The sequence below is a fragment of the Planktothrix pseudagardhii genome, assembly GCF_904830925.1.
Lineage (GTDB): Bacteria > Cyanobacteriota > Cyanobacteriia > Cyanobacteriales > Microcoleaceae > Planktothrix > Planktothrix tepida.
The window spans coordinates 2,883,574-2,941,244 of sequence record NZ_LR882967.1 but is presented as its reverse complement, the minus strand read 5'-3'; the positions used below and the strand labels follow the sequence as shown (position 1 = coordinate 2,941,244).

48 protein-coding genes (2 of these 48 only partly in view) are annotated in these 57,671 nt (G+C 39.1%); 15 read left to right on the top strand and 33 right to left on the bottom strand.

Features of this window, described 5'->3' with window-relative positions; genetic code table 11:
* The 5 genes from NMK36_RS12400 to NMK36_RS12380 all read right to left on the bottom strand — a co-directional run.
* Positions 1-1,204 carry the 5' portion of a TldD/PmbA family protein gene (locus NMK36_RS12400; protein ID WP_438822820.1) on the bottom strand. The gene continues 257 nt to the left of window position 1, outside the view, so only the first 1,204 of its 1,461 coding nucleotides appear in the window; its start codon is at positions 1,202-1,204; its stop codon lies off the left edge, out of view.
* A gap of 75 nt (positions 1,205-1,279) precedes the next feature.
* A complete protein-coding gene (locus NMK36_RS12395; protein ID WP_254173845.1) occupies positions 1,280-2,380 on the bottom strand; it encodes an SGNH/GDSL hydrolase family protein in 1,101 nt (366 codons plus the stop codon).
* Positions 2,381-2,386: 6 nt separating this feature from the next.
* Positions 2,387-2,872 carry a hypothetical protein gene (locus NMK36_RS12390; protein ID WP_254173844.1) on the bottom strand — a complete coding sequence of 162 codons (486 nt, stop codon included), beginning with the start codon at positions 2,870-2,872 and terminating at the stop codon, positions 2,387-2,389.
* Positions 2,873-2,881: 9 nt separating this feature from the next.
* Positions 2,882-3,811, bottom strand: coding sequence for an MBOAT family O-acyltransferase (locus NMK36_RS12385; protein ID WP_254173843.1), 930 nt, complete (start codon positions 3,809-3,811; stop codon positions 2,882-2,884).
* A 375-nt stretch (positions 3,812-4,186) separates the two neighbouring features.
* Positions 4,187-4,645, bottom strand: coding sequence for a hypothetical protein (locus NMK36_RS12380; protein ID WP_254173842.1), 459 nt, complete (start codon positions 4,643-4,645; stop codon positions 4,187-4,189).
* Positions 4,646-4,902: 257 nt separating this feature from the next.
* On the opposite strand from NMK36_RS12380, the gene NMK36_RS12375 reads away from it, so the two are divergent.
* Complete coding sequence (locus NMK36_RS12375; protein WP_083580161.1) at positions 4,903-5,436, top strand: transposase; 534 nt, start codon at positions 4,903-4,905, stop codon at positions 5,434-5,436.
* A 186-nt stretch (positions 5,437-5,622) separates the two neighbouring features.
* On the opposite strand, the gene NMK36_RS12370 is transcribed toward NMK36_RS12375, so the two are convergent.
* From NMK36_RS12370 to NMK36_RS12360, 3 genes are all read right to left on the bottom strand, one after another.
* Positions 5,623-6,843 carry a M20 metallopeptidase family protein gene (locus NMK36_RS12370; RefSeq protein WP_072720497.1) on the bottom strand — a complete coding sequence of 407 codons (1,221 nt, stop codon included), beginning with the start codon at positions 6,841-6,843 and terminating at the stop codon, positions 5,623-5,625.
* Positions 6,844-7,002: 159 nt separating this feature from the next.
* Positions 7,003-7,686, bottom strand: coding sequence for a dethiobiotin synthase (bioD, locus tag NMK36_RS12365; RefSeq protein ID WP_072720498.1), 684 nt, complete (start codon positions 7,684-7,686; stop codon positions 7,003-7,005).
* 126 nt (positions 7,687-7,812) lie between these two features.
* Entirely contained in the window at positions 7,813-8,409 is a 597-nt protein-coding gene (locus NMK36_RS12360) for a VOC family protein (protein ID WP_254173841.1), read from the bottom strand.
* A 138-nt stretch (positions 8,410-8,547) separates the two neighbouring features.
* On the opposite strand from NMK36_RS12360, the gene NMK36_RS12355 reads away from it, so the two are divergent.
* Positions 8,548-8,955, top strand: coding sequence for a gamma-glutamylcyclotransferase family protein (locus tag NMK36_RS12355; RefSeq protein WP_186440446.1), 408 nt, complete (start codon positions 8,548-8,550; stop codon positions 8,953-8,955).
* 78 nt (positions 8,956-9,033) lie between these two features.
* On the opposite strand, the gene NMK36_RS12350 is transcribed toward NMK36_RS12355, so the two are convergent.
* The 13 genes from NMK36_RS12350 to NMK36_RS12290 form a co-directional block, all read right to left on the bottom strand.
* The gene (locus NMK36_RS12350; RefSeq protein WP_072721478.1) at positions 9,034-9,558 is read right to left on the bottom strand and encodes an anti-sigma factor family protein; all 525 of its coding nucleotides are present in this window, start codon (positions 9,556-9,558) and stop codon (positions 9,034-9,036) included.
* 160 nt (positions 9,559-9,718) lie between these two features.
* Positions 9,719-10,375: a sigma-70 family RNA polymerase sigma factor gene (locus tag NMK36_RS12345; RefSeq protein WP_254173840.1), complete on the bottom strand. Its 657-nt coding sequence runs from the start codon at positions 10,373-10,375 to the stop codon at positions 9,719-9,721.
* Between the two features lie 350 nt (positions 10,376-10,725).
* Positions 10,726-11,403: a 5'/3'-nucleotidase SurE gene (gene surE, locus NMK36_RS12340; RefSeq protein ID WP_072721481.1), complete on the bottom strand. Its 678-nt coding sequence runs from the start codon at positions 11,401-11,403 to the stop codon at positions 10,726-10,728.
* 137 nt (positions 11,404-11,540) lie between these two features.
* Positions 11,541-14,024, bottom strand: coding sequence for an ATP-dependent DNA helicase RecG (gene recG / locus NMK36_RS12335; RefSeq protein ID WP_254173839.1), 2,484 nt, complete (start codon positions 14,022-14,024; stop codon positions 11,541-11,543).
* A gap of 471 nt (positions 14,025-14,495) precedes the next feature.
* Entirely contained in the window at positions 14,496-15,386 is an 891-nt protein-coding gene (locus NMK36_RS12330; RefSeq protein ID WP_254173838.1) for a hypothetical protein, read from the bottom strand.
* A gap of 109 nt (positions 15,387-15,495) precedes the next feature.
* The gene (tsf, locus tag NMK36_RS12325; RefSeq protein ID WP_072721486.1) at positions 15,496-16,155 is read right to left on the bottom strand and encodes a translation elongation factor Ts; all 660 of its coding nucleotides are present in this window, start codon (positions 16,153-16,155) and stop codon (positions 15,496-15,498) included.
* A gap of 170 nt (positions 16,156-16,325) precedes the next feature.
* Positions 16,326-17,123, bottom strand: coding sequence for a 30S ribosomal protein S2 (rpsB, locus tag NMK36_RS12320; RefSeq protein WP_072721489.1), 798 nt, complete (start codon positions 17,121-17,123; stop codon positions 16,326-16,328).
* Between the two features lie 207 nt (positions 17,124-17,330).
* Positions 17,331-18,203 carry a glycosyltransferase gene (locus tag NMK36_RS12315; RefSeq protein WP_072721491.1) on the bottom strand — a complete coding sequence of 291 codons (873 nt, stop codon included), beginning with the start codon at positions 18,201-18,203 and terminating at the stop codon, positions 17,331-17,333.
* A gap of 626 nt (positions 18,204-18,829) precedes the next feature.
* Positions 18,830-19,486: an HAS-barrel domain-containing protein gene (locus tag NMK36_RS12310; protein ID WP_072721492.1), complete on the bottom strand. Its 657-nt coding sequence runs from the start codon at positions 19,484-19,486 to the stop codon at positions 18,830-18,832.
* 382 nt (positions 19,487-19,868) lie between these two features.
* Positions 19,869-20,066, bottom strand: a complete 198-nt coding sequence (locus NMK36_RS12305) for an NAD(P)H dehydrogenase subunit NdhS (protein WP_072720496.1) — start codon at positions 20,064-20,066, stop codon at positions 19,869-19,871.
* 64 nt (positions 20,067-20,130) lie between these two features.
* Positions 20,131-23,196 (bottom strand): BamA/TamA family outer membrane protein, encoded by a 3,066-nt coding sequence (locus tag NMK36_RS12300; protein ID WP_254173837.1) that lies wholly within the window; start codon positions 23,194-23,196, stop codon positions 20,131-20,133.
* 462 nt (positions 23,197-23,658) lie between these two features.
* Entirely contained in the window at positions 23,659-24,111 is a 453-nt protein-coding gene (locus NMK36_RS12295; protein WP_072721494.1) for a DUF3531 family protein, read from the bottom strand.
* Between the two features lie 12 nt (positions 24,112-24,123).
* Complete coding sequence (locus tag NMK36_RS12290; protein WP_072721495.1) at positions 24,124-25,158, bottom strand: Sll0314/Alr1548 family TPR repeat-containing protein; 1,035 nt, start codon at positions 25,156-25,158, stop codon at positions 24,124-24,126.
* 257 nt (positions 25,159-25,415) lie between these two features.
* Here NMK36_RS12290 and NMK36_RS12285 point away from each other — a divergent pair, with 257 nt between their 5' ends.
* The 5 genes from NMK36_RS12285 (at position 25,416) to NMK36_RS12265 (ending at position 33,858) form a co-directional block, all read left to right on the top strand.
* Positions 25,416-26,099, top strand: a complete 684-nt coding sequence (locus NMK36_RS12285; RefSeq protein WP_072721497.1) for an ABC transporter ATP-binding protein — start codon at positions 25,416-25,418, stop codon at positions 26,097-26,099.
* Positions 26,100-26,112: 13 nt separating this feature from the next.
* Positions 26,113-26,862: a 16S rRNA (guanine(527)-N(7))-methyltransferase RsmG gene (gene rsmG, locus NMK36_RS12280; protein WP_072721499.1), complete on the top strand. Its 750-nt coding sequence runs from the start codon at positions 26,113-26,115 to the stop codon at positions 26,860-26,862.
* Positions 26,863-26,938: 76 nt separating this feature from the next.
* Positions 26,939-29,752: an ATP-binding protein gene (locus NMK36_RS12275; protein ID WP_254173836.1), complete on the top strand. Its 2,814-nt coding sequence runs from the start codon at positions 26,939-26,941 to the stop codon at positions 29,750-29,752.
* The gene (locus NMK36_RS12270) at positions 29,745-32,480 is read left to right on the top strand and encodes an ATP-binding protein (protein WP_254173835.1); all 2,736 of its coding nucleotides are present in this window, start codon (positions 29,745-29,747) and stop codon (positions 32,478-32,480) included. Before NMK36_RS12275 ends, NMK36_RS12270 begins: the two co-directional genes overlap by 8 nt.
* A complete protein-coding gene (locus NMK36_RS12265; RefSeq protein ID WP_254173834.1) occupies positions 32,470-33,858 on the top strand; it encodes a diguanylate cyclase domain-containing protein in 1,389 nt (462 codons plus the stop codon). Before NMK36_RS12270 ends, NMK36_RS12265 begins: the two co-directional genes overlap by 11 nt.
* 26 nt (positions 33,859-33,884) lie before the next feature.
* Here the strand turns inward: NMK36_RS12265 and NMK36_RS12260 are convergent, their stop codons facing one another.
* Positions 33,885-37,181: a tetratricopeptide repeat protein gene (locus NMK36_RS12260; RefSeq protein WP_254173833.1), complete on the bottom strand. Its 3,297-nt coding sequence runs from the start codon at positions 37,179-37,181 to the stop codon at positions 33,885-33,887.
* Between the two features lie 205 nt (positions 37,182-37,386).
* Here NMK36_RS12260 and rpiA point away from each other — a divergent pair, with 205 nt between their 5' ends.
* On the top strand, positions 37,387-38,097 hold the full coding sequence (rpiA, locus tag NMK36_RS12255) for a ribose-5-phosphate isomerase RpiA (protein ID WP_072721508.1): 711 nt from the start codon (positions 37,387-37,389) through the stop codon (positions 38,095-38,097).
* 112 nt (positions 38,098-38,209) lie between these two features.
* The gene (locus tag NMK36_RS12250) at positions 38,210-39,391 is read left to right on the top strand and encodes an aldo/keto reductase (protein WP_254175182.1); all 1,182 of its coding nucleotides are present in this window, start codon (positions 38,210-38,212) and stop codon (positions 39,389-39,391) included.
* Between the two features lie 87 nt (positions 39,392-39,478).
* Here the strand turns inward: NMK36_RS12250 and NMK36_RS12245 are convergent, their stop codons facing one another.
* From NMK36_RS12245 to NMK36_RS12235, 3 genes are all read right to left on the bottom strand, one after another.
* Positions 39,479-39,697: a hypothetical protein gene (locus tag NMK36_RS12245; RefSeq protein ID WP_072721511.1), complete on the bottom strand. Its 219-nt coding sequence runs from the start codon at positions 39,695-39,697 to the stop codon at positions 39,479-39,481.
* Between the two features lie 257 nt (positions 39,698-39,954).
* Positions 39,955-40,710, bottom strand: coding sequence for an amino acid ABC transporter ATP-binding protein (locus tag NMK36_RS12240; protein ID WP_072721513.1), 756 nt, complete (start codon positions 40,708-40,710; stop codon positions 39,955-39,957).
* Complete coding sequence (locus tag NMK36_RS12235; protein WP_186440447.1) at positions 40,682-42,097, bottom strand: ABC transporter substrate-binding protein/permease; 1,416 nt, start codon at positions 42,095-42,097, stop codon at positions 40,682-40,684. The genes NMK36_RS12240 and NMK36_RS12235 overlap by 29 nt, the downstream gene beginning before the upstream one ends.
* Positions 42,098-42,397: 300 nt before the next feature.
* Here NMK36_RS12235 and cysC point away from each other — a divergent pair, with 300 nt between their 5' ends.
* The 4 genes from cysC (at position 42,398) to NMK36_RS12215 (ending at position 44,938) form a co-directional block, all read left to right on the top strand.
* On the top strand, positions 42,398-43,009 hold the full coding sequence (gene cysC, locus NMK36_RS12230; RefSeq protein WP_072721515.1) for an adenylyl-sulfate kinase: 612 nt from the start codon (positions 42,398-42,400) through the stop codon (positions 43,007-43,009).
* 58 nt (positions 43,010-43,067) lie between these two features.
* Entirely contained in the window at positions 43,068-43,871 is an 804-nt protein-coding gene (locus NMK36_RS12225) for a DsbA family protein (protein WP_254173832.1), read from the top strand.
* Between the two features lie 30 nt (positions 43,872-43,901).
* Positions 43,902-44,561: a lysophospholipid acyltransferase family protein gene (locus NMK36_RS12220; protein WP_072721516.1), complete on the top strand. Its 660-nt coding sequence runs from the start codon at positions 43,902-43,904 to the stop codon at positions 44,559-44,561.
* 65 nt (positions 44,562-44,626) lie between these two features.
* Positions 44,627-44,938 (top strand): DUF2288 domain-containing protein, encoded by a 312-nt coding sequence (locus NMK36_RS12215; protein ID WP_072721518.1) that lies wholly within the window; start codon positions 44,627-44,629, stop codon positions 44,936-44,938.
* A gap of 6 nt (positions 44,939-44,944) precedes the next feature.
* On the opposite strand, the gene NMK36_RS12210 is transcribed toward NMK36_RS12215, so the two are convergent.
* The 8 genes from NMK36_RS12210 to NMK36_RS12175 all read right to left on the bottom strand — a co-directional run bounded on the left by NMK36_RS12210 (position 44,945) and on the right by NMK36_RS12175 (position 54,594).
* Positions 44,945-45,646 (bottom strand): phosphorylase family protein, encoded by a 702-nt coding sequence (locus NMK36_RS12210; protein WP_254173831.1) that lies wholly within the window; start codon positions 45,644-45,646, stop codon positions 44,945-44,947.
* A 121-nt stretch (positions 45,647-45,767) separates the two neighbouring features.
* Positions 45,768-45,944: a hypothetical protein gene (locus NMK36_RS12205; protein WP_254173830.1), complete on the bottom strand. Its 177-nt coding sequence runs from the start codon at positions 45,942-45,944 to the stop codon at positions 45,768-45,770.
* Positions 45,945-46,274: 330 nt separating this feature from the next.
* On the bottom strand, positions 46,275-49,832 hold the full coding sequence (locus NMK36_RS12200; protein ID WP_254173829.1) for a PAS domain S-box protein: 3,558 nt from the start codon (positions 49,830-49,832) through the stop codon (positions 46,275-46,277).
* A gap of 31 nt (positions 49,833-49,863) precedes the next feature.
* On the bottom strand, positions 49,864-50,187 hold the full coding sequence (locus NMK36_RS12195; RefSeq protein WP_254173828.1) for a circadian clock KaiB family protein: 324 nt from the start codon (positions 50,185-50,187) through the stop codon (positions 49,864-49,866).
* A 21-nt stretch (positions 50,188-50,208) separates the two neighbouring features.
* Entirely contained in the window at positions 50,209-50,535 is a 327-nt protein-coding gene (locus tag NMK36_RS12190; RefSeq protein WP_254173827.1) for a circadian clock KaiB family protein, read from the bottom strand.
* Between the two features lie 252 nt (positions 50,536-50,787).
* On the bottom strand, positions 50,788-51,276 hold the full coding sequence (locus NMK36_RS12185; RefSeq protein ID WP_254173826.1) for an Hsp20/alpha crystallin family protein: 489 nt from the start codon (positions 51,274-51,276) through the stop codon (positions 50,788-50,790).
* Between the two features lie 317 nt (positions 51,277-51,593).
* Positions 51,594-53,405 (bottom strand): response regulator, encoded by a 1,812-nt coding sequence (locus tag NMK36_RS12180; RefSeq protein WP_254173825.1) that lies wholly within the window; start codon positions 53,403-53,405, stop codon positions 51,594-51,596.
* 271 nt (positions 53,406-53,676) lie between these two features.
* Positions 53,677-54,594: a hypothetical protein gene (locus NMK36_RS12175; RefSeq protein ID WP_254173824.1), complete on the bottom strand. Its 918-nt coding sequence runs from the start codon at positions 54,592-54,594 to the stop codon at positions 53,677-53,679.
* A gap of 486 nt (positions 54,595-55,080) precedes the next feature.
* Between NMK36_RS12175 and ctpB the strand changes: the two genes are divergently transcribed.
* A complete protein-coding gene (gene ctpB, locus NMK36_RS12170; protein ID WP_072717382.1) occupies positions 55,081-56,379 on the top strand; it encodes a carboxyl-terminal processing protease CtpB in 1,299 nt (432 codons plus the stop codon).
* A gap of 150 nt (positions 56,380-56,529) precedes the next feature.
* Positions 56,530-57,671: the 5' end (the start) of a tetratricopeptide repeat protein gene (locus tag NMK36_RS12165; protein ID WP_072721533.1), read on the top strand. It continues 1,624 nt past the right edge of the window; only the first 1,142 of its 2,766 coding nucleotides appear in the window; its start codon is at positions 56,530-56,532; the stop codon falls past the right edge of the window.

The window sequence follows — 57,671 nt, the reverse complement described above, 5'->3', positions numbered from 1 at the left end:
GTTGATCAATTGAAAAACTCCCAATTCCATCAATTAAAATCCCCTCTTTTGTATCAGCAATCATCGCTGATAATGTAGCGGTATGGCTTCCTCCTTCTGGCCCTGGTTCTAATCCTAAATTAGGAATTCTCACCATAGGTAAACTTGACCAACTATCGGCAAAAGCACACCCATTACTACTCGAACGTCCTAAACGATAAGCGGTTTCTCGGTCGGTTAAATAATCCACTAAAATTCCATCTTTTACTACATACCATTCTTGAGAAGGAACCCCTTCATCATCATAGCCAATGGTGCTGCGTCCAGCAGGTTGGGTGCGATCGCATTTAAAGTTAATCCAAGGTGCTCCATATTGTAAGGTTCCTAATTGATCTGTTGTGGCAAAACTGGTTCCAGCAAAATTAGATTCATAGCCATAAACTCGGTCTAATTCTGTGGGATGACCAACGGATTCATGAATGGTTAAATAAAGATTAGTTGGCTTTAAAATTAATGTCGTTTGAATGCCTGACGGCCCTTTAGGAGCATAAACTTTTTCAATGGCTTCCTCGGCGACTCGTTCAATTTGACTCAATAAATCCGTTTGATCAATATGTTCATAACCTAAATTTAAAGGAGGACGTTCATAACTACGACTTTGAGCATCTCCATTCGCCACCGCCGTACAACGATATCCACTATAACTACGATAAATTGTTTGTTCAATCAATGACCCTTCTGTAGAAGCAAATAGTTTGTTTTCTTGGTTAAATTGCAGATGGGAACTAGCTTTTCTAATCCCCTGTTCTTCATACTGAAGTAAGCGGTCATTAATTGTTAATAATAAGTCGGCTTTTTCTGTGATGGGAATAGAAAAGGGATCAATGGTAATCGGTGTAATATAACTATCTTGATAAGCTTGTACGGGAACTAAACGCACAGGATTTTGTTGACATAAACGGCTCCCTTTCGCAATTTCAATGGCTAAATTAATCACTCGAATCAGTTCTTCTGGAGTTTGACGATAACTCGCCGCAAATCCCCAAGATCCATTCAGAAGAACTCGAACTCCAAAACCGGATTTCTGATGATCTGTCAGGTGACTTAAGGAACGATCATTAGCATGAAGGCTTTGATTTCGATAAGTACAAAAACGAATATCTCCATATTCACATCCCGCTTGGTGAATCCAATCAATCGCCAGGGTGGCTAAATCGCAAGTCATGGGTCGTGTAGGGGCGTTTACCATATTTGATGAATTAGATAGGGGAGGTTATTGTAAGGGTTTTTGAAGCCCATTTTAGGGCATCTGAGCAGATTTTTGGGTAGGAGATTTAGAAACGGAGGAAGGCGTTAATTTAGGCTGGGGTGAAGCAGATTTAGCAGGTTTTGATTTAATGGTAACAATTTTATCTTTTTTCATTTGCTCTAAGACAACCTCACTAATAATATTAGCACCATGAGAGGTAAAATGAACCCCATCATTGATTTTAACAGATCGGCGTTTACCCGATTTATCGACAACAAGGGCAGCATATTTTCCTCCCGATGCAAAGGTTCCCCAGGTTGAAATATATTCAATTTTGGGGTAAGTTTGGCTGACAGTTCCATAAATTTTATTCAACACACTAAAGATCCGATTATAACGAGGTCGTCTTGACATGGGTTGACCCACCCAATACACTTTTCTCACCGAAGAGGTGGAGAGTAATTTAGCATAGCGTTCAACTCGTTCTTGATAAGTTTTCTCCCATCCGGGTGTAAATAAGGGGTAATAACGTCCATTTTTGTCGATAATATCTTGACCATCATTTCCCCCAAATAAAATAACAACCACATCGGGTTTATAACTTTTGAGCAAGGTTGTTGTGCGATTATACCAATTATAATAATCAATTCGATTCAACCCACTGGACACTTTATAATCTAATTTTGTATTATTAATTTTATAGGTTTTGCGAAGATTATATTGAAGCTTGACTCCTAAATCAAACATAATCGAATCACCCACAAATAAAAAGCGGGTATAGGGTTTTTCCACTGGAGGTTTAGGTTTGGGAGGAAGAGAAACGGATTTTTTAGTGGCAGAGGAAATCGGTTTTTGGGTCGGTTGAGGATTTGGAGTCGTCAAGGGTTTTGGTTGGGGAGAAAGCTCTCCACTGTTCAAGGTTGCGATTTCAGTTGGGGGAGAAAGTTGATCTAAATTAACGTCTTTAATTTGGTTCCAAAATGCTTGTTCGGTTTGACGAAATCCCTCTAATTTTAACTGTTGTGCAGCTTGTTTAAGGGGAGGTTGTAGAAAGGAACTGGATGCAATACTTTTAAGAAATAAGGAAAAATTAGAAAAAATCAAAGTCAAACTGACTAAACAAACCAGCAGTAAGAATTCTCGATCTTTCATTGGGGGTTAAAAATTAAAATAGATAAAGGGAGGAACACTATTAGGGCCGAGCATAAGAATAGAATACACAAATCCAGAGGTTAAAACAATCCTAAAAAAGATATTTTTTAAAGAAAATAAGCGAATCAAAACTGAGGTAATGGCTTTTCCATAGAAATTAATTAAAACTAAAATAATAAAAATAACCAGATAAAGCTGCCAAACATTAAATTGAACTATCTGAACATCTGAGATCCAAATCCCTTGGATAAAATTTAAGGCTGTTTCCAGATTAGGAGATTGGAAGAAAATCCAACTCAAGGTGACAAACCCAAAGGTTAACCCCCAATTTAACAGGGGAATTATTGAGGATACCTTTGCAGAAGGTTGAAGAGTCAAACGGGGAGTTATTTCTTCTTTAAAGTAATGATTAAGGCCTAATCCTAAACCATGTAATCCTCCCCAAACTATAAAGTTTAACCCCGCACCATGCCAAAATCCTCCCAGCAGCATCGTTAAGAATCAATTGAGATATTTTCGTTGTTTTCCATGTCGGTTTCCCCCCAAAGGAATATAGAGATAATCTCTCAACCATTCTGATAAACTAATATGCCATCGATGCCAAAATTCTTGTAAACTAAAGGAACGATAGGGACAGTTAAAATTTTCGATAGGACGGAACCCAAATACACTAGAAATTGCATTCGATAAATCGGAATAACCACTAAAATCGACATAAATTAAACAGGAATAGGAGACGGCTGCTAAAATTAAATCACCGCAAGAATAGGAACCTGGGTCAGAAAAAGGAAGTTGCGTAAAGTTAAACAAAAAACTCGATAAGGTATACTTTTTAAAGAGTCCTGATAGAATTAATACAATTACTTCTTCTATTTTATAATCATATTTTTGAGAAGAATTAAGTTGTTTATAAAATTCCTTAGCTCGTGCAATGGGGCCAGAAGCAATTTGCGGAAAATAACTAATATAAATTGCATAATCAATCCACCGGGGAAAAGCCAGGGTTTGATGATAGCAATCAACAAGGTGAGAAATTATTCTAAACGTATAGAAAGAAACCCCAACAGGAACTAAAATTTCTAAGGGTTGAAAGGTTGAAGCAAAGGGTAAAAAAGAGAATATCTCTAAGAAACTATCAACAAAAAAATTATAATATTTAAAGGTTCCTAAATACAATATATTAAAAACTATTCCTGCTATTAACCAGGATTTAGCAGCCGTAGAGCGAGATCTTAACCCTAAAAGTATTCCATAGTTAATTCCAATACTGATTAACAGAAAAATTAAGAAATTCAATCCCCAAAAAGAGTAAAAAATTAAGTTTGTGGCTAATAAAAAAGCTTTGTATAAACCAACTTGTTTTTTTAAAGAAATCCCTAAACTAAAAACAATAATAAAAAAGATTAAAAATGAATAAGTTGGAAATAACATGGAAAAAATTAGGATGCTAGATCAAGATCAATCTTATAATATAAATGAAAAAAACTTGAAAAGAAACCTCGAATTAACAATTTTAGCAAAAACCCATCTACACAGCATCCTATCACCGAAGCAAACCCTAAACCACCCAAGTTATCATCTTTTTAAAACTTTGAGGAGCATTTCAGTATCCTATTTTGAAATCAAGCGATTAAATTCAAGGTAATCAGGGGAGCTAATTTTTAACATTCGCTCTGGACGATCATGAATAGCTGTTTTAGTCCGTGATAGTTTCTTAGGAATGAAAAATAAATAACTTGCACAACTAAACCCTGGAAACCTTGATCCACTGTAAACTATTTCTCAATTAGTCACCTTATTGGTTTTTCATTCCTTAGAAACACTAATATTCTTAATACTAATAAAACGATACTCATAACCTTTAAGGAAATTTTGATTATTCCAAAATAACTGACCTATTTCCCGACAATAAGCAACAAAACACTGTGCTCCTTTAAGCTGTTGGATAATTTCTTCTTCCAGTCCCCCTTTTCCTGGTTTCATCTCAATACAGACAATAACCTTTTGGGTTTCAGTATTAGCAATAATGACAAAATCTGCACGCTTACATTCACCCTTATTTCCTTGAAAAAATTCATGGTTTTGGTTAAAATAATCCGCCTTGATAATAATAACCTCATCATCATTTGGCATTCCATGAATTGTGACCGAATAATTTGCAGGTGGAGGTTCTTTGAGTATAACTTTCTTTTTATTATAGTGATTTTCTAATGATACTGTAGCAGTTTCTTTAATCATCTCTTTCAAAATAGCAATATAAGACATTACTCCACACCCCAAACAATTGCTTCTTGAATTCGGTTCATCGTTTCAATTGTTGGATCGAAACTTCGAGCTTCAATACGTTAACTGTTCAACAAACCCCAAAACATCCTGAATCACCTCCAACCACTGAATCTCATAAATTTAAAACAAAAAAGACTCTAAAATATCGGCATAAAACTTCATCATCCACTAGCCAAAAGCCATAATTGACAAGGATTGATGATTATATTCAACATTTAAAGAATACTCGCGACTTCTTGCCAGATTCCGTTCGTTATCTCGTTGCTGATGGCTATTACTATCGTTCTAAATTTTGGGAATCTGTTCAGGATTTGAATTTGCAATTGATTGGGAAACTTAGAACAGATGCTAATTTACGTTATCTCTATACAGGTGAACAAAAGAAACGCGGTGCTCCTCGAAAATATGATGGCAAAGTTGATTTAAATGATTTAAGTCGTCTCACTTTTGTTAATCAGATTGAACCGCAAATTTTTCTCTATACACAAGTGGTCTGGAGTTGTTGTTTAAAATGCCCAATTCGTTTAGTTTATCTCAGAGATACCCGCTCTAAAAAAACAAAAATTGCTTTATTATTTAGCACTGATATTCATCTGAATGCTGAACAGATATTTGAGTATTATCAGGCGCGCTTCCAAATCGAGTTTATTTTCCGTGATGCTAAACAATTTACGGGTTTATCTGATTGTCAATCTCCTCATCCCCAACGGCTTGCAAACCATTTTAATGCTAGTCTCACTGCCTTGAATTTAGCTAAATATCAATCCTAAAATCCAAGTCCAAGGCTTGAAGCAAGGCTTGAGCCGTATGATTGGGATAACCATCATGTACGGTTCTTAGGGGAGGGGAGAGTGGTGACACTCGAACCTTGCCCGCTCCCTAAGCGCGTAGCGTAGGGGTGGGAGTGTCAAATTTAACCTTGGATCTGCAACAATTTCATCGCCTTGAATCCAGAATTAATGATGCAGCGTGTAGAATTTTTCCACACAACGAACAAACATTTCTACACCCATTCCTAAGACCGTTTCATCAAAATCAAAACAGGGATGATGGTGAGGAAAATCCAAATTTTTATCGGGATTTGCTGATCCCAAAAAGAAATAACAACCTGGAACCGCTTGCAGAAAATAAGAGATATCTTCGGCTGCCATGGTTTGACATTCAGGCACAATTCCCGCCGGAGTTTCCACCACTGTTTCCGCTACGCTTTGTACCAACTCTGCCATCCGTTTATTATTAATAACAGGCGGATATAAAGGCGCGTAATTGAGTTCATAACTGGCTCCATGACTCTGACAAATGCCAGCAATAATTTGTTCAACACGTTTGCCAAAAAAGCCTTGATAAGTGGGATTAAAATATCGAACCGTTCCCAGCATTTTAGCACTATCGGCAATCACATTATCGGTTTTTCCGGCATGAAGGGAACCCACACTCACAACCGCAGACTCTAAGGGGTTAACATTCCGAGAAACAATGGTTTGTAACGCTAAAACAACCTGAGAAGCAACCACAATGGAATCAATGGTTTGATGGGGAATTGCACCATGTCCCCCTTTTCCATAAATTGTACATTGAAATTTCTCAACCGCCGCCATTAACGCCCCACTGCGAACGCCAATGGTTCCCAAGGGTAAGTTATTCCACAGGTGTAACCCAATTAAAGCATCCACATCCGGGTTCTTTAAAACCCCCGCTTCAATCATCGGTTTAGCGCCCCCTGGCCCCTCTTCGGCGGGTTGAAAAATAATTTTCACTATGCCTTGAAAACAATGGCGATGATGAGCTAAATAATAGGCAGTTCCTAACGCAATTGCGGTGTGACCATCATGACCGCAGGCGTGCATAATTCCCGGATGTTGAGACTGATAAGGAACATTATTTTCTTCTTGAATCGGTAAGGCATCTAAATCAGCACGAATGGCTAAAACCGGCCCTGGTTTTCCACTATCAATGGTGGCAACAATTCCGGTTTTGGCAATTCCCGTTTGATGATCAATTCCCCATTTTCTCAGGTGTTGAGAAACAAATTCTGCTGTTAAGGTTTCGGTAAATCCCAGTTCAGGATACTGATGTAAACGCCGTCGCCATTCTACTAACTGGGGTTGCAAATTACGAATATCCAGTCGGAGTTTGGATACATGAACTGAATTTAAGCTGGGAATTGTAGAAACCATTGGCGTGCAGAAAATCTAAAAACTATGTTAAGAAGTGATAGTAATTATAACATTTCTCAACAAATGATTTCTAATTCCTCTGCCTAAAAATAAGAGCCCCGTGCAGGTCGCGTCTTTGTTGTGGGGTGTGAGATTGAAAATCTCTCCCCCACAAGGGGATTAAGAAAAAATTGTCTCTAGGTCTAAATTAGATGCAATTTGAGCCAATTTTTCCCGATCTGTAAGCGTATTAATATAGGGCAAAATTCCTAAAATGGGAATTTGAGTTAAAGATTCTATCAGATCAATGGGAGTCCAATTTTTAATTTCTTCTGGAGAACAAGGTTCAACACAATTTAAAACCAATCCTTGCAACAATACCCCCATTTGTCGAGCTAAAGCGGCATTAGCAACGGCTTGGGCGATCGCTCCTAACCGCACAGGAACCACTAAAATTGTTGGTAAATGCCAATCTCGTGCTAAATCAGCCACTGTTAATTCATGGGTAATCGGAGACCCTAATCCTCCTAACCCTTCTACTAATACAAAATCTCGGCTTTGTTGTAATTGACAAAACTGCGACCAAACCAACTTTAAATCGACTGTTTTACCTTCCAATTCTGCCGCAATGGGAGGAGCTAGAGGTGCTTCAAAGTGTAAAGGATTAATTTCATCAATAGATTGATTTAAAGCAAAATATTGGTGATAAAACTCTCGATCTCCAATCCCCGTTTGCATCGGTTTAAAAACCCCTAAACTCCGAGATAAATAATAGGTTTGCCAATAGGAAATTAACGCACTGGTTAATACCGTTTTACCCACATTCGTATCCGTTCCCGCCACCAATAAACTCTTTTTCACCATTTCCCCAATTAGATTTCTATTAATGCTAAATATACCAAAATTCAAAACTCATCCCTCCCCCTCTCCCCATCCCCTTGTCCCCCCGTCCCCTTATCCCCCCATCCCCTTATCCCCCCGTTCCCTCCTCTAACTCTTAACTTCCGTCATCTCAATAACCCGGTTATCTAAATCTTTAACTAAAAAATTTAACGGTCTTTCACTGCGAATTTTATGTTTTACCCCTCGCAATTGTACCCGCATTAAAATTTGTTCTAAACAATCTCGATCAAAACAAACATGACGCTCTTGATCTTTAGACCCATAACTCGCCCCCCCAATAATATGTAACTGGGTGTTTTTCATCAGTTGATACCATAATCCCTCAGTTCCCTGCATTTTAGTCGCAGCACTTCCCACGGGGGTCGAGAGATAAAGCGGATCAATTCCCGTTGCTCCTAAAGTTTGTTCATAGTTATAGTAATAATGCAAAGGAACATCTGCCACAGACAATCCTAATAAACCTTCATAAAAATCCTTGGCCACATTCAAATCCGAAACCATGATGGTATGAACTTTAGGAGCACTGGTTAAAAACATCCACATCGCAACCGCATAAGCTGCCAGCAGCATCACCATGACTCCCTGGGTCGAAAAAATACCGTCAAACAGGGGAAATTCAGGGAAAAACGCACTTAACGGTAAGGTATGAAATGAAAAATCGATTAAATTAACGGCTATTAGCATGAATAAATTCAGAAGTAAAAAACAAACTCAACCCGAACCCATCATCACCTTTATCTTAATGGTTAAGATGATCAGCTATTAATCATGTTAACAAAAAGTTTTAACAACGCTCTCAAATCCAGACAGGATAGCCAAACGATGACCAATCTAATTCATGTATTTGTATATGGTACGCTCAAACCGGGGGAAAGCAATTATCAACGCTATTGTCAGGGACGGGTCATCGCCCAGCGTCCTGCTGTGGTTCAGGGAAAACTCTATGATTTATCTTTAGGGTATCCAGGGATGGTTGCTGGGGATGGTATTGTGCAGGGAGTGATTTTATCTTTTTCAGACCCCAACATTTTTATAGATTTAGATCAATTGGAAGATTATCAACCCCACCGTCCTCCTGAAAAAAATGAATATCAGCGCCAACAAATTCCGGTATTCGATCTCAATCATCAACCCTTGGGCTTAGTTTGGGCTTATCTGATGGACATGACAAAAGTTCAGGTTTATTCAGGGGTTTTGATTCCTGATGGATGTTGGAAAAATCGAGATTAACCGTTCAAAAAACTCTAGGGACACAGCAATTTGGTATCCCTAGAGTTCTATTATTTTAATTAACAAAAAACAAACGGCTTAATCAGTTGGTGTAGAAACAGCAGCTTTAGGAATCGGAATAATCGGTTGATCTACACTAATACTAACTGCATTCGGATTAACAATGGGAATTAGAGGTTCATTCAAGGCTATTTGTAAGGGTTCTGAATCATTCAAATTTTGAGATTGAGCCACCATTGCAACTCGCCCCAAATTACCAGAAACCGTCATCACTAATAATGCAGCGATCGCTGTTCCTCCCCAAGATATTATAACACGAGTTCTTTGATTTAGGCGTTGGAAAACACGGGTAGCCAGTTGTTGCACCGAAGAATGGGAGGCGGGAACAGGTGCCGTTTGCAAGCGAGAACGAAGTTGCAACAGTTGTAAATAAACTTCTTTAATTTGAGGGTCATGATCTAGCCAAGCTTGAACTTGACGGCGTTCTGAAACCGTCGTTTCTCCATCAAGGTAGGCACTGAGTAATTGAAACTGTTGAGGGTCAAGTAGATGCCCCTGGATGGTTGAGTTAATTTGTGGTTCTGGCTCAAAATTGTGCTTCATCGGAACACCCCCATTCACCAAGTATGAAATTCAACATGAAATTAGACAGATTTAATTGAAATTATCCTTGGGGGAAAAGTCATGAAAAATTGGGATTGAAACCTATATAACTATTGTATCGGTATAAGCCACCAATTACACCCCCTCACCCTCCAATTTTTTAGGGATTAAGATAAACTTGTAAATCAGCTTGTAACCGTTGACGAGCTCTGGCAATTCTTGATTTTACCGTTCCCAGGGAAACTCCTGTAATTTCAGCTATTTCTTCATAAGCTAATCCTTCAATTTCTCGCAAAACAATCGTTGTCCGAAAAACTTCGGGTAAATCAGCAATTGCATCTCGAAGATGGCTATAAAATTCACGGGTAGCCATATCTTCATCGGGGCCAGGACTATCGGCGGCGATTTCCCAGTCCATTTCCCCATCTTCAATATTGCGCGGTGCATCTAAAGAAAGAGGGGGTTTGACTCGTTTGCGCTTGCGGAGTTCATCGTAAAATAAATTAGTCGCAATTCGACTTAACCATCCCCGAAATTTTACGGGTTCTTGCAAACGTTTAATATTACGATACACCCGAATCCAGATTTCTTGAGCCAAGTCTGCTCGATCTTGCCAATCTGGGGCTAAGTGATAGAGAATTTTATCAACATGGGATTGATAACGACGCAGCAGTTCTGTAAATGCGGCTCGGTCGGGACAAACACCTTGTTGACAACGTAGAACCAGATCGGAATTTGAGAGTTGTTCAAGGGGGATTTGCTCTAGGGGGATAGAGACTTCAGCCGTAGACCAAGAAATAGGTATGGATTGGCTCATGGGTGGAACTCGGTTGATGAAAAATTCCGTTAGTGATGACGTCACCCGGATTGCTTAGGTTCCTGGGTTTAAACTCCTGAAGAGTTATGATACCTAGGATAGAGGATGAGTATTTTCACTTAACGGGTGGTTTTTACCTAATCTTAAAGGAATTTGCCATCGGTTGCATGAAAATTTTCTCATCAAATCCGGGTTTTTGTTGTATTAAAGAATACAGGGATTTCAGCTGACTTTCGGGAACCCTAGAAACAGTGATCAGGAGTCAAATAAAAATTAACCCAGCTATCTCAAGAACTTGAAAGTCGGTCAATTTCCAACTGTTCCCTGTTCCCTGTTTCCTGTTCCCTGTTCTACAATTTAATTAATGTCACCGCTATTTTTCCTCGAAAACACACCTCGACATCGGTTCCCTGTTCATAGGTGCGATCGCTATAATTTCCGTGATAATAAAAATAATCTCCTTCTTGTCTATAGTTAATGGGTAAAGATTGGGTTCCTAATTTACAAAATACAATCTCTGGGTCAGGTTCTTCCGGTTCCAAATAGGGAAAATTAACATTCCAAAAGCACCCCCGTTGTGGCGGATGTTTCATTAATTCTTCTAAGACTAAACTAGCCCAACGAGTTGTGGTTTTCCAGTTCACCGGTTTTCCGCCTTTGCGATATTGGGATAAAGCGATCGCAGGAATTCCCTGAATCGTCGCTTCCCGCACCGCCGCCACCGTCCCAGAAATATAGACATCAACGCCCATATTTCCCCCTGGATTAATTCCTGAAATCACCCAACTTAAATCAGGACAAAGATGAGATACTGCTAATCGAATACAATCAGCTGGAGTTCCCCCGATTGCATATTCAATTTCCGACCGTTTTTCAACATGAATTCCTTGATGAGTTGTGACTTGATGCCCACATTGGGAATATTCTTTATTAGGAGCAATCAAAATTTTATCACCAGAAATTGCTTTCCCCAAGGCTCGAATTCCGGGTGCATCAATGCCATCATCATTCGTTAATACTATTTTCATTTTTTTAAGGGAACAGGGAACAGGGAATAGGGAATTACGAATTACGAATTACGAATAGGCAGTGGGCAATGGGCAATGGGCAATCTTGCTATAGGCAATAGAAAGAGTGTACTGTTTTAATCTAATACTCTATTTAATTACGTTAAAATACTACCCCCCATAATTTTAAGATAACGACGATTTAATTCCGCCCGCATTAATGGCAAACTGTGCAATGTTCCATCTTTTTCTAAGACTTTTTGTGCGGCTTCCCTGGCTAATTGTAACACCTCTTGATCCTCCACTAAACTTGCTAAAGCAAAATCCGGTAAACCTGATTGACGAGTGCCTAAAACTTGTCCTGGCCCCCGCAATTGTAAATCCATTTCTGCAATCAAAAACCCATCCTGAGATTGTTCTAAAACTTGTAACCGTTGTCTGGCTTCTGGGGTAGACCCTCCTAACAATAATAAACAATAGGATTTATCTTTCCCTCGACCCACCCGTCCCCGTAATTGATGGATTTGAGATAATCCAAACCGTTCCGCATTTTCAATTAACATCACCGTCGCATTGGGAACATCAACCCCCACTTCTACCACCGTTGTTGAAACTAAAATTTGCGTTTCCCTCTCTCGAAATCGAGTAATCGCCTCATCCTTTTCCCCACTACTCATGCGACCATGTAACAACCCAATGGTAAAGTCAGGAAAAATTTTAGACTGTAATTTATGATGCTCTTCCACCGCAGATTTGACATCTAGCTTTTCTGATTCTTCGATTAACGGTAACACCACATACACCTGTCTGCCTTTCGCCACTTCTCTGCGAATTAAATCATAGGCATCTTGACGTTGTTTTCCCGTTAAAATAGTGGTTTGAATCGGTTGACGACCGGGGGGAAGTTCATCAATTTGACTGACATCTAAATCTCCATGTAAGGTTAACGCTAAAGTTCGGGGAATCGGAGTCGCCGTCATGGTTAAAACATGGGGTGATTCTCCTTTTTGTTGTAATCTAGCTCGTTGTTGAACTCCAAATCGATGTTGTTCATCAATGACGACTAACCCTAACCGATGAAAATTAACTTTATCTTGAATTAAAGCATGGGTTCCGACTAAAACCGGTAATTCTCCCGTTTCTAAATGGGAATGAATTTGACGGCGTTTCGCGGCTTTTGTGGAACCTGTTAATAATTCGACGGGGAGGTGCATTAAATTAAACCACTCCACTAATTTCCGATAATGTTGTTCGGCTAAAACTTCCGTTGGCGCCATTAAGGCAGCTTGATATCCGGCTTGAATTGCCGCTAACATCGCGACCACCGCCACAACAGTTTTCCCCGCCCCCACATCTCCTTGTACTAATCGATTCATCGGTTCAGGAGACTGTAAATCCTTCAAGATTTCTTGAATAACACGTTGTTGAGCGTTGGTTAATTGAAAGGGTAAAATTTGATAAAATTCCTCAATCAATTTTCCCGTTGGTGCTAAGACCGCACTGGTTTCAGTTTGTTTCTGCTGTTGTCTCCGGGTTAATAATCCCAACTGCAAATAGAAAAACTCATCAAACACTAACCGTCGTCTCGCCGCCGATAACCAATCTCGGTCTGGGGGAAAATGAATATTCTCAATCGCCGCAGTTAACCCAATTAATTGATATTGATTTAATACTTCTTGGGGTAAAGCATCTTGTAATTGTTTCGCTGCGGGTAAGGCTTCAATCACCGCTTTTCTGACCACATCCGCCCCAATTCCTTCTGATAACGGATACACAGGCAAAACTCGCCCGATTTTCATCGATTCAATCTGACCCCCAGCATGATCTAATATTTCTAATTCTGGGTTATCTAAGGTAATCCCATATTGATTTCGTTTAACTAAACCCGATGCCGCAATCACCGCCCCCGGTGGATAATTCCCTTTCTGTTGATGTTGCCAACCTTTACTACTATATCGATATCCCGCATAAAATCGACTAATTTTAAGTTGTCCGGTATGATCGCTTAAGACTAATTCTAATATCGTTAATTTTTTATTGCGGGGACTACTAAAACAATTACACCGTTTCACCTGAGCAATTAACGTGACCGTTTCCCCAGGTTCCAGTTCCTGAATTTTTACCTGTTTCCCATAGTCAATATGATCCCTAGGATAATAATAGAGTAAATCAAAGATTGTTAAAATTCCTAATTTAGCAATGCGATCGCTATTTCTTGGCCCGATAATTTTTTCTAAGGATTGTTCTAAGGAAATACTCACACCTTTGGCTTTTTCGGTAATCGCCGTTGTCTTCGGAACCGAGGGTTGATTTTGTTTTTGCTCTCGTTCCGTTTTCCGAATTTCCGATACCTGATTCCGACACTCAAACAGTCGTTGTAATTGCAGTAAAAACCGTCTGGTATCTGCAATTAAATGTTGTCGGTTTTCTAGGTCTAATTCGGGATATCGTAAAAATTCCTCCGCCAAATCTTGACACCGTTTTTGCGTTTCTGGCGGTGCATTTTCAAACAGTTCCTTTAAACTCACATAAAAAAATTCATGGAACTGATATTGATTCCCCTGCAAATTCGTAAAACCCCGTTCTGCTTCAACGGATAACGCTTTACTAAATCTCCACCAGTCCGGTTGATAAGATTTCATCTTAATTTCAATTCCTAGCTACCCTATTTTTGAGATTGACCCCAGCTTATTATAATATATAGTATTTTGCGGTTAACAAACCTTTCTTTTCTTTAATGTTGTGTTGATTAAACGGCTTAATTGGCTGTTTTTGCTAACAGTAACTCCAGGCAATTATAGAGGGGGTTGACAATAATAAATCGATTTTGCTAGAATTTTAGAAAATGCACCTTAAATAGATTTAACTTAAAAGTTGATTATTTAAGCAATTTACCAAAGGAATCTCCTATCTATCAGCATTACAGACGTTACTCTGTTTTCGACTCTCCTCAAATTTCAGGAAAATAGAGACAAAATTTTGAGAAGGTTGACACGAAGCAATCACCTGTGTTAAAATTTTAGCAAATGTTGCAGCAGTGTTTTCGCATATACTCTTGATTTTTTAAACAACTAATTTACATCAACCTTAATTCATCGGTATTACAGCCTTTTTTAATCCTCATACCAACTCGCTCTCCAAGCTGATTCTGCTTGAACAATCGCCCTCTCGCGCAACTTTTTATGATACTCCCGACGAATACCACTCAACTGTCCTGACAAATGGCGGAGTTGATGCCGTCGCGTCATCACATTAGCATCAGCAAACTCAATTTCCCCCAACCGTAGATGAATCGTAGTTAATTTCGTCACCATTGACGTTTGGGAGTCATCGTCATCCTCCGTTTCAATCATAATCTGGAGCAAATTTGGAGGCCCTGCGATTCCTTCGCTAGACGCTTCAGCCTTAGATGCCACTTCCAAAACGGCTTCCGGTAATTTTTGGGGCAATAGACCAGAGCGTTGTAATAACAGATTGGCATCCTTCGATAACAACTTCAAGAGTTGAATAATTCCAGTCTCAATCCTTTCTTGCCAAGCAGATAAACGCTCAGGTGTTAAGGGCTTACGAATTGGAGAAATTTCAAAATCAGTTTCTAATTCCAGCTTTCCTTCCCCCTCTTCTGCCTCTTCTGCCTCTTCTGCCTCTTCTGCCTCTTCTGCCTCTTCTGCCTCTAATTCTTCTAATTCTTCTAATTCTAAGCCTGGAACCTCAACAGGCACTGGCATTTGTAGAGACTGACACAGAGCCTTTTGCATTTGTTTGGCTAAATTTCTGAGTCCCTGTTGTAATTTTTGTCGTTCTGAAACGGATAACTTTAAAAAGGCTTCAGGATAGGTTTGAGTACAGAGGTAATAACTCGCCAAAATCAACTGTTGACGAACTCCCTGCCCCAGAGCCATCAAATACACCTCATAGGCTTGATGAAATTCCTGGGCTAGTTTAGCGATCGCTTCTTCCAACGTCGCGATATCCTGCTCAATTCGATTTATTGATCCAGCCATAAACGAATTAAGAATTAAGAATTAAGAATTAAAAATGAATGAACTCCGATCTTTTATTAAAATTTTATCTGATCGGAGTTTTAACTCAACATTTGCGTGACCAGTAACCTTAGGCTTTGCCCATTTGTTCAGCTACTTCATCCGCAAAATTCTTTTCTTCTTTCTCCAACCCTTCACCCAGAACAAACCGAGCAAAGCGACGAATTTTGATATTTTCTCCTAACAGAGAAATACTTTGTTTCACCAACTCTTCCACCGTAATATTTTGATCTCGGATGTAAGGTTGATCCAGCAAAGACATCTCTTTTAGGCGTTTTTCAATTCGTCCTTGAACGATTTTTTCCTTAATATTGTCGGGTTTATTGCCTAAATCATCCCGCTTCATTTCAATGTCTTTTTCTCGGGCTGCAATCGGGGCGGGAATATCATCAACTGAAATATATTCCACATTAGGACAGGCTGCGATTTGCATCGCAATATTCTGTACTAAAGCTTTAAATTCTTCCCGACGGGCTACAAAATCGGTTTCACAGTTGATTTCTACCATGACACCAACTCGGCCCCCGGTGTGAATATAACTTCCCACTAAGCCTTCAGTTGCACTGCGGGCTGTTTTTTTATCCGCAGAACTCATCCCTTTTTGGCGTAACCAGTCGATGGCTTTATTCATATCGCCATCATTTTCTGTCAGGGCTCTTTTACAGTCCATCATCCCTGCGCCCGTTTTATCGCGCAGTTCCTTAACAATTTTTGCTGAGATTTCCGCCATCTTTTCCTCAGTAATTTCGTGGATGTTTGCCTACCGCCATGACCCATCTGTCAAAAAAATTATAACAAATGGATCTAGCTTTCTTCTGCATAAACCGTGAGGTTGACCAGGAGTCCCGGCGGGATCATTTCCCTGGGATTTAACTCCAAAGCCAACTCCTGAGAACGGTTTTATTCTTCCGAATCGCTATCAGAATCTAAATCATCGAGATCCTCGATTTCTTCATCCTCTTCATACTCGTCTTCATAAACCTCGTCATCATATTCAGCGATGCCAGCATCTAACTGACCATGACGTCCTTCATAAATTGCATCGGCTAATTTACCGACAATCAATTTAATTGAACGAATGGCATCATCATTAGCGGGAATATGAATATCGGCTAAATCAGGATCACAATTGGTATCTAATAAAGACACAATGGGAATATCTAATTTGCGGCATTCCATCACAGCGTTATATTCCCGGCGTTGGTCAACTAAAATCACCACATCGGGAACGCGACGCATCGCTTTAATTCCGCCTAAATATTTCCGCAATTTTGTCAATTCTCGACGTAAAACCGAGGCTTCTTTTTTAGGAAGATAATCGAAATAACCACTTTTATCTCGGTCTTCTAAAGTTTTCAGACGTTCAACCCGAGTTTTAATGGTAGCCCAGTTGGTGAGCATTCCTCCTAACCAGCGTTGGTTAACATAATATCCACCACAGCGTGCTGCTTCCTGAGCAATAATTCCAGCCGCTTGGCGTTTGGTTCCCACAAATAAAAACTTTTTCCCTTGTTCAGAGGAACTTCTGACATAATCATAAGCTTCCTCCATCAGTTCTGCGGTTTGAACCAAATCAATAATATGAACCCCGTTACGCTCCGTGTAGATATAAGGAGACATTTTCGGGTTCCAACGGCGAGTCTGATGTCCAAAATGAACTCCAGACTCCAGCATTTCTGCCAAACTAATAACGGCCATTCGTCATAACTCCTAATTCGGGTTAATCCTCCATCTAGGCGTATTCGCTAGGGGTAGATACCCTAGAAACACCCGAATCCCTAGATGTGTGATTTTTAGACAACCTTCCTACTATAGCACGTTTTGAGGATTCCGAATCAAAGAATCAAAAGAGTATCCGTAGGGGGTCAACTTTTCCGTTATCGTATAAGTGTATATAACTGTAGATTACCTCACAGGTGATTCCTTACTAAAAATTCCAGTTGCAACTACTTGTTCAACTATATTTGGATAAAATTTCTGAGCCATTTCAGGAAATTTACCTAAAGCAACATATCCACCCCAGCAGTGAAGCAAGCAAATATCATTTTTCTGCTTCAGAATAGATTGTTGGATCATAGATAAAGCTTTAAATTGACACATTTCATGTATTTCAGCAAGTGTATTAACGGATTTATTCTCTATTCTAGATATAGCGTCTATTGGGGAAATATTGTATATACAAGTAAGGCTATAAACAGAGAATTCTGCCTTATTAATAGCTCTAATTAGAGCTAACTGATCTTGCTTTTTGAATTTTAGCCACTCCTGATTCCATAACTCAAATAAAGACTGAGTTTGCTTAGTGTTTCTCCAAAGAATTACTCCACTATTAAACTGAGTTGTACTTTCTGGAACATATTGTAAGGTGTAATTCTTCTCTTCTTCTGAAATATGATCGCACAATCCCAATGTTGGAACTAGGTCAACCACCATACACATATCTCCATAATCAAGATACTCCCACAGGTCAGAAATAGGATTGAAGGGAAGAATATCCGCGTCTAGGAAAAGTGTTTCCTGATATGGACTAAAGGTTGATAGACTTGTCTTGATCCCCCTAGATGAAAATGAACCGCTATCATTGATTTCACTAAGATTAATCAATATACAACTAATTTCGTACTTTTCAAGAGGGAAAAGTTTCAGTAAGGGATGATCAGAGATTATAGTGATAGGTATTTTGGGTTCTATCTGACGGAGGGCAATCGCACTGATTAAAGTTGCTTCCAGATATAAAACATTTCCTGTCGCACAATAGATAACTCCCCTATTTTTCATATAAAAAACCGCGAAAATGGTTGATTTTTTTGATTTGTGTTATTAGCTTTTAGCTAATTTGGCAAAACAAAGTCTTAATCATACAAATTTTTCTGATTTTTGAAAGTCAACTGTGACGGATTTGCAACCAAAACAGAGGTTATCATGCTAAAGTAATTCTGTCAAGTTGATCAAGAATAGTGCTATCTACATCTATGTCAAATTTTCGCGCAAAATGGCAGGAAGGGTTTAGTTAATAATGGATGTTCCAGACGAATTGTGAAATTTTGAGTAATATAAACCAATCTGGCGGATTTACAGACTCATACATTAGTTTAATCGCTTTGATGATAGCTTCTACTGCGGAAAATTCACCCCATGCGGTTTCTATATGAGGACGGACAAAGGAGACGTTTTTCGGTAGAGTATCTGTAGATAAATCACATTTGGAAAAGTCATGATGACAGACAATTGACGGATAATTAAACATTTTGTTTAAATGATCTATTAGCCTGTAAATTTGCTGTGGGTTTCTATGAGTTAGTAAAATAAAACCTAGGGATGATGACATTGGGATAAATTCGTTTATTTACTACTTGTTTAATTCGGAAAGTGGCAGAAGCTGGATCAATTTAATTCTACCTTGATCAAGGATGAATTTGTTTAAGAATAATCCGCAAGCGATCATAATCATCTTTTAATAAAATACTCAGGGTTCGTCCCGCTTCAATTAACCAACCTCGATCTAATTTTCTCAGTTGATAAATTTCTCGAATCGCCGCAGCTACCAAAGAATCAACCGGGGCGTTCCTCACGTCTAATAAGGTTCTTAAAAAATCTAATTCCTGACTGAAATTAACAATTTCATCCGGGTGACATTCATAGACTGCCTGATGAATTTGCGGGGGACGAGGCGGAATATATTGATAGATTTTACCTCGTTGCGATCGCTCTGGGTTCGTCATCTCAAAACCGACAATAGCCACCCGAAATTCCGTTTTTAACATGGCAAAAATTTGGGGTTGCTGTTCACGCAATTCTTCTAAGGTTAATCCTAGCGCCCTGGCTCGATGCACGGAATCAATTGGGCTAGTAGTAGCATAATAAACCACTCCATAAACCTGATTTCCTGACTCCTCATCCCTTGATTTGACCCAACTCCCAAAGGCAGGCATGACCGGAAAACTCAAGTCCTCCGGTTCTAAACATTGGGCTAAATACTCCGTTGTCGCCGTTTCTATCACTTCAGCGATATGTTGCTGAGGACGTCGAGAGGTTGAAAATATAGGAAAAGGAAGACGCATAAATCAGTTATCAGTTATCAGTTATCAGTTATCAGCTATCAGTTATCAGTTGATAGTTGATAGTTGATATAGCAATCCTATTTGAGTTGTATCCAAAATTTCGGTTCAAAAGGGAACAGGGAACAGGGATAATACTTCTGGCTGTTTCATATCAGTTTTAAATTATTACAATCTATTTGGGATTGCTATAGTTAACAGTTATTAGTTGATAATTATAGCACTGGAACCTCATATTAGGACATCAATGATGGCTATAATCCTTAATTGTTAAGCATCTATACGGGTGGAGAAACCCCCCATCTGACTTGGGGCTCCTGCTATAATAGTTAATATTGACTGATAACTGATAACTGATGACTGATAACTGATAACTAATAACTGATTATTTTTTGCCTTTGCGTCCAGCAGTGGTATCAATTGCTTCTAGTTCAGAGAGTTTAAAAGTGACGAGTTTATCCCAGTTTCCTCCCTCAAAGAGAACGGCGACTTTACCGTCGCTGACTCGTTGAACGAGACCTTGGAAACCATAGTAAATATCGACGGGGTTTGTGACTCGCACGGCGGAACCTGGCAAAATCATAATCTTTCAACCGTTGGATGAACTGAATTTTAGTTTATCGTAACATTGGACGCTCAACATCAGCTTAGAACCGTTCTCCTAGACCAAAATGAATCCGACTATCCCCATTATTATTAATCCCATAGTCAATCCGAACTGGCCCCAAGGGAGTTTGTAAACGCACCCCTGCACCATAACCAAAGCCACTTCCGGGTTTATCCCGCACCCCTCCTGGAGAACCGGGCACTGTACCTTGAGAATTTAAGTCCGTCGCCCCATCAACAAATAACGCTCCCCCAATAAAATTCGAGAAAATCGGGAAACGATACTCAATTGATCCTTGCACAAAACTACGGGTTGAGGCGATCGCTCCTTCTTCCCAACCCCGCACCGACGCTGTTCCTCCTAAAGGAAAAGCTTCATAGGGAGGTAAATTTCCGACAACTGTTCCCGCTTGAAAATTAAAGGCAAAAGATTGAGGGCCTTTGGGAATAAAACCGGTGAAAAAGTTAACCGGAACATAAAAGGTATATCCCGCCCGCAAACGATTCATTAAAATACTTCCTGAACCCACAGGAATTGATTGTTCTGTCCCAAACCGTAATAAATACCCGGAAGTTGGCTGTTGTTTATTATTGCGACGATCTCGAACTAATCCAAATTGAACGGTCAATAAATCGTCTGATCCACTGCCACTATAACTAAGTTGATTACCATATTCATCGGTTGGGGTAATATTCCCATCGGAGTCTGTTATGTCCACCCGTTGATATTGAAATCCCAGGGATGCAACCCAATTTGGATCAGCAAAAACATTCTCTGCAAAAGGTCGAGTAAAACTAATCCCGCCTCCGGTTCTAACTACACGGGGACGATCACCATTTGCTAAACGAACTTCTCGTGGCCCATCTTCAAAAACAACAGAAATTGTCCGCCGTCTAAACGCATTAATCGTATAGGATGTTCGATAAGGATCACCCGCAATCCAAGGATCAGTAAAGCTGACATCGACTTGAAAAACTCGGTTTCCCGCTTCTAATTCCACCCCTAAACGTTGGTTATTTCCCCCTAAATTAATTTCTTGATAACTTAAGGTTCCAAATAATCCAGCAGCAGAACTAATTCCTCCCCCAAATGCTAAGGAACCCGTTGTTTTTTCAATCACATTAACAATCACTGTCGCTTCACGGGGATTATCTTTTCCCGGTTCTAATTGTAATCGCACATCTTCAAAAATTCCTAACCCAAAAACCCGGGCTAAATCTCGTTGTGCGGTTTGTTGGTTAAAGACATCCCCAGGTTTTAACTGAATTTCACGGGTAATAATAAAGTCTCTCGTTCTTCCCTCAATCGGCTTTCCCTCTTCATCGGTCGCTTCTCCATCACTATTGAGAAAACGCACTTCAATAGTTTCAATCACCCCTTCAGCGACTTGTAGGGTAACAACTCCTTCCCGTGTGACTTCGGGTGCAGCAACAACCTGTGCTAAAACATAGCCATTATCCTGATACCATTGATTTATTTTTTTAACCCCGGCTTCGATTTGATTCAGGTTAATCGTTTGATTATATTGATCAGCGAAACTTTGATTAATAATTTCTTCGGGTAAAACCGTATCGCCTTCAATCACAACTTGTTTTAAAGGCGGATTTTCTTCAACTTCAAAGGTGACTCGCACCCCAAGAGGGGTATCTTCTGGAACGGCTTTGACATTTCGGAATAAACCGGTTGCAAAAATGGCGTTAATATCTTTTTGTAATTGAGAACGGGTTGTTGTTCGTCCGGGTTGGGTGGAAATAACGCTATAAACTTTATCAATTAATGTTGTATTTTCCGTTCCACTGACTGCGATTTCTGCGACTAATACTTCAGGTTCAGCTTGTGCTGGTGTGGTGGGAATGGGAATAGTTGGAGGAACGTCAGGTTGTGAAGGTGGAGAAGGTGGAACTTCAGGGTTAGAGGGTAGAGTTTCAGGTGTTGCTTGAGCAATTTCTAAAGGGGCTGGTGGAGAAAAGTGGGCTAATTTTTCTGCACCAGTTTTATTTAAGCTGGGTTGAAATATATTAGTTTCTGATACAGTCGGATTTAAAGCGATCGCATTTTCCACCACAACTGGAAAGCTAAAATTTCCCCTTTTTTCCGTAGCTGATTTATTGAGTAAAACCTCTAAATTCGAGGATTGATTAATTTCAGCACTTGCTATTTGCTGAGAAACTTCTAGGGGGAATTGTGCTGTTTTCCCTAACTCTTTATTTAAACTGGGTTGAAATATATTAGTTTCCGCTACAGTCGGATTTAAAGCGATCGCATTTTCGGAAATAACGGGAAAGCTAAAATTTCCCCTTTTTTCCGTAGCTGATTTATTGAGTAAAACCTCTAAATTCGAGGATTGATTAATTTCAGCACTTGCTATTTGCTGAGAAACTTCTAGGGGGAATTGTGCTGTTTTCCCTAACTCTTTATTTAAACTCGGTTCAAATATATTAGTTTCTGATACAGTCGAATTTAAAGCGATCGCATTTTCCACCACAACGGGAAAGCTAAAATTCCCTCTTTTTTCGGTCGCCGATTTATTCAGTAAAATCTCTAAATTTGAGGGAGGATTAATTTCAGGATTTTTTATTTCAGGGGAAACTTCTGAAGAAAAAGGAGGGATCTTTACTAAATCCTCTGTTCCTTTCTGTTTATTAAGAATAATTGTTGTCTCTTTAGAATCAGCAATCGGACGTTCTGATAAAGAATCTAATTCTGAGGAATTTGATGGTAATGCTAAAGAAGTATCACTCAGAGGTTGAGATGGATTAAAAGTAGCTGAATTTGTGGAGAATGAAGAATGAACCCAAGACGGAGAAATATTTTTTCCAATCGATTGACCCAAAGAAAAAGCCAAATCTGGATTTAGCAATTTCGTTTTATGTAAAACAATGTCTTCAAAAGGATAAATCGGAGTTGAGGGGGGAATTTGATTAACCGCTAAAGATTGATCATGAGTTTCCGATGGAATTAAACCCGGAGATTCGGGCTCAAGAGTTCCTAGGGAATTAGACGAACTTTCTGAGTCTGGGTAAGCGGTTTGACCATTTGCAGAGTTTGATAATCCAAACGTAGCTGAAGCAGCAAAAACCGCAACTAAGACAGGAGATAAACGCATGATACTCACTCTTTTAGACAGTCCCACACCTAAAATTTGTCAATCCTCAGCTTAAACGTTACGGTGACAATCACACTCAACGCTGACGCTGCGACATCTGACATCTTAACAAGCTTTGACACTCCTACAACGAAAAGCTTGTGAACTACCCCTGGATGAGGGGACAGGGGGACAGGGAGACAGGGGGACAAGGGGACAAGGGGACAAGGGGACAAGGGGACAAGGGGATGAGGGGATGAGGGGATGAGGGGATGAGGGGATGAGGGGATGAGGGGATGAGGGGATGAGGGGATGAGGGGACAAGGGGAGGGGGAAGGGGGAAGGGGGAAATTATTAACTAAATTATTAACTTTTGTACAGACGCACTCAGGGCGGAGTCCTGAGCTTGCGAAGGCTCTCCTAGGCTCCACCCCCGTCTAACAACTGATAACTGATAACTGATAACTGATAACTGATAACTGATTAATTATAATCAGCTACACTGGATTGATAAACGTCTTTTTCTATCGGCCAATCTTCATTTTCACCGCCAATAATAAGTTTTTCAATGATTACATATTCTTGGCTTAATTGGCGAAAAGCATTGATTAAAACATCGAGAGCAAAAGCATCACTGGTTCCTAAATCAAACCAACAACGTGCCCAAACTCCCTGATATTCAATTTCTCCCATATTGTGCATCAGTGCCATCATACTATTATCAACAATGGCATCATCGTAGGTCAGATAACTTAAGTCAATTCCAGTATCTTGAACCTGTAGATTTTCTGCATTAAATCCTCCCATTTTTCCTAATAGAAACCATGAATCAAACACTTCCTCAATATAATCCCGTTCACTGCGGGAGGGAACGGTTTGAAATTGTAGCCAAATCCAAATATCAAAAGGATTACATTCTCTAAACAAAACTTCCATAAGAATAAATGGTTATAAAGGTGGTAATTGATTGGCAGTTGGCCCCCAAAGACCATTAGCATCTTTAATTTTATCGCGCAACGGATCACAAGGTCGTCCTTGATTATCAATGCGGTTTAGATTTTTGCATTGTTCATAAAAGATTTGAGCGACTAATCGTTTAGGAAGTTGATCAGATTGGTTTAAAGCTTGGGTAAAATATTGCTTGGCTTCCTGTAACTGGGAGGGAATTAGAGTTTGATTGCTTGCTTTGAGTTTCTTTCCCTGTTCTGCTAAGATTTGGGCTTTCAGATATAATACTTCTGGATGGTTTGGAGCTTCAGATAAAGCTTTTTCGGTATAACTTAAGGCTTGATCATATTGACCTAAATTTTGATAGCCAATGGCAATTCCCCGATAAGCTAAGTAACTAGGTTTAGCTTGTTGTTCAAGTTTTTTAATAGCTTTTTGGGAGTCAGAAAAGGGAAGATTCAAGGATAATAATAAATCCATATAGCCTTGAATTAAGTTTAATTCGGGATCTTGAGGATTAATTTTTTCAGCAACATTTAAGGATTTTAATACCTCTTGTAATTGATTTAAGGCTTTAGGAGCACCTTTTAATGTGCCTTCCGTGACGATGGTATGACCCCCTTGTAAAAATAAACCGACTGCAATATAAAGATTACCGCGTAAAGGGTCTTTTGTACTTAAGAGTTTAGCCGATGCTAAGGTTTGATCACTATAGGTTTTTAAAGCATTAAAATCTTGATCTTGGTAAGCTAAAGAAGCCAAGAGTGCATAGACTAAGGGTTCATTGGGTTCTTGTAATTTCGCTTTTTCTAAAACTTGTTGAGCTTCCTTATAATTCCCTCGCTCAAACATTGCTTTAAATGCAGTTTCTGTTTGGCTTCCGATGGGACGCGGATCGGTTGTGCGAAACGGATCAGCCGCCAAACTGGGATTTATCCCTGAACTGAATGTAATCAAACTGGCACTCATTCCCCAGAAAACCTGTCTAATCATTAAGGGAAATTTCTGAGCTTTACACCGAGAAGAATTGATCATAATGTTCATCCTATTATCCAAGTTAAAACGGAATGTTCAATCAGAGCCAAGCTGGGATGATATTGCCATCTGTTTTGTATAAATCTTAATTTTTTTCTCTGCTTTCGGCAAGGGGAAACCCAGATTTATTTGCAAGAACTGATAAAAATAATCTACTGATTGTGTTATAATCTAAATTAAGGGTATTGGGCATTAAGCATTTCCTCTTGCTTTGTTTTTTCGGCTCAAATTCTCATTTTATTGGTCTTCTGTTTGTGATGCTTTATATCAAAAATTTAGTTTATCATCCCGCCGCTAGTGACAACCCGATTTTAGCGCAGGTCAACTTAGAACTGGCACCGCAGCAAATGGGACTCATTATTGGGCCTAGTGGTTCGGGAAAAAGTACATTACTGGAAATTTTAGCGGGTTTAGCTGAAAAAACGAAGGGAAATATTTGCTGGCGGGAGCAAGAATTAACCTCGGAACACTTACAACAGCTTGCGGGTTTAGTGTTTCAATTTCCAGAACGACATTTTTGTGGCGGCACAATTTTAGATGAGTTACGCTTAGGTCATCCAGAGTTAGGTTCAGAGCAGGTTCATCAAGCGTTAGATGAAGTAGGACTCAGCCATTTATCGTTACAAGTTGCTCCCCATTCCCTCAGTGGTGGACAGCAAAGACGTCTAGCCTTAGCGGTACAATTAATTCGCCAACCTCATATTTTAATGTTAGATGAACCAACGGCGGGTTTAGACTGGTCAATGCGACAACAATTAATTAATTTATTAGGAAAATTAAAAAAACATTGGACGTTATTAATTGTCACCCATGATGCTAGAGAATTGTTGAATCTTGCAGATTGTTGTTGGTCATTACAACACGGTCATTTAGCTCCCCTAGATTTGAAGACAATGGTAATGCAAGACCAACAAAAAATAGTAGCTTCTCCAAAAGCTTAATTTTTGATAAATTATGAATCAAACTTCCTTCCCTAAGTTACCCGAACTGACTGCAATTTGGCAGGATACATTAAATTGGCAACCTACTCCTGCACAACAGGATTTATTTCAACAATTATTTGAGTTAATTCTGGAGTTTAATCAACAACTGAACTTAACTCGCTTAACTGAACCTGAAGAATTTTGGGAAAAACATTTATGGGATTCTCTACGCGGAATTGCCCCCGTATTATCGGGTAAAATTCCTGCCCATCCCGGTGATAAAATTATTGATATTGGCACAGGGGGAGGCTTCCCCGGAATACCTGTGGCTTTAGTATTACCGGATTGTTCTGTGACGTTATTAGATTCAACTCGCAAGAAAATTACCGCCTTAACAACAATTTTAGAGCAATTAAATATCAAAAATACAATTCCTTGGGTGGGTCGAGCAGAAGCTCTGGGTCAACATCCTAAACATCGAGAATCCTATCAGTTGGCTTTGTTAAGAGCCGTTGCTCCGCCATCCGTTTCTGCTGAATATGCTCTGCCTTTATTAAAGATTGGAGGATTAGGAATACTCTATCGAGGTCACTGGACAACGGAAGAAGAAAAACAGTTAACATTCACGGTGAAACAATTAGGGGGAATCATCGAATCTGTTGATGAATTTACCACCCCTTTAACTAACAGTGTTCGCCACTGTGTATCGATTAAAAAAGTAAAATATACGCCTAAACAATACCCGCGAAATGTTGGAGTTCCCGGTCAAAAACCCTTGTAGTAAGCCCTAAAGGGCCAAAAGAGGGCTAAAGCCCTCACTACAAAGATCGTTGACTTAACTAAGCCTTTAATAAACCATGATTAACCCTGACCCCAAAACAGCTAAAAAAAACCGACAAATTTCCCTGAGATTAGTGTTAATTGTCCCCTTTGTGTTGCAAATTGTCGGTGCTGTGGGATTAGTGGGTTATTTGTCTTATCAGAGTGGACAACAAGCGGTAGAAAACTTAGCCAATCAGGTGATGAATCAGGTAACAAAACGAATACATGATCACCTGAATACCTCCCTGCAAATTCAACAGCAAATAGTCGCTCTAAATTATGATATTTTTCAACAGGGTAGCCTTAATATCAAAGATTTTGAGCAACTACGTCAGCATCTTTGGCAACAGATCAAACTCTCTCCTTCCCTTTCATCTAATGGCTTCGCTAATGAACAGGGAGAACAGATAAACTACTATCGCCTTCTCAGTCGGGAATTACTTGCACAAGCCAATCAGCTTTCTGGAGAAAATCTCAAACAAGGTGCATTCATCTTAAACCAAGTCAACCTTCCAGATGTCACAAAACGGAAATATTATCTCGTTGATCATCAAGGTAGAGGTAGGAAATTGAGCTATGTGAAACCCGTTAATGTACTGCAAACCGATTGGTATCTGGCGGCAATTGCAGCTAAAAAACAAACTTGGTCGCCGATTATTGTTTACAAAGTGCCAAAAACATTAGGGATTAATGCGATATTTCCTGTTTATGATAATGGGAAAAAACTTCAAGGTGTTTTTAATAGTGGCATTATATTAGATGGAATCGGAACCTTTTTAAATAATCTCAAATTCTCGACTTCAGGACAAACATTTATTATTGATCGTCAGGGCGATCTTGTCGCTACATCAACGTTAGAAACTCCCTATTTGAAAGATGCCACGGGAAAGTTAATCCGCTTAAGTGCTACCCAGAGTCAGAACCCTTGGACAAGGATAATCACCCATCAACTGCAACAACAATATGGCGATCTTAACCAAATTAAAACTGATTTTAACTTCCAAGTTCCCTTGAAGGGGAAAACGCTGTTTGTTCACATTAAGCCTTATCAAGATCAATATGGTTTAGATTGGTTGTTAGTCGTAGCTCTCCCAGACTCTGACTTTATGGCAGAAATTCAGGCTAATGCCAAATTAACAGTTTTACTCTCTCTTATTACCTTACTCCTGACTACAGCTATTGGTATTCTCACCGCTCGATGGATTACTCATCCAATTCTCCGTTTAAATCGAGCAAGTCAGGCAATCGCAAAGGGTGAATGGCAATATTTAACCCCAGAAAAAAATAACGGGATTCAGGATATCAAACTTCAAGGTATTACTGAAGTAACAAGTCTTACCGATTCATTTAATAGTATGGCGATTCAGTTAAAAACTGCTTTTGAAACCTTAGAAAATCGGGTATATGAACGCACCGCAGAATTAGAAATTGCTAAGGAAAAAGCCGAAGTTGCCAATCAAGCCAAAAGTACCTTTATTGCCAATATGAGCCATGAATTGCGATCGCCTTTGAATGCTATTCTAGGTTTTTCCCAATTGATCTTAAGAAAGTCGGCAGTTAGTCCAGAAGAATATGAGAATGCAGACATTATCTATCGCAGTGGAGAATATTTACTAACCCTGATTAATAATATTCTGGATTTATCAAAAATAGAAGCCGGAAAAACCACCTTGAATCCTCGATATTTTGATCTGTATTACCTCCTAGATGATTTAGAAAATATGTTGCATCTACGCGCTGTATCTGCGGGTTTAACACTGATATTTATTCGAGATGAAAATGTTCCTCATTATATCTATACCGATGAAGTTAAACTGCGTCAGGTGATCATCAATTTACTTAGTAATGCCATTAAATTTACCTTAGATGGTCAAATTACACTCTCTGTCTTTCAGGGAGATCAAGAAACAATCGATATTTTTAATCTTCATTTTTCTATTTGTGATACGGGAGTCGGAATAGCACCCGAAGAATTACCCAAGCTGTTTGATGCTTTTTCTCAAGCTCAAGCGGGAAAGAAATGCAATGAAGGAACGGGTTTAGGGTTAGCCATTAGTCGCAAATTTATCTCATTAATGGGAGGAGATATTTCTGTAGAAAGTGAATTAGGAAAAGGCACAACCTTTCAATTTTATATTCAAGCTAAATTAGGTCAAGAAATTGTGAGTAAAACTCCAGAAAAACACCCTCAAGTTCTGGCTTTAGCTCCCGGTCAACCCACCTATAAAATTCTGACGGTTGATGATAAAGAAATTAATCGTCAATTACTAATTAAATTACTTTCACCTTTAGGATTTGAGGTAAAAGAAGCGAGTAATGGAATTGAAGCGATCGCAATATGGGAAGAATGGGAACCCCATTTAATTTGGATGGATATGCGAATGCCTGTGATGGATGGTTATGAAGCCACTCAATATATTAAATCCACAACTAAAGGCAATGGGACTGCCATTATTGCGTTAACAGCCAGTGTTTTAGAAGAAGAAAAAGCGATTACTCTCTCAGCCGGATGTGATGATTTTCTCCGTAAACCCTTTACAGAATATACCATTTTTGAGGCTTTAGGGAAACATTTAGGAGTGGAGTATATTTATGCAGAAACACAAACTCTTTTAAGGAGTAGTCCCAAACTAAAGTTAACTTCAGAGGATTTAAAAATTATGTCCCCTGAATGGATTAATCAACTCTATGAAGCTGCATTAGAAGCAAACTCTACCCAAGTTTTGGAATTAATTGAAGAAATTCCGGCTACCGAGATTGATCTCACCCAATTTCTAACAAAGGTTGTGCGTAAATTTCAATTTGAGCAGATAATTGAATTAACCGAGCCTTTAATAAACCATGATTAACCTTCGCTCGAAGACCGTCAAAAAAAACAGACAAATTCCCCTGAGATTTGTGTTAATTTTCCCCTTTGTGTTGCAAATTGTGGGCGCAGTGGGTTTAGTCGGCTATCTTTCTTACCGCAGTGGACAGCACGCTGTTGAGAACCTGGCTGATAAATTAATGACAGAGACGAGTAATCGTATTGAGCAATATCTTAATAGTTACATGGGAAAAGCTCAAGAAATCAACCAAATGAATGTGGAGGCTTTTGAGTCAGGAATCTTAAACTTGAATGATTTTAAGGCTATGGGTAAATATTTCTGTCGTCAGCAGCAATTATTTGGTTTTACCTATATTAACTTTGGTAGTAAGGAAGGAGGATATATTGGTGCAGGTTATGGAGATCCGGCAGGTAATGTGTTAGAAATTTCAGAAACTCTCCCATCTGAACCCAATAAGTATCGATATTACTTGGTTGACAAGCAAGCGAATCGACTAAAATTAATTAATACAGTTGCGATTTCTCAAATTGATAGTCTCTGGTACTTGGATGCGGTGAAAGCGGGCAAACCAATCTGGACTTCGATTTATTCTTGGACAGTTGCGTCGAATGTTCTCAGTATCTCAGCAAGCACTCCCGTTTATAGCTCCCAAAATAATTTGCTTGGGGTATTTGGTATTGATCTCGATCTCCTTCAGATTAGTCAGTTTCTCAAAAAACTTAATAAAACAAGTTCTGGTCATATTTTTATCATGGAGCGTTCAGGATTGATTGTGGCGAGTTCAGAAGATGAATCTCCTATCTTGGTCGTGAATAACAAAGGGCAACGTTTGGCAGCTATCAATAGTCGTGAAACAGTCATTCGTGATTTGACTGGGGAGTTAATCAAAGGATTTGGTAGTTTAAATGCCATCAATAAACCGCAATCACTCCGCCCTAATTTAGCTCACAATCCTTTTGTTCGTGTCATCCCCTACCGAGATCAATATGGTTTGGATTGGGTGGTCGTGATAGTCATCCCAGAATCTGAATTTCTAGGAGAAATTCAAGCTAATACCCAGACCACTATTTTACTTTGTTTCTTAACTTTAATTCTCGCTACAGTATTAGGAATTATTACATCAAATTTGATTGCTAAACCGATTAAGCGATTGAGTCAAGCAAGTAGAGCGATCGCTAATGGTGAATTGAGTCAGGTTGTTGAGATCGAGGGAGTTTCCGAGATCGAGACTCTAGCCGATTCCTTTAATGACATGGCTTTTCAGTTACAAACCTCTTTTGAAACCTTAGAACATCGCGTAGAAGAACGCACCGCAGAATTAGTGATTGCTAAAGAAAAAGCCGAAGTTGCTAATCAAGCTAAAAGTACGTTTATTGCTAATATGAGTCACGAATTGCGATCGCCCTTGAATGCGATTTTAGGCTTTTCTCAATTAATGATTAGAAGTCCTAATCTTCCCTCTGAACAATATGAAAACGCCGGAATTATCTATCGGAGTGGTGAATATCTATTAACTCTGATTAATAATGTTTTAGATTTGTCTAAAATCGAAGCGGGAAAAACCAGCCTAAATCTGAATCATTTTGATTTGTATCAGTTATTAGATGATTTAGAAGATATGCTAGATTTACGAGCGATTAATGCCGGATTAAAGTTAATCTTTCAACGCAGTGAAACCCTTCCTCGCTATATCTGTACTGATGCCGTTAAATTGCGTCAGGTGTTAATTAATTTACTCAGCAATGCAATTAAATTTACGTCTCAAGGGGGTATTAGTTTAACCGTTTTTGAGGATAAAGAAGACTCAACGGACGTGATTACCTTAACTTTTAAAATCCGCGATACGGGAGTGGGAATTTCCCAGGCGGAATTACCGAAACTCTTTGAAGCCTTCACCCAAGCCCAAGCCGGAAAAGAAAAGCAAGAAGGGACGGGTTTAGGATTAACTATTAGTCGTAAATTTGTGCAATTAATGGGGGGAGATATTTCTGTAGAAAGTGAATTAGGAAAAGGCACAACCTTTAGATTTACAATCCAGGCAAAACTGGGTCAATATATTAAGAATGAACCGACAGAAACCCGACAAAAAGTATTAGGATTAATACCGGGTCAGCCGACCTATAAAATTCTGACCGTTGATGATAAAGAAATTAATTGTAAATTATTAATTAAACTTTTAGAACCCTTGGGATTTGAGTTAAAAGAAGCTAGAAATGGGCTAGAAGCGATCGCAATTTGGAATGAGTGGGAACCCCATTTAATCTTCATGGATATGCGAATGCCTGTGATGGATGGTTATGAAGCGACTAAATATATTAAATCCACAACAAAAGGTAATGCTACAGCGATTATTGCTGTAACTGCGAGTGTATTAGAAGAAGAAAAAGCCATTGTCCTCTCAGCCGGATGTGATAATTTTATTCGTAAACCCTTTACAGAACAAAGGATTTTTGAATCCTTGACTAAACATTTAGGAGTTCAGTATATTTATGAGGAAACACAAGCCATTTTAAATAATAAGTTAAACGTTAAATTGACTACTGATGATTTAAACATCATGTCTCAAGATTGGATTGATAAATTGTATAAATCAGCACTTGAAGCTGATGGCCAAGTTGTGATGGAATTAATTACAGAAATTCCCAACACCCAGATTTTTCTGATACAATCCTTAACACAACTTGTGCGGAAATTTCAATTCGAGCAAATAGTTGAATTAATTGAACCCCTGATTAATCATGAATCCTGAGCTTTCACCCCCAATGAAAGGAAATATCCTCCTCGTCGATGATCTTCCAGAAAATTTACAGCTATTAAGCGATTTACTAATTCAACTTGGCTATACTGTCCGCAGTGTCACCAGTGGGCGAATGGCTCTTAAAACGGTGAGATTCAAACAACCCGATGTGATTTTTTTAGATGTTAAAATGCCAGAAATGGATGGTTATCAAGTTTGTGAAGCCTTAAAAGCTGATGAAAATTTATGCCATATTCCCGTCATTTTTATTAGTGCCTTAAATGATGTTTTTGATAAAGTAAAAGCCTTTCAAGCGGGTGGAGTAGACTATATTACCAAACCCTTTCAGGTGGAAGAAGTCGTAGCTCGTTTAGAAAGTCAGTTAACCATTCAACGACAAAAACAACTTTTGGAAGCCGAAATTATTAAGCGTCAGGAAGCTGAGGAGATTCTCTATCAATCCAGAGCACTTTTATCGAGTATATTAAATAGTTCCCTAGATGGAATTGCCGCATTGCAAGCGGTACGGGAACCAGAAACAGGAATGATTAAAGATTTTCGTTGCTTAGTTGTTAACCCGGTCTTGGCTAAAGTCTTTGAACGCACTCGTGATGAAATGATGGGTAAAATAATTCTCAAAAAACTTCTTAACCGCATTCAACCGGAACTATTTTATCGGTTTGTGAGAATTGTCGAGACAGGTGAATCTTTAGAACAAGATATTTATTATCCCTTTGGAGAATCTTACTGGTATCACTTTGTTGCTGTTAAATTAGGAGATGGTTTTTCGATTACTATCCGTGATATTACTAGCCGAAAAAAAGCGGAACTCGCCCTTCAAGAAGCCAATCAAAAATTATATCAACTGGCCAATCTGGATAGTTTAACTCAAGTGGCTAACCGTCGCTGTTTTGATGCTTGTTTGCAAAAAGAATGGGAGGCTTTGGAAAAACAACAACGGCCATTAACCTTAATTATGTTTGATCTCGATAGCTTTAAAGCTTATAACGACCATTACGGTCATCTAGCTGGGGATGATTGTCTATTCAAAATTGCACAAGCAGTTTATCAATATACTCGTCACCTCGATTTGCGGCGTTCCATTGACCTTGTAGCCCGTTACGGAGGTGAGGAATTTGTCATCCTCCTCTCCAATGCAAATGTACAAGTTGGCATCAATGTAGCAAAACGGATTCAGCGTATGATTTTCCATTTAGCCATTCCTCATCAACGGTCGGGCGTGAAAGAATTTGTCACCGTGAGTTTAGGAATTGCATCCCTAATTCCCAACGCAACAATTCAACCGGATTACTTAATTCAACTCGCAGATGAAGCGTTGTACAATGCTAAACAACAAGGGCGTGATTGCTATTGTATAGCCCTCAATTAGTCATGAGTAATAAGTTTCTACTATAATCAAGAATGGCGATACAATGTCTCAAAAATGAGATACATTTCCTGAGCTAATTTTTTAGGATTCCATAAGGGGGCTAAAGATTCAGGGCTTTGAGATTGAATTAAGTGGGATTGAATTTGATGGCGTAAATTTTTATCTAACCCTAATCGGATGCCTAATTCTGTATATTCTTCCCAACTCCAAGCAATTCCAAAATCCAAATTAACCGCTTTTAAAAACGAATAACCCATGCGAGAAAGATACTGTTCACCCGCACGAGTCACGACGGGTAAATTGGCAGATAAGGCTTCTAAATTATGGGTTCCACCATTATAAGGATAGGAATCTAATAAGGCATCCGCCACATAATAAATTGCTCGATGTTCTTCTTCAGTTTTCGTTAACCCAATAAAAATTAAACGACTTTTATCAACATTGTATTCCTCACAAACTTGATGATACAGTTCTCGAATTAAGTTATTATCCCCTTGACCTTTACGAAGGAGTACACTCTGAGGAACATTCTTGAGAATTTTTACTTGAGCTTCAATCATTTCTTGATTAATTTTTCGTCCCGGTGCTACACATAAATACACCATTTGCTCAGATTGAATATTTAAACTATTTCTAACAGCCTCTCGATCTACGGGACGACTTTTAAAGGGTTCTAAAGCAACGGAAGTATGAGGTAAACGGATTAACTGTTCTAGGTAATGTTTTTCAATACCTTGGGGATGGGTATATTGATCACAGAAAAAATAGTTATCTGGGGAAATATACGGTGCATCAAATCCTAACCAAGATACACAAACTGGGGCGGGTCGGCGATATAAAATTTGCACGTTAGTCGGAACTGTCATTGAATCCAAATCGACTAAAATATCTAACTGATCTTTGAGGATTTCTGCGGATATTTCTTCGGCTGAGGCAAATCCATTTGGATAAGCTTTTGGCCAATAACATTGGGTGGCGATTTGTTCAAATCGTTGGGTAACTTCATCTATCGGTAACTGTCCGGTCACATAAAGATAAATATTGGGAGAAATCAAAGACAATTCTCGAATCAAGGCTTCACTACACCATCCTACAGAATGGCGGCGGAAGTGTTTAGAAATAAATCCGATTTTTAGAGATTTAGAGATGGTTTTGGAAGGGACAAAAGCATATTGAGGGGATGAAACATCACGGAAGCGATATTTATAATATTGTTGGGCAATTAATCGATAAAATTGGGCATTTTTTTCGACAGAATCTCGCAAGTGAGATAGGGTAAACAGCAAAATCTCATACAGAATAATTGCTTCTGAAATGTTGATTTTATCAGGAGCTTGATAACAAATTTTTTCTAATTCTAAGAGTTTATCTAAAGCTTGTTGACAAGCTCCCGACTGGCTATAAGCAAAAATATAGGCAATTGCCGATAAAATCGGAACTTGATCTCCACATCTTTGACAATATAAATCTGACATTTCACGCGCTTTCGCTAAATTCGTGGAATGACTGAGTAAATCACATAACTGTTGATAAGCTTCTGTAAAATCGGGTTTAAGTTCAATTGCTTTTTCTAAATTAATAATGGCTTCTGCGGGTTGATCATGTTTGCGAATATGAGCTAATCTACAATGAATTTCAGCCCAATTGGGTTGAATCGCTAAGGCTTGTTCAAAGTTTTGAATTGCAGCTTCTACACGACCGATCCGAGCATAAAGATTCGCCAGATTTGCATAACTATCCATTGAATCAGGTTTGAGTTTAATCGCTTGTTGATAGTGATAGATTGCCTTTTCTGCTTCCTGTGTATTAGAGAAAATATGACCCAAATAAAGATGGGGTTGGGGCAAATCGGGGTTCAATTCAATGGATTTGTAATATAATTGGATGGCTTCTTTTTCTTGCCCTTGTTGCGATCGCACGCTTGCCATATTAGAATAAATTTCAGCCCAATTAGGTTTTAAAGCAATCGCCCGTTGATAGCTTTGAATTGCCTCCTCCCATAATCCTCGACGGGCTAAACTATTCCCAAATTCAAAGTTAAATTCCGCTTCGACTAAATTCGGTTGTAATTCTAAAGCCTTTTGCCAAGCACTAATTGATTCATCTACTCGACCAACTGTTTGAAAAACTTTCCCTAAATTCCAGTAAACCGCCGCTAAATTCGGATTAAGGTCTAAGGCTTTTTCATAACTCGCAATTGCTTGATCCCAACGTTGCATTTTAAACAACATGGTTCCAATATTAGCGTGAATTTCGGGAAAATTAGGTTGCAGTTCTAAAGCTAAAGAATAAGCGCGCAAGGCAGCTTCAATTTTTCCTTGAAAGTGTAAGGTATTTCCTAATGTTAAATAGGCTGGTAAATAGTCAGGTTGAAGTTTTAAAGCTCGATGACAAAGGGCGAGTGCTTGATCAAACAAGCCTTGATTTATCAAGATTTCAGCTTGATTTTTATACTGTTCTGCTTCGGGATTTCCCCTGACTTTTTCCAGGGAATTTTCTACCAAAAACTGTTCACTTCCCGACGTAATTAAACTCGCTTTAATATTCGACTCGGATTGATATTTTAGTTGTGTTTCTAGTCCAGAACTTGCTAATTCTACTCCCCCTTCATAAAACCCCGGACTATTCTCCTGAACGTCTTTTTCTTCCTGAAACTTAAACTGAAGCAGTCGATCAAGTTCCTGATGAGCAAAGGCTTGTTGGGGATTAATTTCAATGGCTTTTTTATAACAATCAATAGCAAGATTAACTTGATCAATTTTTAGCAAAATTTCAGCTAATCTTAAATAGTATAATTCTTGCTGCGGTTGAAAAAGGATTGCTTTTTGGTAATAATCAATAGCCTGATTAATCTTCTGCTGTTTACTGAGTAAGTTCCCCAACATCCAATAAATCAACCCATGATTCGGATTAATGTGTAGAGCTTTTTGATAACTTAAAAACGCCTCTTCAAACCGTTCTTGCTGAAAATAAATACTTCCTAAATTAGCATAAGCTTCCATAAAATCCGGTTGAATTTCTAAAGCTTGGGTATAGGCCCAAATTGCTAAATCAAAACGAGATTGAGTGTAAAGGGCATTTCCAACCCCTAAATAAGCCGAAGAGAACTGAGGTTGTAAATTGAGAGCTTGATGGAGAGCTTCAATTCCATCTTCTTCCTTTCCGATTAAAATATAAGTTTCCGCCAGTCTTTTATAAATTTCTGCCTCTTGAGAATTCAGTTCTAAAGCTTGCTTAAATTTATGAATAGCAGCGTCTAAATTTCCCAATTCTTTAAGCTGAATTCCTTGTTTTAATAAGACAGAAACGGCATCTAAACTCACAAGTAACTCTCCAATCAATATTCAACACCTCTTGATAGGATTTAAGTCGGGTATACCCTCGACTTAGCTCAAGATCCAAATGGTGACTCATCCCACGTTCTTGATTATATTCCCTAATTGACCCAAACTCGGTAGACTGATCACGGGGAGTAAAATCTGCAATTGCTCCTTGTCCAAAACAGCCCTTTATTGAGGATAAATTAGAATGAGTGAACAAGATCCCGTAACATTGATGAAACAGTACGTTGGGAAAGCAGCAGCCGATCGAGTAAAATCGGGAACCATCGTCGGACTCGGAACAGGTTCGACAACAGCCTATGCCATTCAGTATATTGGAGAACGCCTCAAAAGTGGAGAACTCAAAGATATTAAAGGCATTCCTACCTCCTTTCAAGCAACAGTATTAGCCAAAGAATATGGCATTCCGTTAACAACATTAGATGAAGTTGATCGGATCGATGTTGCCATTGATGGGGCCGATGAAGTTGATCCCCACAAAAATTTAATTAAAGGCGGAGGTGCCGCCCATACCCGTGAGAAAATTGTCGATAGTTTGGCGGAAGTTTTTATTGTGGTGGTCGATAGTTCTAAATTAGTTGATCAACTCGGCTCAACGTTTTTATTACCTGTTGAAGTGATGCCATTAGCGATGACTCCGGTGATGAAAACCCTGGAAAAATTAGGAGGAAAACCCACCTTGAGAATGGGGGTCAAAAAAGCAGGGCCAGTGGTCACCGATCAAGGAAATTTAGTTATCGATGTCAAATTTGATGCCATTGAAAATCCCGCCGAATTAGAAAAAGAAATTAACAATATTCCTGGGGTGTTAGAAAATGGTTTATTTGTGGGAGTTGCGGATGTAATTCTGGTGGGTGAAGTCATCAACGGAGAAGCTAAAGTTCGAGAAATCTCCTAATCTTAAATTATAGCATAAACCCTGGTTTTCTGGTTCTACCAGGGGATGTGCTACAAAGCAAGTGGAGCCTGAAAAAACCGGTTTTTGAACTTTTAATCTTGACGTTTTTATGATGTATTACCGACGATTTGGACGAACAGAATTACCAATGCCTGTGTTTTCCTGTGGGGGAATGAGATATCAACATCAATGGCAAGATGCTCCCTTTGATCAAATTCCTGAAGCCAATCAAAAACAACTGGAAGCTTGTATTTATCGTTCCTTAGAATTGGGGATTAATCATATTGAAACGGCGAGGGGTTATGGCACGTCAGAAATGCAGTTAGGGAAAATTTTACCTAAACTTCCCAGAGAACGATTAATTATACAAACGAAAGTTTGTCCTAACCCTGATCCTTTAAAATTTAAACAAGATTTTGAGCAATCTTTAGCTTATTTACAATTAGATCATGTTGATTTACTCGGAATTCATGGAATTAATACCTGTGAAATTTTAGAAGATACGATTAAACCGGGTGGGTGTTTAGCCGTTGCTAAAGAATTACAAACCCAGGGAAAAGTTAGGTTTATTGGCTTTTCAACTCATGGCCCGACAGACGCTATTATTCAAGCCATTGAAACGAATGAATTTGATTATGTAAATTTACATTGGTATTATATTAATCAAAATAATTGGCCGGCTATTGAAGCCGCAACTCGCCACGATATGGGGGTTTTTATTATTAGTCCGTCCGATAAAGGCGGTCAACTTTATAACCCCCCGGAAAAGTTAGTGCAGTTATGTAGTCCCCTCAGTCCAATGGTATTTAATAATTTATTTTGTTTAAGTCATCCTCAAGTTCATACCTTAAGTATTGGTGCTTCTAAACCAACGGATTTTGATGAACATTTAAAAACCCTTCCCCTTTTAGATCGCTGGGATGAAATTTTACCTTCTATTGTGCAACGTTTAGAACAGGAATTAATTAATTGTTTTGGGGAAGCCTGGGCGAAAACTTGGCATATTGGTTTACCTCGTCAGGAACAAACCCCGAATAATATTAATATTCCAGTGATTTTGTGGTTAAGAAATTTAGCGATCACCTATGATATGATTGACTATGCTAAAATGCGCTATAATTTATTAGGAAATGGCGGTCATTGGTTCCCCGGAAAAACGGCTGAAGGGGTTGAACAGTTAGATTTAAGTCACTGTTTAGTTAACAGTCCCCACGCGGATCAAATCCCTGATCTGTTAGCCGAAACTCATCAATTATTAAAAGCAGAAACGGTTTTACGGTTATCTAAAAGTTAATATTTCATCTTTCAATATTTGTTACCCATCCCTATTCTGTAGAGACGCGCCATGGCGCGTCTCTACATTGGGTTAAGATCAAACGGTCTAATACGCTAAAGTTTCTAAAGTTTCGCGTAAGTACAAACTCACTAATTGATCTAAATTTGTTGTTGGTTCAATTAGGTTTAAATTACGTTCCAATTCCCAGCGTTGAAAACCCGAACTAGATGCGATCGCTGTTTTCAGATTTTGCCAGATTTGAGAATCTTCACCCCACTGATTTGAAGCGAAAGCGGTATTATCTTGAAGGGTTGAATTTGCCATCGTTCTGTACCTCATTAACAGCAGTATCTAGTTTAGAGAAAAATTCTGTTATCCGTGATACAGATTATCATTCAAACTGAGATGATTCAGTTTCATGAGGAATCAGAATTCACCGACAACAGAAACCCATGTAACATTAGTTAATATTACACACATTTTGCCAATTTGGGTCAACAAATGTTGATATAGTGCTAAACGCTAGGGAACAGGGAACAGGGAACAGGGAATAGTAAGCATTTTTCTCTTCCTGGTTCCGTTTAAAGCATTTTTTCTAAGAATTGCTTCGCCCGTTCACAGCCAGGATTTTTAAAGAATTGTTCTGGGGGAGAATCTTCTGCGAGTAACCCACCATCGAGGAATAAAATCCGGTTAGAAACTTCTTTTGCAAATGCCATTTCATGAGTAACAATTGCCATTGTAATTCCCGTTTCAGCTAATCCTTTCATAACATCTAAAACCTCTTTCACCATTTCAGGATCAAGGGCGGAGGTGGGTTCATCCATTAATAAAATATCCGGTTCCATCGCCATAGTCCGGGCGATCGCAACTCGTTGTTTTTGTCCCCCTGAAAGTCGAGAGGGATAAACATCGGTTTTATCAGACATTCCGACTTTTTGTAATAACTCGATCCCCAATTGTTTCGCCACAGGTTCAGACAGTTTCTTAACTTTCATAGGTGCATAAGTGACATTTTGCAAGACTGTTAAATGGGGAAATAAATTAAAGTGTTGAAAGACCATCCCTACACGCTGACGAACTTTTAAAATTTCAGCTTTAGGGTCGGTAATTTCTATCCCATCAATAAAAATATGCCCTGATGTCGGTGTTTCCAGAAGATTTAAACAGCGTAAAAAGGTAGATTTTCCGCAACCCGACGGCCCAATAATAGAAACTACTTGCCCTTTTTGAATTTCCGTTGAAATCCCTCTTAATACTTTTAAATCTCCAAAAGATTTATACAAACGATCAATTTTAACCGCCGTATTAACTGCTGCGTTTGAGTTGGTATTCAAGTTTATTCGCTCCCCAGGTTAAGGTAATAATCATCAGATAATAAATCACCGCCACGAAAATTAAAGGTTCAAAGTAAATATACTTTTCAGCCCCAACAATTTGAGCGCGACGTAACAGATCTTCAACGCCAATGACTGAAACTAACGTTGAATCTTTTAACAGGTTGATACTTTCATTGACCAAAGCCGGAAGAATGTTTTTTAAGGCTTGAGGTAAAATAATATCTAACATCATGAGTTGATAGTTTACCCCCAAGGCTTCACAAGCTTCTTTTTGTCCTTTATCAACGGCTTGAATTCCCGCCCGAATGGTTTCGGAAATATAGGCCCCTGAGTTCAGAGAAAAGGTTAATATCCCCGCTTGAAAAGCCGTAATATCATATCCGGTAAGTTGGGGAGTGGCAAAATAAATTAATGTTAATTGTACAAGCAGGGGTGTCCCTCGAAAAATAGAGGTATAACCTTGGGAAAAAATATTCAAGGGTTTAATTGTTGAAATCTTAAATAAAGCCAGAATTGTTCCCCAAATAAATCCAAAAAAAGCAGAGACTAAACTAAATTGTAACGTAATAAAAATCCCCGCTAAAATATAAGGGATATTGGGAGCAATTTTATTAAAATCTAGTTTTAATCCCTTCCCATGAGGAACTTCAGGGGCTTGGGTCACGACCGGGCGATCAAACCATTTCTTTGCCAGTTGCTCAATTTTACCACTGGCTTTCATCTGTTGAATCACTTCGTTAAAAGGTTGAACTAAGGGCGATCCTTTGGGAAAAGCGATCGCTGATCCAGCTTCTTCTGTATTCGGAACTTCGTTATAAACTAACCCTGGATTTGCGGCAATATACCCTTTAACAATTGTATTTTCTAAAACTCCAGCATCCAGGCGTTTTGAGTTTAATTCCTGGATAATATCACTGGTTTTATTTAAGGGAACTGCAATCACCCCTTGCCAATTTTTAACCGCTTCCTGTTGAATTGAACCGAGTTGTACCCCGACTTTTTTGCCTTTTAATTGATCGGGATTTTTATAATTTTTATCTTGCAAACTAACAATAGTATTTTTAGCTTCAAAATAGATATCGGAAAATTCTACATTTTTTTTGCGATCAGGAGTCGGTGTCATTCCCGCCATGACGAAATCCGCTCGTTTAGCGGTTAACGCTGGGATTAATCCATTAAAATCCATCCCCACAACGGTCAGATTATAGCCCAATTGCTTCGTAATATATTCCGCGATATCCACATCAAAGCCAACAATTTTTTCTCCACTGGTAGCCGTATCTTTAAACTCGTAGGGCGGATAATCTGGGGAGGTTGCCATGACTAAGGTTTTCGTTGTCCCAGAGGGATTTTCCTGGGCAAAAATCTGGGGAGACTGTCCCATAACAATGCCCCAGATTATTCCTACCATCAGAAACAAAAATAACAAAAATTTAAAGGGTTTTGTTGCAATCATGCTTTGGTTAAATCGATTAAAAACCGTTATTGTGATTAGATTTAATTTCAGCCTATTAACTGAGAAAATTCTGTAAAATTTGATCCTTTTTTTCATTTTATTACCTTTAATAGCAAATCTGGGCTCAACACAATACAAATTATTGTTAAAAAGTCAAGGAGAATTAAAAAGAAATCAAAGCAATCTTCAAAGATAAATTCGGGACGGAGATGAAGTTTGAGTTGACTGATGATCCAATCTTCACTTACCATAATAAATGAGAGATCTAGCTTAATCAGTACAACAGGAGAAAAATCGTTAATGCAGCATCGAGGTGTGACGGTATGGTTTACAGGTTTGAGTGGTGCCGGAAAAACAACCATTAGCCGAGCGGTCGCTGAGATCCTTCAACAGAAGCAATGTAAACTCGAAATATTAGATGGAGATATTGTTCGGGAAAACCTCACCAAAGGTTTAGGATTTAGTAAAGCAGATCGGGATGAAAATATCCGTCGTATCGGCTTTGTTGCCCATCTATTAACCCGAAATGGGGTGATTGTCCTGGTTTCAGCTATCTCTCCCTACCGAGAAATTCGGGAAGAAGTCCGCGAAAAAATCGGTGATTTTGTAGAAGTCTATGTTAATGCACCCTTAACGGTTTGTGAAGATCGAGATGTCAAAGGGTTGTATAAAAAAGCAAGAGCCGGGGAAATTAAAGGCTTTACAGGAATTGATGATCCTTACGAAGCCCCAACAAACCCAGAAATTGAATGTCATACCGATCAAGAAGATTTATCCGAAAGTATTGCTAAAGTTCTGCAAAAACTAGCCGAGTTAGGCTATATCTCCAATGAGGATTGACCGTTAACAATTGACGGTTGACTGTTAGGATAAAAAAGAATCGATTGGGTAACGGATTATGAACATCTCTGGGATGAAACAAGAAGTTTATCGGTGGTCACGGTTATGGATCAGTACGGTCTTGATGGTGGCGATCACCTTGACCAGTTGTTCACAACCCGCCCAGTCGGATCAAACGGTGAAGGTGAGCCCTGAACTGGAAAAACAAATCCTGCAAGTGATTCGATCGCATCCAGAAGTTATTTTAGAGTCCGTTCAAGCGTATCAACAACAACAGGACGGCCAACTGCAACAGGCGCGACAAGCGTTCCTCGACCAGATGAAAACGAATCCTAAAGCCATTATTGGAAGCTCTCCCACCACAGGTGCAGAGGCTAAAAATATTGTTCTGGTGGAGTTTTCCGACTTTCAATGTCCCTTCTGTGCCCGCGCTCACCAAACCATCCAACACTTCATGAAGGCTCACCAAGATCAGGTGACGCTGGTTTATAAGCATTTTCCCTTAACTCAGATTCATCCTCAAGCCTTAAACGCGGCGAAAGCATCCTGGGCGGCTCAACAACAAGGAAAATTCTGGGAATACCAAAATGCCTTGTTTACTCAGCAAGATCAATTAGGAGAACAATTGTATGTTGCGATCGCCAAACAGTTAAACCTGAATCTGGATCAATTCAACCGCGATCGCCAAAGCCCACAAGCCCAAGCCGCTCTTCAAAAAGATATCCAATTAGCAGAAAGTTTGGGAATTTCGGGAACCCCTTTCTTTATCATGAATGGTGAAACCTTCTCTGGCGCAGTGGAATTATCCGAAATGGAAAAAGTCTTAGCGACCGTCCAAGCATCCAAAGGTCAGAAAAACTAACCTTTCACCCCGAACTATTGAAACAAGCGCGTGAATCAAGAATTTGCATCTGTTGTGAGAAGCCGTGAACCCCTGTCCAGTTTGATTTTGTATCACTTGTTTAAGTGGTCAGTGGTCAGCCCGATGCTGCATCTCTATTTTCAAGGTCGGATTTATCATGCAGATCGGGTTCCCCTCGCGGGGCCATTAGTGGTGGTCAGTAACCATGCGAGTGATTTTGACCCTCCTCTACTTTCTAGCTGTATGGGGCGTCCCGTTTCCTATATGGCAAAAGAGGAATTATTTGAAGTTCCCGTTTTGAAACAGGCAATTTCCCTATATGGGGCTTATCCCGTTAAACGGGGTTCACCCGATCGCAGCGCCATTCGTGCAGCCTTACAACAGTTAGAGAAGGGTTGGGCTACAGGAGTCTTTTTACAGGGAACTCGCACCCTGGATGGTCGGATTACAGAGCCTAAATTAGGGGCGGCTTTAATTGCTGCTAAAGCGAAAGTGCCTTTATTGCCCGTGTGTTTATGGGGAACTCACGCGATTGTGAATAAAGGTTCCTATCTACCTCGACCTACCCCCGTAACCGTTCGGGTCGGCCATTTAATCCCACCTCCTGATTCTACGGATCGGGACGAATTATTAACCCTAACTCAGAACTGTGCTGATGAAATTAATGCACTGCATGATTTAGGACGTTAATCAGTTATCAAGTATCCGCATTATCAGTAATTCGTAATTCGTAATTCGTAATTTGTCAATTTTTTATGGAAACTGAATCTTTAAAAGACCAACTGACCGAAAATCTGGATGAAGCAGAATGGGATTGGTTAACTCCTCATGTGGAACGAGAAGTTGTGATTGTTGTAGAACCCCAACTCGATTTATTAGCAGTGGGAGAAGCAATCGCTTTAGATAATACGGCTTCGGTACAACATTGGATTAGTGAACAACTGATTTCTAAACCCTCTCCAGAGCGGATTTCTGAATGGAATGATCAGCCGAAAAAAAGATTTCAAGCGTTAATTGTGCAACCGTTTGTGTTAGTTCAAGAAATGAAGGCTGAGGGTGAAGGTTAAACTTTTTTAAACCCTGGTTAATGTCCCCAATTTTTGAGTCACTTGTTGTAAAATCTGAAGACTTTTTAACCCACTACGAATCAGTTGTAATGCCTGAATCGGATGTTGTACCATGACCTTCAGTAAGGGTAATTTTTTTAATTGTCCGTTGGTATCAATTACAGTCGTTAAGTCGGGTAAATTTTGATAGCAATCATCACTAACCACCCGCACCATTGCCACTTTAATTCCTACTTTTGTTAACAGTTCTAATATAATTGTGCCTTCCATATCCACGACTTCAGAAGAATACCGTTGACCTAATTTTTGTTTTTCAACGGCCGTCGTAATCACCTGTTCGCTGGTTAATCCACAAACTAAATGAGCAGGAATGAAGTGCTGGTGTAACGCCAAAGTTAAGTCAATATCACAACAATGTTGACTTGCACCTGGAGAAATTAAAGGTAAACAGTTTTTATAAATAACAATATCTCCGATGTGTAGATCGGGTGATAAACTTCCACACAATCCTAGAACTAAAACTTGTATTGAGGACTGACTTTTAACTGCGTCTGATGTCAGCCATTCTTGTAAATAAACCGTTAAAGATTGAGAGCCAATGGGAATCGGAATCACTTGCATAAACAACTGTTGAATCTTTTGTAATCCTCGCATAACTGCTTGATATTCTTGACCTTGAGGAACCAGAATAAAATTAAATGGCTGCATCCTTCACCGTGATGATTTTAGTCTCAACATTTGCTATATTAAAATAACAAATAACTCAAAAACGAGGCTACTAATTCTACATCATTTAGTTCAGACTTAGGATGCTATTTTACCATTCCACTTAGACTACTGCTAATTTTTTAACGGTTTTTTCAAGAGATGCGGTATACTTCAGAATCGAGGCTTGAGCCGCAGTTAAATCGGGCATTTCTTGCCAACAGTGGCGACACCGCCAAAACAGATGACCTCGATGAAAGTGTCGCAGCATCGGATGAGCACAACAGGGACAGTTTGGCATAAACGTTTGTTAAACCTCATGAAAAGGGATAAGGGATCAATTACCCGCCTGGGAAGTAAGTTTTAAAACAGGATTAAAATAATGATTTGACAATAAAAAACAAATTTGAAGAACTTTTGAAGATTTGGCAAATTCGGAAAACTGTAATAAATCTATACATTTTGAATAAAAAATATAGCAGGGAATAGGGAATAGGGAATAGGGAATAGGGAACAGGGAACAGGGAACAGGGAACAGGGAACAGGGAACAGGGAGGAAAAGATTTCTCTGTTTACGTTTTAGCATCAGTCTATGTCCTAACACCCCCGGCGCGACTGCTATCAATCAAATTCACGCGAAATGATCACAGCTTTGGCTAAAAATACACACCTGATTTCGTCCCTGTTGTTTAGCTTGGTATAACGCAGCATCCGCCGCCCGTAAAATGGACTCTCCCGTTACACCTTGGGCTGGGAAGATGGCAAGCCCTAAAGATAAGGTAATCTGACCTAAATCTTGATAGTGATGTTGTAGCTTCAGATTTTGAACTTCAATTCGGATTGTTTCTGCCCTTTCCTCAAGAATTTCCAGAGAAACTTCAGGTAAAATCAGGGTAAATTCCTCTCCCCCATAACGGCAAGCAATATCTGAACCCCGGATATGTTGTTGTAAAAAAGCACCCAGTTTTTGTAAAACAATATCTCCTGCATCATGACCATAGTTATCATTATAATGTTTAAAGTGATCAATATCAATCATCATCACCCCTAAACAAAATTTCTGACGTTGGGCGCGGCTAATTTCTCGTTCTAAAGATTCTTCTAAATAACGACGATTATATAACCCCGTTAAACTATCTCGAATACTTTGATATTCTAAGGCTTCTCGTAGTTTTAAATTAGCTAACGCTAAAGCAATATGTTCCGCAACAGCGATTGCCAACCGTTGTTGGTCTTCAGAAAGTTGTCCGGGTTCCTGAGAAGCCAAACATAATAATCCCAAGGCATCTCCTTGAGCGGTCATGGGAATACAAAGATGTTCAACCGCAGGTAAAGGAACCCCAGATGACTCCATTGCCGTTGTCACTGCTCGGCCAATTTCACTAGAATTGATTAATTTGAGTTGACTCCTATGTAATTTTTTATAGATATGTTTACATAATAAATGACTTTTAGGAGAAGCTACAAAATGAGATCTTCCTCGACGCAATGCCCAGCAATCTGGAGGGCTAAAAACACTTTCACTCAAGGCTTCTATATTTCCCCAACTAGCAACCATTTCCACTAAATTTTTAGAATTTTTAGTCACAAATAAACTCCCCGAAAGATGGGGGAAAAAAGGCTTGAGTAATTCATTAATGACTTGATACGCTTCTTCTGTTGAATTACACGCTTGTAAGAACTCACTCATTTGACCGAGTAGCACAGTTTCACGGTTTCGTTGTTTCAAATCATTCACCCAACGGGTGAGTTTTTCATTCGCTTGTTGAGCCGCTTCTTGGGTTTGCTTACGCTCTGTAATATCACGACAAGTCACCGCTAAACCATCGAAAAGGGGAACAACTTGCAACTGTACCCATTTGGCTTTAACATTCGGGTCAGAAACTGCTAATTCTTCCTCAAATCCTTTATGGGTTTTGAACCCCCGCAGATATTTATCAAAATATCCCCATTGTCCCCAAGGAAAAATCTCATAAAGTCCTTTTCCGAGTAAACTTTCTTTATTTTGTGAAATCATTTCTTCCGCTTTAGAATTCATATCAACCAAGATAAAATCAATTGATTTTCCCGCTTCATCTCGACAATTTTGTAATAGAAAAAACGCATCTAAACTGCCATCAATAGCGGCTCTAAACCGGGATTCTGAATCCTGAAGAGCGACGGTTGCTTTTTGCCGTTCAATAGCTTCTTGTTGCAGGTCGTTAATGGCTTTTGCTAATTCTTGAGTGCGCTGTTCTACTCGTTCTTCTAGTTCTTCATTAATTTGATGTAATTGATTTTCTAAGAGTTTCCGTTCCGCAATTTCTCGAATTAATTCATCATTGGAAGTTGCCAATTGCAGGGTTCTTTCCTGTACTTTAATTTCCAGGTCTTCTTGAGATTTTTGGATCGCTAATTCTACTTGTTTGCGATCGCTAATATCCCGCATAAAAACCGTTAAAATTTTACCTTGATCTAAAAACAACTCAGAAATAGAAACCTCAGCCGGAAATTCCGTACCATCTTTGCGACGACCGATGACTTCACTATAATCTTTAATATTTTTAAATAAACAACAATTTGAAGATACTAATTCTAAGTTAGATTGATCATGTCTTTCAATAAAAGTTTTAGAAATTAAAAGACAAAAGGGCTGTTTTAACACTTCATTTGCCGTATAACCAAATATTTTTTCAGCCCCTTGATTAAATAACGTAATTTGTTGCTCTTCATTAATAGAAATAATGGCATCTTGAGCCATATCTAAAATGCCAGCCAAGCGCAAACCCGAATCGATAATCGCTTGTTCAGCTTGCTTTGCCTTGGTAATATCTCGATTAATTTTTAGAATAGCAATCGGATTTCCGTCCCCATCTTTTTTGAGCGACCAACTACTATGAATAACCACAATATTTCCTTGACGGTTGGTTTGAATTAATTCTCCTTCCCAATTTCCTTTCTCAAACACTTCTTGGTGAATTTTATCAAGGGGTTTAGGAAATTGAGTGTTTAAGATTTTAACTAAATTTTTTCCTAATGCTTCTAATTTAGAATATCCATAAAGTTTTTCAGCCCCTTGGCTCCAATAGGTAATATTATTATTCAAATCAACGGCAACAATTCCATCATTGGCTAAATCTAAAAGTTGAGTCTGATCTTGTAAAATTTGTTGAGTTCGGGCTTGTTCTAATAGTTCTTGTTTTAACCGATGATTTAAAGATTCTAACTCGGCGGTACGTTCAGAAACTTTGATTTCCAGGTCTTCATTAATTTTTTTTAATGCTTCTTCTGCCCATTTTCGCTCCGTAATATTGGTTAGAATCACCACACAGCCTTTGAAAGAATTATGGGGAATTGAAAGGGGACTAGCACTCATAAGAAAGTTGAAGGTTTTGCCATCATCTCGCAGAAATAATACTTCTTGACCTTTATAGGGATTCCCATTAATAACGGAGGCGATTGAAAACATCGAATTGTTCTCTTTTCCCAAGCCAGACTGACCGCCATTAGAGTTGGGGAAGAGTTCAAGTTTAATCATGTCATCGAAATTAGAAAGCAGTAAATTTTTACCTAAAATTTTGTGGGATTCCTCGCTGGCTCGAATAATTTTTCCTTGATGATCACAAACAATAATAGACTCTGCCGCTTGTTCTAACAGTAGCCTAGTTAACCGTTCTTGAGCAATTAACTCTTCATCTCGTTTTTGTTCTGATAAATCCGTAACAATTAAACATCCAACGTCAACCCCTTTTTGATTTAAGATGCTAATGGAAAGATAAACCGGAACCTCAGTTCCATCCGCAGCAATTAAGATTAATTCTCCTTTCCCGGAACCCAAACTAGCCTTCTGACATAAAGCCTCAAATAGCATAATGTCAGAAGGGGAAATAAATTGTTTAAAATCGCTACCAATTAATTTTTTTAACGGGGTTTTGACTAAAGCAGCGAGTCGTTTATTACAATAAAGCAATAACGTACTATCGGTAGTAATCGTTGCCGCGCCTTCTTTCATTTCTTCGACTAAAAGTCGATAGGAAGAATCCGCCCCTTGCAGGGTATAAACTTGCTCTCCCTGTGATCCCGCAATCACTAAAGCATCCACCTCTCCATTGCCAATTGCGCGTAATGTTTCCTCGGCAATTGATAATTGGTAACGCAGATTATCAACTTCTTGTTTTAATTCTAGTTCTGATGGTTTAAAGTTAACCATAGTTAACTCTCAAATCCGGGAAAAACATGATTTAAAAGGATAAATTTAAAGCCATGAGGATTCTTTCAGTTTGAGATAAATCTCCAATAACTCGTTGTAAGGGTAAGGGTAGCAGTCGAATCAAAGTTGGGACAGCGACGATGGGTTCGCCTTGGGTCAATTCGGGTTGCTGGTAAACATCAATTACTTCTAAATCATAATGATCTTTTAAGTAAGTTTCACAAATGTGTTTGATGGTTTTTAAAGCAAGAATTGACTTGAAATTAGTTCCCGCAATATATAAACGAAAGCTGTAAAAATTTTCCTCTCTTAGTTGCTGAAATTCCGGTTTAGATTGCAGAGAATGAGATTTCATGATTTTTCCTTGTGTATTGAATTAAGGATTTTTCCACTCTTCCCCTTTCCATAGCTCTAACCCCACTAAGACTTTTTCAGGATTGGATAAATCTCCAATAACTTGCTTCAAGGGTTGGGGAATGGTGCGAACTAATGTAGGAAGGGCAAAAATTTTATCTTGCTGGGCGAGTTGCGGATTTTCTAACAAATCGATAATTTCAATTTGATATTGACCCTGGAGATACTGCTCACAAATTTTTTTCAAATTGGTGAACGCTGTAATCGCTTTAGGTGTTTGTCCAGCAACATATAAACGAAGTTCCCATAATTTGGGTTCATCGGGTTCCAAGTTGTCTTGATTATCCATGATGTGGTGGGTTCTCCAAATTTAATGACATAAACTGTCATTGCAAGTTTCGCTAAATACATTCTAATCACAAAATACTCAACCGGATGATTAATACAGGTTAATGATGGTAAAACCAACTGGGTTTACTGAACGAATAGAAAGGGATTAGAGGGTTGATCAATGATAGTAATTTAGACTCAAACTCAAGTATGATTAACCAGTAGTAGCTGAAATATAATGTAGACTCAATTAAAACATTATTGTTGCCATTCACTCTCTAGCCACAGATAACCTTTTAACCGTTGAATCACAACGAACGATAATTCCTTGAGTCCGGGGTGGAAAGGTTTGTTGCTTGGGTAAAGTGAGTTGTAATACATTCCCCTGAAATTCTGCTGTCACGGTTTCGGGATGCACCGAATAAGGTAAAGGAATCAAACTTTTAAATTCTTGGGCTGGATAGGTAAAATCACAATAACCCAAAATTTGTACCTGTTCAATCTTTTCTCCCGCTAAAAAAACCGTTTCGGATGTTACCCGAATTTCCAAATCTTCGGGTTGAAAACAGGGAATTGAGATGTTTAAAAGAAGATGGGTTGACGTTTCCAGCATTTGGACATCCCGAATCGGTGTTGTTCCCTCCTGAGCGACCCAAATGGTGAGGGGGGGATTGGTTGAAATCGGGTTATCGGTGAGAAACTGTATCCGTTGATACAAATTCCCCAGAAACTGCCAAATTTTTAAATTCTCGAAAATCATGGATTGCTTCTGCTAAAGTTTCCTGATAAATTCCCGCGCTCAAAGTGAACAGGTGTTCATTTGATTGCTTTTATGAATAACTTAGCAAGGAAATTTGAAGAAAATTTGAAGTTGAGTTTTGATTTCTTAAGATTTTTCTCATTACGAATTACAAATTGGGAAAGGGTTTGGTGGATTTAGTACAGACCCTTCTGAACACAGTCAGTTATCCCGTCAGGCTATGGCCACTCTTGCTTTTGGCCCGTTTGTATAACTGTAATGTGTAGTGCTATAGCCGACTAAAATCGCCAAAATTATTTGATTTCAACGTTCATCGATTACAAAGTAGGTTGCAAACGACGCCAAATTTCGGTGCTTAGGGCTTCGGCTCCCATGTCCTTACTTAGATATTGGGAAGCCCCCACCGCAAATGCTTGGACAATTCTACTTTCTTCAGTATAAGCTGAAAAAAAGATGATGGGAAGATGTCGCCATCGTTGATCAGTGCGTACCGCTTGGCAGAGATCTAAACCATTAAAACCCGACATTTCCCAATCTAATATTAATAAATCGGGATGACAATCTAATAGCACCTCCCAAAAAGCTTCCGGGTTTTCTAGGGTTGTAACGTTTATACCCATTGCATTTAACAAGTTACTCATATAGCTCAAAAGAGCCGGATCATCATCCACAACTAAAACCCGATTTCCCCTTCCCCGTCGAGACCAGGAGAGTACCTCTGTCACAGCTTTTAAAATTTCATAAGCCGGTAAAGGTTTAGATAAAAATGTCTTTACACCTAAACGAGCAACCGTAACACGAGCCTTTAAACTTTGCCGTCCAGTTAAAGTAATCACTGGGATTTGAGGAATCCGACGGCTGAGTTCTGCTAATAACGTTAAACCACTTTCTTGAGGATTAGGAAAGGTTAAATCGAGTAAAATAATATTAGGAGGATTTTGACTAATCATTTTACGAGCAACGGAAAGATCCGTCGCAATTTCAACTCGCAACCCCCAAGCATTGGCTTCAACTCGAATTTGTTCTGCTAACATTAAGTCATCATCAACAATTAAAATCAAGGGAGAATAAGCAACGGGTTCTGAAGATAAAGGAATTAATAACGTTTCTCGACTAGCTTCCAAACTCAGGGTTGCGACTAAATCAGAAATTAATTGACTGTCTTTAATATCTAGTTGAGGATGTTCTAAAAGATGTTCAAGTTCTCGCGCCACTTTTGATCCTTCCTGCAACCCAAAAAGTCCCAATGATCCCGATAATTTATGAGCTTCCTGTAAAGCTTGTTCTTGAAGTTCTGGGGTTAATTTTCTTTCAACTAAAGTAGAAGCAACTTGTTCTAAAATGGCAATTTGTTCTTTAACTTTAACTTTAAAATTTTGCCAAACCTGAGCGGTTTTTTCCCGAATTTGCTGTCGAGAGTCCGTCGGAGAAACCATTACTTTAGACTCAGCAGGATTGGAGGGTTCTCGTAACCGATATCCCAACCCATGAACCGTTTCAATTAAGTCTGCACTTCCCGCAGCTTTGAGTTTTCGACGCAAACATTTAATATGGGTACTCACGGTTTCTTCCCCCGGAGATTCAGCAAAATCCCACAGTCGATCTAAAATTGCCTTGCGGCTAAAAATTCGCTTAGGATTGAGTAGGAATAGTTCTAGTAAACAATATTCTTTTGAGGTTAAGTGAATCAACTGATCTTCACATTTAACTTCATTGTTAATCGGGTCAAAATAAAGATTTTCCCAAGTCATTACCGCCGAAGAAACTGATTTTCCCCGACGCAACAAAGCCCGAACTCTTGCCATTAATTCATCGGGGTCAAAGGGCTTCACCACATAATCATCGGCTCCCGCATCTAAGCCCATCACCCGATCTGTACTGCTATCTCTAGCAGTTAATAACAGGATGGGGCTTTGATATCCCTTAATGCGGAGTTGTTTACAAACACTAATCCCATCTAGTTTAGGAATACAAATATCTAATAAAATTAAATCATAGGTAAAACTCTCAGCCAGTTCTAAGGTGGTTAAGCCATCTGTTGCCGTATTAATAGTATATTGATGACCCAGAAGAATTTCACCTAAGGCGGCACTGGTGAGGGGGTCATCTTCGACCAACAAAATTTTCATTAATATTCCCTCCGTTGCTGAGTTTCATCACTCTTACCGGGGCTATAACTCTAGGGTATTTCATTATTGATCTTAACCATAAATTCTTAAGGATTCAACCTAGGAAATTTCCCCGACTTAGATCGGTTCCAGGGTCTTACCCCCATAAGATTCCTGGAAACTCTAAATGATAAATTAATATGCAATCTTTAACGGTTTTGGCTACAAATACTTGTCGGATACCTATTTTCTATCCCCTATCCCCTATCCCCTATTTCCTATTTCCTATTTCCTATTTTCTATTTTCTTTTTTCTTTTTCCCCTGTTCCCTGTTCCCTGTTCCCTGTTCCCTATTCCGTTCTGAATTATTCTTTTTTGTTTGCTGTTTTAGGAGTTCAGGAGGAATTATAAACTGTAATTCCCCATTCTCTTGAGTTTTGATTTCAACTCCTAACTTTATTAATTCTTGAATGGCTCGTTTGCGAACTAACTTATCTTCTGTCGCCCAATAAACCATCAACCAACTTTGAATTCGGATGAATTTATTATCAGGATCTTGACTTAATTGTTCTGCAAATTCTCGTAGACGAGGCGCAAAAGCGTGATCTGGTGTATTCTCAGCCCATTTTGCTGCCATTTGATGAGAGTTCACCGAAGCTTGAGTATCTCCTAATAATAATAATTCATCAACGCCTTTTATTCGCCAAACTAACCAAGATCTGATATTTTTTTCCGGGGAAAGAGATTTCAAGCCACGCTCTATCAACTTAACCGTTAAATCAGGTCGGGCTTGGTAAAAAGAAACTGATGTAGATAGGAAGTTATACATTTCTACCCACAGGGGATCATGGGTAACCATCACATCAAAATAATGATTTAACAATTCATAATCTGTTTTTTGACGAGCGGGATCATCCCCAAAATATTGCAGAAAGCCTAAAAAACCCCAATCAGCCAGTAAGTTATTATAGCCTAGGGCGGGTAAGGTTTTCAGCAATTTTAACCGGGCTAATTCCTGTTTTTGGGCTTGCTGGGCTGCGGAAGTCGAAATCTGATCGGATTGTGTTGATTGAGTACCAGAAATGTTTAAACCATCGGGAGCATAAAGTTGTAGTCCTACAATACTAGCTAACGCGATTCCGGCAACCGCAATCGGGACAAAGATGGATAAGTCCTTTGAGAAAGCCAATTTAGCTGGAAGATGAACCACAATATTTTTCAGAATTGATCGCGCTTTTATTTAAAAGCATATCATAAATAATTGACAAGAGTTTGATAAACTCTCGTTTAACACTGAATCAGGGTATCGGTCAGGGCGACTGAATTTTTATGATCATCAGTAACGACAACCCTACCCGTTCAATTGTCAGTCAAGCTATAATTAGAACCGAAACAATTCAGTCAGGAAAATCCCCATACTGAAATGAAGGAGCAGTTAGAGGTTTTTGGGCTACAACAGTTCTGAAAAAGCTGAATTTTAGGAACCCAGAGGATTCGAGTTAGACCCGATTTGTCTGTCTCAATCCCCCCTCAAATTAAGAAAATTTCCCCAGGTAGACGGTAGAAGCCATTAATTTTAACCGTTTTTTCCTTTTACCTGAGTCATTGATCGGCAGATCAGTTTAAAATCTAATCAAGGCTTTTATCCCTGGCTTAAACTGGAAGTCAAGGATCTCAAGCGATATAGGGAGACTCAATGAACCAGAACGTGAAACGCTTTTCTCCGTTCCGTCAAGCCCTGTTTACAGGCGCACTCGCCACCGTTACCGCTTTCATGATGCCCGCTTGGAGTAGCAGCGTCAACGCCACCCTCAAAGATAGCCCGAAAGCAGTATTGGACGAAGCTTGGCAGATTGTGAATCGAGAGTTTGTCGATGGCAACTTTAACAAAGTCGATTGGCAAGCCCAACGGGAAGAACTTCTCAGTAAGAACTATACTTCGCGTGAAGCTGCTTATGCGGAACTCCGAAAAGCCTTGGAAAAGCTCAAAGATCCTTACACTCGCTTCATGGATCCTAAGCAGTACGAAGCATTAACCAATCAAACCGCCGGGGAATTGACGGGGGTGGGAATGCAACTGACGGTGGATGAAAAAACCCGCATGGTTACGGTTATTGAACCGATTAAAAATTCTCCCGCCATGAAAGCAGGAATTTTGCCAGGGGATCGGGTACTGTCCATTGATGGAGTCTCCACCACAGGAATGACCGTTGAACAGGCGGCTAATAAAATTCGGGGAGCCATTGGTACCGATGTGAGTTTACGCATTGGACGCGAAGGCGGAAAAGAATTTGATTTAAAGCTGACCCGCGCCCGAATTGAACTGGAAACGGTTACCTATCGTCTCAATACCGAAGGCGATCGCAAAATTGGGTATATTCAACTGCGGGAATTTAATTCCCATGCAGCCGAACAAATGCAAGCCGCCATTGAAGCCTTAAATCAACAAAAGGTTCAAGGATTTGTCCTCGATTTACGCGGAAATCCAGGGGGGCTATTGCGTACCAGTATTGAAATTGCTCGAATGTGGATGGATACTGGAGCAATTGTTAGTACCGTTGATCGCAATGGCAAAAGTCAGGAAATTCGAAATAACCGCACCGCCATCACAAATTTGCCCGTTGTTGTCTTGGTCGATGGAAATTCTGCCAGCGCCAGCGAAATTTTAGCAGGAGCGTTGAAAGATAATCAACGCGGCGTGGTTATGGGAACTCAAACCTTTGGTAAAGCCTTAGTACAGTCGGTGTTTTCCCTCTCCGATGGTTCAGGATTGGCGGTGACCATTGCCCATTACTACACGCCCAATGGCACGGATATTAGTCATAAAGGTGTTACCCCCGATATTAAAGTGGATATTTCTGATGATCAGAAAAAACAATTAGTCACTGATCCAAAGTTAGTGGGGACACCCCAAGATCCATTCTACGCAAGAGCTATTTCGATTCTCGTGGCAGGTTCAGGAAATCGCCCCCTGGCTATTAACGAGTCTAAGTAGTGATCAGTTATCAGTTATCAGTTATCAGTTATCAGTTATCAGTTATCAGTTATCAGTTATCAGTTATCAGTTATCAGTTATCAGTTAATAGAAAATGGGCAGTCTGGCAATGGAGAATAAACAACAGTCAACACTTAACAGTAAAAAACTGTGAATTCAAGCCTTGAAACCTTAATCCAGTCAGCAGAAACAGATGTAGATGCAGGAAATGTTCGGGAAGCTCACGCGACACTTTCGGAAATTTTCGCACTCGATCCTTATTGTGCTAAAGCTTATAAAATTTTAGGGGATTTGTATGAAGTTCAAAGCTTATTTACAGAAGCGATTTCTGCCTATCAAAAGGCCATTAAACTAGAGCCAAATTTTGTTGAAGCTTATGCTTATTTAGCTCAGGTTTATCGCAATACAGGGGAATTTGATCACGCCTTATTCTGCTATAAAAAAGCTTTAAGTCTGCGTCCAGATTGGACAGAGTTATATTTTCAATTAGGCCAAGCTTATTCCTGGAGTGGGGATGTTCTAAAAGCGATTCGCTGCTATCAAAAAACCTTAGAACAAAACCCCCATCACGTTTATGCCTATTTTGCCTTAGCAATAGCTTATGGGGGATTAGGAGAAACGGAACGAGCCATTGCCCTTTATCAACACATTATTAAGTTACAACCCGATTTAGCGAATGCCCATAATAATTTAGGATGTTTATTGTTTGCGAAAGATGACTTCGCAGGAGCGATAGAAGCCTGGAATAATGCCTTAAGATATAATAAAAAAGAAGAAGATAATTATTCGATTTATAATAATCTAGGCCAAGTTTTTACTGCTCAAAATAAGATTACAGAATCAATTCAATCCTATTATAAATCTGTAAAACTCAAGGATGATTTTCCTCTTGTTTATAGTAATTTAGGTAAACTTTATCAACAACAAAACCAACATAAAACTGCATTTTATTGTTTTACAAAAGTTATTGAATTAGATCCTGATAATCGATTTGCCTACACCGATTGTGGAGCTTCCTTACTGAAGTTAGGTCGGATTGATGCAGCTTTGCAGTATTTTCAAAACATTATTTTACGAGAGCATCAATTTATAACAGGCTATTGTCAGAGGGTAAAAGAACATTTCAGTGATGATGAATTGTCCTTAGCCCAACAAGCTTGTGCTAATTTTCTCATCGCTTTAAAACAGTGGGATAGAGAAATCGGAAAAGATTCTACAACGATTTATAATTTTCTAATTCAAACCCATCTTAACCTCGGAAATGCCTTAGTAACCTATGGCAAGTTTGAGCA

Coding starts and splice junctions, on each gene's coding strand:
- NMK36_RS12390 (WP_254173844.1), bottom strand. CDS start 2,872: ATGCTGCTGGGAGGATTTTGGCATGGTGCGGGGTTAAACTTTATAGTT.
- NMK36_RS12350 (WP_072721478.1), bottom strand. CDS start 9,558: ATGAAGCACAATTTTGAGCCAGAACCACAAATTAACTCAACCATCCAG.
- NMK36_RS12180 (WP_254173825.1), bottom strand. CDS start 53,405: ATGAAAATTTTGTTGGTCGAAGATGACCCCCTCACCAGTGCCGCCTTA.
- NMK36_RS12185 (WP_254173826.1), bottom strand. CDS start 51,276: ATGATTTTCGAGAATTTAAAAATTTGGCAGTTTCTGGGGAATTTGTAT.
- NMK36_RS12305 (WP_072720496.1), bottom strand. CDS start 20,066: ATGATTTTGCCAGGTTCCGCCGTGCGAGTCACAAACCCCGTCGATATT.
- surE (WP_072721481.1), bottom strand. CDS start 11,403: ATGAAAATAGTATTAACGAATGATGATGGCATTGATGCACCCGGAATT.
- ctpB (WP_072717382.1), top strand. CDS start 55,081: ATGAACCAGAACGTGAAACGCTTTTCTCCGTTCCGTCAAGCCCTGTTT.
- NMK36_RS12195 (WP_254173828.1), bottom strand. CDS start 50,187: ATGAAATCTCATTCTCTGCAATCTAAACCGGAATTTCAGCAACTAAGA.
- NMK36_RS12345 (WP_254173840.1), bottom strand. CDS start 10,375: ATGAGCCAATCCATACCTATTTCTTGGTCTACGGCTGAAGTCTCTATC.
- cysC (WP_072721515.1), top strand. CDS start 42,398: ATGATCCAATCTTCACTTACCATAATAAATGAGAGATCTAGCTTAATC.
- bioD (WP_072720498.1), bottom strand. CDS start 7,686: ATGGTGAAAAAGAGTTTATTGGTGGCGGGAACGGATACGAATGTGGGT.
- NMK36_RS12360 (WP_254173841.1), bottom strand. CDS start 8,409: ATGCTAATAGCCGTTAATTTAATCGATTTTTCATTTCATACCTTACCG.
- NMK36_RS12285 (WP_072721497.1), top strand. CDS start 25,416: ATGCTTTATATCAAAAATTTAGTTTATCATCCCGCCGCTAGTGACAAC.
- NMK36_RS12370 (WP_072720497.1), bottom strand. CDS start 6,843: ATGGTTTCTACAATTCCCAGCTTAAATTCAGTTCATGTATCCAAACTC.
- NMK36_RS12385 (WP_254173843.1), bottom strand. CDS start 3,811: ATGTTATTTCCAACTTATTCATTTTTAATCTTTTTTATTATTGTTTTT.
- NMK36_RS12205 (WP_254173830.1), bottom strand. CDS start 45,944: ATGCCAAACTGTCCCTGTTGTGCTCATCCGATGCTGCGACACTTTCAT.
- NMK36_RS12315 (WP_072721491.1), bottom strand. CDS start 18,203: ATGAAAAATAGGGGAGTTATCTATTGTGCGACAGGAAATGTTTTATAT.
- NMK36_RS12270 (WP_254173835.1), top strand. CDS start 29,745: ATGATTAACCTTCGCTCGAAGACCGTCAAAAAAAACAGACAAATTCCC.
- NMK36_RS12225 (WP_254173832.1), top strand. CDS start 43,068: ATGAACATCTCTGGGATGAAACAAGAAGTTTATCGGTGGTCACGGTTA.
- NMK36_RS12355 (WP_186440446.1), top strand. CDS start 8,548: ATGACCAATCTAATTCATGTATTTGTATATGGTACGCTCAAACCGGGG.
- NMK36_RS12265 (WP_254173834.1), top strand. CDS start 32,470: ATGAATCCTGAGCTTTCACCCCCAATGAAAGGAAATATCCTCCTCGTC.
- NMK36_RS12310 (WP_072721492.1), bottom strand. CDS start 19,486: ATGCGTCTTCCTTTTCCTATATTTTCAACCTCTCGACGTCCTCAGCAA.
- NMK36_RS12210 (WP_254173831.1), bottom strand. CDS start 45,646: ATGCAGCCATTTAATTTTATTCTGGTTCCTCAAGGTCAAGAATATCAA.
- NMK36_RS12275 (WP_254173836.1), top strand. CDS start 26,939: ATGATTAACCCTGACCCCAAAACAGCTAAAAAAAACCGACAAATTTCC.
- NMK36_RS12380 (WP_254173842.1), bottom strand. CDS start 4,645: ATGTCTTATATTGCTATTTTGAAAGAGATGATTAAAGAAACTGCTACA.
- NMK36_RS12215 (WP_072721518.1), top strand. CDS start 44,627: ATGGAAACTGAATCTTTAAAAGACCAACTGACCGAAAATCTGGATGAA.
- NMK36_RS12190 (WP_254173827.1), bottom strand. CDS start 50,535: ATGGATAATCAAGACAACTTGGAACCCGATGAACCCAAATTATGGGAA.
- NMK36_RS12235 (WP_186440447.1), bottom strand. CDS start 42,097: ATGGGACAGTCTCCCCAGATTTTTGCCCAGGAAAATCCCTCTGGGACA.
- NMK36_RS12250 (WP_254175182.1), top strand. CDS start 38,210: ATGTATTACCGACGATTTGGACGAACAGAATTACCAATGCCTGTGTTT.
- NMK36_RS12395 (WP_254173845.1), bottom strand. CDS start 2,380: ATGAAAGATCGAGAATTCTTACTGCTGGTTTGTTTAGTCAGTTTGACT.
- NMK36_RS12245 (WP_072721511.1), bottom strand. CDS start 39,697: ATGGCAAATTCAACCCTTCAAGATAATACCGCTTTCGCTTCAAATCAG.
- rpsB (WP_072721489.1), bottom strand. CDS start 17,123: ATGGCCGTTATTAGTTTGGCAGAAATGCTGGAGTCTGGAGTTCATTTT.
- NMK36_RS12200 (WP_254173829.1), bottom strand. CDS start 49,832: ATGGTTAACTTTAAACCATCAGAACTAGAATTAAAACAAGAAGTTGAT.
- rsmG (WP_072721499.1), top strand. CDS start 26,113: ATGAATCAAACTTCCTTCCCTAAGTTACCCGAACTGACTGCAATTTGG.
- NMK36_RS12290 (WP_072721495.1), bottom strand. CDS start 25,158: ATGATCAATTCTTCTCGGTGTAAAGCTCAGAAATTTCCCTTAATGATT.
- NMK36_RS12330 (WP_254173838.1), bottom strand. CDS start 15,386: ATGGCTGGATCAATAAATCGAATTGAGCAGGATATCGCGACGTTGGAA.
- NMK36_RS12300 (WP_254173837.1), bottom strand. CDS start 23,196: ATGCGTTTATCTCCTGTCTTAGTTGCGGTTTTTGCTGCTTCAGCTACG.
- recG (WP_254173839.1), bottom strand. CDS start 14,024: ATGAAATCTTATCAACCGGACTGGTGGAGATTTAGTAAAGCGTTATCC.
- NMK36_RS12295 (WP_072721494.1), bottom strand. CDS start 24,111: ATGGAAGTTTTGTTTAGAGAATGTAATCCTTTTGATATTTGGATTTGG.
- rpiA (WP_072721508.1), top strand. CDS start 37,387: ATGAGTGAACAAGATCCCGTAACATTGATGAAACAGTACGTTGGGAAA.
- tsf (WP_072721486.1), bottom strand. CDS start 16,155: ATGGCGGAAATCTCAGCAAAAATTGTTAAGGAACTGCGCGATAAAACG.